Origin of the sequence: Pseudomonas sp. RC10, from assembly GCF_038397775.1 — a bacterium.
In the GTDB taxonomy this organism is placed as follows: domain Bacteria; phylum Pseudomonadota; class Gammaproteobacteria; order Pseudomonadales; family Pseudomonadaceae; genus Aquipseudomonas; species Aquipseudomonas bambusae.
Genome location: NZ_CP151650.1, coordinates 1,709,958 through 1,765,256 on the forward strand (window position 1 = coordinate 1,709,958; position 55,299 = coordinate 1,765,256).

The following is a 55,299-nucleotide window of genomic DNA, read 5'->3' on the forward strand; positions in this document are numbered from 1 at the left end:
TTCATGTGCGGATCACCCATGCCCCCGGAAGCGCCAGACTGGAGCGCGACATGCGCATCGACCTGACAAACCGCTGGTCTCGGTAGGCCCGGTCATCTGTCGAATTCATCCAACGTTCACTGGCGCAACGAAACAGAGCATCCATACTCAGCTGCCCCTTACTGACCTTCGTTGCGTTGTCCGGTTTTCTTCGAGGGCTGATGAACGACCTAGAGGAGATCTGTGCATGGTTATTGCGATCAAAAAGGCTGTGTGTGGTCCGGACTGGCTGGTGATGCTCAACGATTACGCCGTGAAGTTCCGCAGCATGGAAGAGGCGCAATCGTTCGTTGACCGGCTCAAAGCCAGAATCGAAGCGCCTCACGTCATACCGGTTTACTGATCAAGGCATCAGATCGCTTCGTCGCGATGACAGCCTGCCGATCAGACGTCTCAGAGAAGGGATGAAGGTTTGGTCACGAAAACCCGTTGGCCAGGCTTTCGTCCCCTCGCCCTTCATCCCGGATCGATTTAGCCTGCGGAAGTCGGGACGGGGGTGTTGAGCAATTGCTGCTCCCACAAGTACGCGATGCCGCTGCCCGCCGCGTGTTGCTGCAGCACACCCGTCAGGGCTGCGGCGGTTTCAAGCCGTGCCCAATCCCTTTGCCACTCCGCTGCCACCGCCAGCCACGTCATCATGTTCGCACCCGCCGCGATCATGCGTTGAATGGCGACCTGATGCGCCTCGACGGAAACAGCGCCTGACGCGTCCGTGACCACCGTCACGTCCCAGCCTTCGCCGAGCGCCTGAATCACCGGCATGGCCACGCAGATTTCAGTCCACAGCCCCGCGATGATCAATTGCTTGCGGCCAGTGGCTTTGACCGCGTCCACCACTTTCGGGTCTTCCCACGTGTTAATGAAGGTCCGGTCGATGACTTCCTGGCCGGGGAACACGTCGGTGATTTGCGGGAAGATGTAGCCGCCACGCTCAGCGATGACGCTGGTCAGAATGGTCGGCACATCGAAGGCTTTGGCGGCTTTCGCGAGTGCGGTCGCGTTATTGACCACCATTTGCGGCTCGTGGCTGTTGAGATTGGTAAGTTGGTACGGCTGATGGTCGATCAGCACCAGTACCGAATCTTCCGGACGGAGAAGTGAAGCGAGACCGTTACGAAAAGTCATTGCAGCATCCTTTGTCTTTATAAGCGGGATCAATCCCCCGTCAACGCGTGCTTGTGGCGACGCTGTTCAGGGAGCTGTACTGTGCTGTTCCAATACCTGAACCGGTAGTCGCGTCTGGTGATTAGCTGTGTCGCAGAAAGAGGAACGCTGAAGTGGATATCGAGGAACTTCAAACTTTTGTGGAAATCGCCGATGCGGGGGGCGTTTCGCCAGCGGCGATTCGGCTGGGCGTCTCCAAGTCCATCGTCAGTCGCCGCTTGATGCGGTTGGAAACGGAGCTGGGGGTGCAATTGCTGACGCGCTCCACCCGAGGCGCCGTGCTCACCGAAGCGGGGGCCACCTTTCGTGAACATGCCGCAAGGGTGTGTGCAGAAATGGATGTGGCCCGAGAGGCGCTCCTGCCTGCCGGCGACCTGCGTGGCCGGTTGCGCGTCGCGGCGCCGCTCTCCTTTGGCCCCACCCATTTCGCGCCGGTGCTGGCGGAAATGGCGCGGCGCCACCCGCAGCTGCATATCCAGACCTGCTACAGCGACCGGTTCGTCGACCTCATCGCCGAGGGCTACGACTGCGCGATCCGCGTCGGCTACCTGCCGGATTCCAGCTTGATCGCTCGGGGCATCGGCCCGATCAACGCCAAGCTGCTGGCGAGTCCGGGTTACGTCCAGGCCCACGGCGCTCCCGAAACGCCAGACCAACTCATCAATCACCAGGCCCTGATGACCGGCACTGAAACCTGGCACTTCATGGACGGCGATAAAGTCGTCACCGTTCGCCCGCAAGGACGGTTCAAAGCGGACAACGGTGTGGCGCTGGTGGCGGCGGCGGTCGCAGGCGTGGGGATCGCCTACCTGCCCGATTGCCTGACCTATGACAGCGTGATGTCCGGCGCATTGGTGCCGATCATGACCCGTTTCCCGCCTCCGCCAGCGGGCGCGTACATGGTCCGTCCGCCGGGTCAGCACCCTGCGCAGAAAATCCGCATTCTTACCGAGCTGCTGATCGAATACTTCGGCACGTCGCCGCACTTTGCGGGCACTGTGGCGCCCTGATGTTTTAGGACACGCCGGGCGCTTCGGCATGCAAACTCGACGCAGCCGAAGCACATCCCACACCTCGTTGGCCGTCGTTGCCAACACCCAATCCCATCGGGCGAACACGGCCCGCACAGCCCTATGGTGTTGACAGACATCTGCGCTGTCGCGAAGGCCTGCGCTGCACAAACACCCGAACACCGGCCCTCTCCCTACTGCCATAGCGTCTCCACACGACACCTCTGCATTCCTCCTCCCACCTCAGCTTGAGCACTGTCTTGCCGGAAAGTCGTGCGCGTCCGTTCGATTGATCTCAAAGCGTGAACCGGGCGCTGGCCTCGAACGAATTCGACAAAACGTTTCCGGGCGTTGCGCATTTTTTAATAGTTAATTATTGTATTAAAACATTAACTATCGCATAGAGATAAACATGTCAGACATTCTGCTTGAGATCCAAGGTGCTGTCGCGGTTATCACACTGAACAGGCCAGCCGTGCTCAACGCATGGACCACGCCTATGCGTAACGAAATCATCGCGGCGTTGAAACAGTACGAAGCTGATCCGGCGATCAAGGCACTGATCATGACCGGGGCAGGGGACCGGGCGTTTTCCGCCGGCCAGGACTTGTCCGAAGCCCATGATTTCAGTGGTGACCGTGCAGTGGAGTGGGTCGGCGAGTGGGAGCATTACTACGCGACACTGCGCGGGCTTTCGAAGCCGCTGGTCATTGCGCTCAACGGGACAGCGGCCGGTTCGGCGTTTCAGGTCGCGCTGCTTGGCGATATCCGAGTCGGACACCCGGATGTGCGCATGGGACAGCCTGAAATCAACTCCGGCATCCCAAGCACCACTGGCCCCTGGATCATGAACAGCATGCTAGGTATGTCCCGCACCATCGAACTGGTCTTGACCGGTCGTTTGATGAACGCCGAGGAGTGTCATCGCATCGGCCTGATTCATCATCTGGTGCCCGCTGCACAGGTGTTCGAAAAGGCCATGGAGATCGCACAGGAGTTGGCGGCCAAGCCACCGGTTGCGATGCGCCTGGACAAGCAGCGTTTCCGTGAAATGAGTGAGGAAGGTTTCAAGAGCTGTATCGAAGCGGGTCGTCGTCTGCAGAAAGAAGCCTACGACTCCGGCGAGCCAGCACGCATGATGGAAGCGTTTTTCAGCGCACGCGCCAACAAGAAGTGACCCCTGCTTGACCGGCCGCCAATCGATGGGTTGGCGCCGGGCTTCACCGCACCATGGATGACAGGAGCAAAGTACCTCTCTAACCAACTGCTTGACCTTTGCCCTGCCGACGTCCATCTACAAAAACGAATAATTCGTGCCGTAGGAGTCAGTCATGAGCAGTCCAGTTACCCCAAATCGTCGTCAGGTTCTCAAAGCCGGTGCCACCCTTGCGCTGGCGCTGGGTTTGCCGAGTGTCGTTCGCGCACAGGACAAACGCATCGTGGTCTCCGATCCGGGCGGTCCTTACACCATTGCGTACCGCAAGGCGTTTTACGATCCCTTCGAAAAAGCCACGGGCATCAAGGTGGTCAGTGTGGCTCGGGAGTCGCAGCCTGTCGCGCAGTTCGCGGCGATGGTCAAAACCCGCAACTACGTGTGGGACGCCACGATCCTGACCATTTCGGCCGATATTCCTTACCTGGAAACCGAAGGTTTCCTCGAACCCATCGGGCTGGACGCCAAGGACTACCCGGACATCATCCCCGAGGCCATCACCCCGAATTTTCTCGGTCTGGACGTCTACTCCACCGTGCTGGCCTTTCGCACTGACACGCTGGCCGAAGGCAAGCGGCCTCAATCCTGGGCCGATTTCTGGAATGTGGAGAAATTCCCGGGCCGTCGCTGCTTGCGTCGCAGCCCTCTGGACACCCTTGAGCAGGCGCTGCTGGCCGACGGGGTCGGGCTGGACGAGCTGTATCCGCTGGACGTGGATCGCGCATTCAAAAGCCTGGACAAGATCAAGCCGCACATCGACCTGTGGTGGACGTCCGGTGCACAGGCGATGCAGGCCATCCAGAGCGGGGAAGTCGACATGATTTCCACCTGGAACGGCCGCGCGCAAGCGGCAATTGAAAACGGCGCACCTGTTCAAGTGATCTGGAATCAGGGCCTGTATTCCATCGAAGGCTGGGCGATCCCCAAAGGCACGCCCCGTGCGGAGATGGCCAAGGAGTTCGTGCGCTTCTGCGCGGATGCCAAGCGACAGGCCGACTTCACCGACACCCTGGCCTATGGCCCTACCAACCGCAAAGCCTTCGATTCGATCCCTCCCGAGCGTGCCGCTTTTCTGCCGACCGCCGCGCAAAACCTCAAGAACATGCGCCTGCCCAGCCCGAGCTGGTGGGCAGAAAACCGCACGCAGGTGACTGAACGTTTCAACGCCTGGATCTTGTCGTAGGAGTGGCCGCATGACCGTCAAACTAGAAGCCCGCAGTCTGGGCAAAACCTACGGCCAGTTCGTGGCATTGCAACCGACCGACATTCAGGTCAAGGAGGGTGAGTTCCTGACGCTGCTGGGGCCTTCCGGCTCTGGCAAGACCACCTTGCTGCAGATGATTTCCGGGTTGGTCCTGCCCACCAGCGGCCAACTGCTGATCGATGGCAAAGACGCCACGCATACGGCGCCGGGCAAGCGCGGCATGGGGCTGGTGTTCCAGAGCTATGCGCTGTTTCCACACATGAGCGTGTGGGACAACGTCGCCTATGGGTTGCGCATGCGGCGGATGGGCAAAGCCGAGACCAAGACGGCCGTGGACGATGCGCTGGCCATGGTGCGCATGCAGGATTTCGCCCACCGATACCCCAACGAGCTGTCGGGGGGGCAGCAGCAGCGAATCGCCCTGGCTCGCTGTTTTGCGTATCGGCCTTCAGTGATTCTGCTGGATGAACCGCTCGGCGCACTGGACAAGAACCTGCGCGAACACATGCAGCTCGAAATTCGCCACATGCACAAAGAGCTCGGCGCGACCTTCATTTATGTCACCCACGACCAGGAAGAGGCGTTGACCCTTTCCGATCGTATTTGCCTGATGAATCGCGCCCGCATCGAACAGCTCGCAACGCCGCAAGAGCTTTATGATCGCCCGGCGACCCGTTTCGCCGCCGAGTTCATTGGCCATTCCAACGTGCTGAAAGTGCGTCGCGAAAACAGCCAACAGTTCGCCATTGAAGGCCGCTTGGTCGACCTCAGTGGTTGTGTGGGGCAAGAGATCGCGCAGTCGGTTGCCGATGACGCCTTCGTTCTGGTCCGACCTGAGTCCGCGCGCCTGACCGAACCCGCTCAGGGTTTGCTGGTGGGTTATGTGGACGAATGCGTGTTTCTGGGCAGCGACACACGGGCCTTGATTCGACTGCCCTCCGGCGCCCGGTTCAGTGTGCGCTGCGCTCGCCAGGTCAAGCCGTTGGTGGGGAATCAGGTGGGAATCACCTGGGACGCGGACCGAGCGACGTTGCTGGCCGCCGAGGCACGGTCATGAACCTGCGGCGCGGTATCTGGCCCGCCATTCCGGCTCTGTTATTTCTGTGTCTTTTTTTCCTGCTGCCCGTGGGCGACATGCTGATGGGGAGCTTCCAGAACGCAAACGGTGATGCGAGTCTGGAAAACTTTCAGCGCATTGCCTCCACACCCATTTATGGTCGCGTGCTGGGCATCACGTTCTGGATCTCAGCGTTGACGGCGCTGGTTGCGGTAGTGATGGCGTATCCCATCGCTTACCTTCTGACCCGTCTTTCGCCTTATGGGCGTGAGCGCTGGATGCTCTGGATCATGCTGCCGTTCTGGACCAGTTATCTGGTCAAGACCTACGCCTGGATGCTGCTGTTGTCTCGCAAGGGGCTGGTCACCACGCTGGCGGCCTCGGTCATCGACAACCCGTCAGGACTCGTCCCCGCGCTGTCCGGGGTCTTGATCGGCATGGTGCATTCCATGTTGCCACTGGCGGTGATTACCCTGTTGCCGATCATGCGCAGCATCGATCAGCGTTTGACGCCTGCCGCACAGACGCTGGGCGCCAGTCGTGCCATGGGTTTTTTCAGCATCTTCCTGCCGCTGTCGGCCCCCGGCATCGCGGCGGCTGCATTGTTGGTGTTCATCACCAGTCTCGGCTTTTTCATCGTGCCGGCCTTGTTGGGCTCGCCACGGGAAATGATGGTGGCGCAGTTGGTCATCTCTTCTGTACTGGACCTGTTCGACATGCGTTTCGCAGGTGCGCTTTCGGTGGTGTTGTTGGCGTGTTCGCTGGTGGTATTCCTGATCTACGACCGCGTCGCCGGGTTGTCTTCACTCGGGGGCGAAGCGCCAGAAGGCAAGCGTTCCGGGCGCGGCCTGCAAGTGCTGATCTGGCTGGGGCATCTCGCTGCGCGGTTCGGCAATGAGCGTGCGCGGGGAGGCGACAGCAAACTGCTGACAGGCTATAGCGTCCTGCTGGTCATGCTGCTGATTCTCCCGGTACTGATCGTGGTCCCGCTGGCGTTCACCAGCAGCCCGTTCATTGCTTTCCCGCCCAAAATGGGCAGCTTCAAATGGTTCGCGGAGTTCTTCACTTCGCCCGTCTGGCAGGCCGCGTTGTTGCGCTCATTCGGAGTCGGGATCGCCACGGCGCTGCTCGCGCTGGTGCTGGGCTTCGGTGGGACCATGGCGCTGACACGCCTTTCACCGGGGTGGCGCAAGGTGCTGTTCGTGCTGTTCATCGCGCCCTTGATCGTGCCGCGCATCGTCATCGCCCTTGGCTTGCTTTATCTGTTTTCGCGCATGGGCCTGGCGGGCAAGGACCTGGGTCTGGTGCTGGGGCATACGGTGCTGGCGCTGCCCTATGTGATCGTGACGTTGTCTGCGGCCTTCAAGCAGTACGACTGGCGCCTCGACGATGCCGCGCGGATGCTGGGGGCGAGCACCTTCACACGGTTGCGCACCGTCACCTTGCCCTTGATGTCGGCCAGCCTCGTGTCGGCGTTCCTGCTGGCGTTCATCACCTCGTTCGACGACCTGACAGTGGCCATCTTCGTGAGCGGGGGAATCAACACGACCCTGCCCAAACAGATGTGGGACAGCATTCAGTTGGCGCTGACCCCCACCCTCGCGGCCGCTTCGACGACGTTGCTGGTGTTTATCGTCTTTTTCGCCGTGGTCGCCCAATGGGTGTCGCGACGCTCCATCTCGAAACGCAAAGGGCTTTGAAGATGCATCCATATGCCGAGTTCTTCCCCCATCGAATCCCCGGTGATCAGTTGGATACCGCCCCTTTGATTCATGCCGGCCTGCTGGCAGACGATTCAGGTGTACGCCTGGCGTTCGAAGGCCGGTCGCTGACCACGGCCTCGTTGCGGCAGCGGGTGGCTTCGCTGCAGGCCGTATTGGCCGATATGGGCCTCGAGCCCGGTCAACGGGTCGCGGTGATGCTGACCAACAGCGACGAGCAGATTGTGCTGATTTATGCGCTGATCCTGTCCGGGCTGGTCTGGATTCCGATCAACACCAAACTGCGCGGCCCCGGCCTGGATTATCCGTTCGAACATGCCCGGCCGGATCTGGTGGTGGGGGATGCCGAATTCGAACCGTTGTTGCGCAAAGGCGCGGCGGGCGCGCTGCGGTATTGCTCGATCGATGCCCTGCATGACGCGGCGCACGCTTGGCCTGTGGCAACGCTGACGTTGACGCCCAGCGCCACCGATGCACCGCTGTGCTTGATCTACACCTCGGGCACCACCGGCGCGCCAAAGGGCGTGTTGTTCACCCACCGGATGATGCGCATCGCCAGCGAAGCGGTGTTGAAGGTGGCCGATGTGCAGGACGGTGATCGCCTGTTGTTGTGGGAACCGCTGTGCCACATCGGCGGGGCTCAGATGTTGCTGTTGCCGTTTCTGGCCGACGTCCGGTTGAGCGTCGTGCAGCGCTTTTCCGCCAGCCGATTCTGGGCTCAATGCATCGAGACGCAGGCGACACAACTGCACTATCTCGGGGGCATTCTCGACATTCTCATGCAGCAGGACGCCAGCCGTTGGCCTGTCAGGCACAGCCTGCGAACCTTGTGGGGCGCCGGTGTCAGCCGAGGGAACTGGGCGGCCATCGCCGAGCGCTTCAATTGCCCGCTGCGCGAGTGCTACGGAATGACCGAATGCTCCAGTTTCGCCACGCTCAACGCCACCAACAAGCCGGGATCGGTTGGCAAGGCGCTCCCGTGGTTACGCGTCGAACTGCTGGATGCAGAGGGTCAGCCTGTTCCGGTCGGGGCCTTAGGCGAGATGGTGTTGTCGAGCCCGGTTGAAGGGGTCTTTCTCCCCGGCTATCTGGATAACCCGCGTGCGACCGCAAGTGCCCTGCGTGACGGACGGCTGTACACCGGCGACATGGCCCGCTTCGATGCCGATGGCGATCTGTTTTTTGTCGGGCGTCAAACCGACAGCATGCGGGTCAGGGGAGAAAACGTGTCCGCCTGGGAAGTCGAGCGCGTGTTCAGCGCTCACCCGTCCATCCGAGCGTGCGCTGCCGTCGGCGTGAATTCGGAGGTCGGTGAACAGGAAATCCTGCTCTACGTGCAATTCGAAGAAGGCGCGCTGCCGGACATGGCGAGTCTGGCGGGGTGGGTGGACGAGCGGCTGGCAACCTATCAGCAACCCCGCTACTACAAGGCCATTGACCACTTTGAGCTGACGCCCAGTGAGCGGATCAAAAAACACCTGCTGGACCGGAACCTCGACGGGGTTTGGGATCGACGAGCGTAGTGCGTTTCTCCGCGGGAAGTGATCAGGCGGCGATCACTTCCCTCGTTGCGGCCAGCGCTTCGTTAAATATTTAGTGGATAGCAATAGAACATGTGGCCCGGTATGCGGATAATCGGGTTTTCAAATTGATGCTGCATATCTATGGCGAACCCAAAAGCTCCACGAAAATCTGCCGCGAGTGACCCCAAAGAGTCCTCTCTTTATGTTCAGTCGGTGGAAAAGGCCATGAAGGTGCTGATGGCCTTCAACGGCAGCCAGCGCCAGTTATCCCTATCGGACATCGCCAGCCTTACGGGCATGGACTTGAGCGCTACCCAACGCTTCACGCATACCCTGTCGACCCTGGGCTATCTCAACAAAGACACCGGCAAGAAATATGAGCTGTCCCCCAAGTTGCTGGATTTCACCTTCCAGTACCTGGTGTCCAGCGATCTGGTGAACCGGGCCGCGCCGTACCTGCAACAGCTCAGCAGTGAAACCGAAGAAGCCACCAACCTGACGGTCATCAACGATACGGACATTGTGTTTGTGTTGCGTATTGTCAGCCGTCACGTCTTCAACGCCAATGTCATCGTCGGCACCCGGCTCCCGGCGTGGTGCACGGCACCGGGCCTGGCCTTGCTCGCGACGTATCCGGACGATGAAGTGCACGATATCCTCGACCGCAGTCAGTTTCAGCAGTACACACCGGCCACAGTGACCGATGTCGGGCTGATCCGTGCGCACATCGATCGGGTGCGCGAAGAGCGCTTCGCCCACGTCGAAGACCAGTATTTCTACGGCGATATCTCTACAGCGGCAGCGGTCGTCGACAGCAATGGACGTGGCATCGGGGCGGTCAATATCGCGGTTTCCCGTTCGCGCTGGGATGAAAAGCGCGACATGCGTCGATACGCCGACCTGGTGATCTCCACCGCCTCTTCCATTTCGGGCAAGCGTCACAACTGAGCCGGCTCGGCCGAGGAGAGAAAGCAGCACGGGAAATACCCGTGCTGTGTCCGTTTGAGGTGCTCATCGCGCGCGGCCTATCGTTCGGCGCTCTCTCAACCCTGCTTCAACACACTCGAAAAAAACGCCTTCGTCCGCTCATGCACCGGCGCTTCGAACAATTGCCGGGGCGGTCCCTGTTCCAGTATCCGGCCGTCGTGAACGTACACCGCACGATCCGCCACCTCTCGGGCGAAGTTCATTTCGTGGGTGACGATGATCATGGTCATGCCTGAGCGAGCGAGTTCGCGCATGACGTCGAGCACTTCGCTGACCATTTCCGGGTCGAGCGCGGAAGTGGGTTCATCAAACAGCATGAGCTTGGGTTCCATGGCCAATGCGCGGGCGATGGCGACCCGTTGTTGCTGGCCTCCCGACAGTTGGCCGGGGTATTTGTGGGCGTGTGCGGCGATGTGGACTTTTTCCAGCAACTCCATCGCATGTTGCCGTGCGGCTTCGCGGGATTTACCCCTGACCTTGCGCGGAGCGAGGGTGATGTTTTCCAACACGGTTTTGTGGGGGAACAGGTTGAACTGCTGGAAGACCATGCCCGCTTCTTTGCGAATGTCCTTGAGCACGCGCAGGCCTGGACGGTTGGCCGGAAGCGACAGACCGCCCACGACCACACTGCCTTCGCTATACGTTTCCAGGCCGTTCAGGCACCGGATCAACGTGGATTTGCCCGAGCCGCTGGCCCCGAGGATGACCACCACTTCGCCTGCGCTGACCTGCATGTCGACGCCCTTCAAAACATGCGCGTCGCCGTAGTGTTTGTGCAGGTTTTCGACTGTGACCACTGGTTGAGGTTGTCCCATCATCGTGCTCGCCCTTGCAGTTGAGTGCGTTCGTAGACGTTGATCAGCAGTGACAGCGTCAGGGTGATCAACAGGTAGAACACGCCGATCATCAAATAGACTTCCAGCGCGTTGAAGGTGGCAGCGATGAAGATTTGCCCTTCGCGGACCAGTTCACCGATGCCGATGACCGAGAACAGCGAGGTGTCCTTGATGCTGGTGATCATCTGATTGCCCAGCGCGGGGGCCATGCGCCGCAGTGCCTGAGGCCAGATAACATGGGCGAAGGTTTGAACCGGTCCCAGGCCCAATGAGAGACCTGCTTCACTCTGGCCTCGGTCGATGGAGCCGACGCCGCCGCGCACGACCTCCGAGATGTAAGCACCGGAGTTCAGTGCGATCGAGGCGATGGCTGCGGTGAGTGGGTCCAGCGGATGCCCCAGCAACGAGGGCAAACCATAGAAGATGAACAGCACCTGGACCAACACCGGCGTGCCGCGAAAGATTTCGACGTAGGTCACGGCGATGGCGCGCAAGTACCACTGCGGCGCCAGACGCAACATGCCGAAAGCCACGCCCAACAGCATGCCGATCACCACGCCGATTAGGGAAATCAGCAACGTCATCGGCAGACCCGCGAGCAACGCGGGGATGCTGGCAAGCGCAGCTTGCCAATCAAACTGAAAGTTCATGAGAGCCTCGTTCAGAAAAGCAGAGCCGCAGAGCAGCGGCGTCTGTGGTTTACGTTATTGCGGGGTGGATGCGGTGGAAGTGGGCAGGGTGCCGAACCATTTCTGGTAGATCTGAGCGTAGGTACCGTTGTCCCGAAGCGTTTGCAGGGCCTTGTTCATCGGCTCGACCAAGGGACTGCCTTTGGCGAACGCGATTCCGTATTGCTCGCCGTGGTACAGCGGTCCGACGACTTTCGCTTTGCCTTTGCCCGCGTTGCTTGCGTAGTTGGCCAGCACAGGCTGATCGCCCACGACGGCATCGGTGTTGCCGACGACCAGCGCCAGGAATGCGGCGGCGTAGGTCGAATACGGCACCAGTTTCACGTCCGAGCCCAACGTCTCCTGGGTGAAGGTGTAGCCCGTGGAGCCGGTGAGCACGGCCACCGTTTTGCCCTTGAGATCGTTCATGGTGCTGATCCCGGCCTCGTTGTTTTTGACGAGAATCTGCATGCCTGAGTCGTAGTAAGGGCTGGAAAAATCAATGACCTTTTTCCGCGCTTCGGTGATGGTGATGCTCGACGCGGAAACCTGGATATTGCCGCTTTGCAACGCAGGGATGATGCCGGCGAAATCCAGCGGCAGCACTTGCACTTGATACCCCGCCAGCGGCGCCATCGCGCGCATCAGGTCCATGTCGAACCCTTCCATTTGATGGGTTTTCTGGTCCATGAAGGCGAAAGGCGTGAAGCTGGGGTCGGCCGCGACCTTGATCGTTGGCAGCGGGGCGGCATTGACGGGCGCCGTCATGGCCAGGGATGTCAGCACCACGAACGCTGCGCCGAATGTGCGCGCCGTGCGCAGATCGGACGTGAAAGACCGGAAGAGCGAAGAAAGCGTTTTCATGGGAATTTCCTCATGCTGGAGTAGGTTTGGCAGTGGGTCAGGGCCTTTGGGCATCGAGCCTTCAGGCGTTGTCGTTATTGTTGTGTTCCAGCCGCCACCCGGCGCTTGGGCGTGATTGGCCGCAGCGCACTCTCCTCGGCGGGTGTTCCGTCCGTCATGTGGTCGATCAGCTCAAGGGTGGTAGAGCTGCGCGTGAGCATCAGGCAGGTGACTTCTGCGTCTTCAACCCGTGAGGCATGCCAGCATCCGGGGCGCATGCAGATGCCTTGGCCGGGCTCGATGCGAAAGGCCTTGAGGCTGTTCAGGTCCGGCTCGCCATCCGCCAGGCTGGTCGCCACGATATGAATGACTGGACCGGTCAGCGGCACGATGGCCTGTTGGGTCAGCCGATGGACTTCGAGCACCGCAACGTCCTCGTGGCTGCGGTAGTTCACCCAGAGCACTTCCGTGCGGCCGCCCATGCCGGGGTCGAACACGTGGGTTTGCCAGAAATCCGTAGCGGCATTGCTGAATCCCGGGATCGTTCCCTTGGGGTCGTAGGGCTCACCCAGCATCCATCCGTAGGGTTCAAACGCACCAGCGCTCAGAGGCTCGACGTGCAACAACTCGGTATCACTCATGACATTCTCCACGCCACACAGGGCTGTCGGTTGCTCGGCAAATTCGGGGCGAACGCCTCCCGCGGCATGCGTGCCGATGCAAAGCGAAACAGGGGTTTCAGGCGCCGGTCAGGTGTCGGCGCCTATCTCTCATCTCACATTCGGTGCGTGGGTCACGCAGGCTTCAATGGCCTGACCCACGGCCAGAATGTGCGCGTCAGTGCCGTGCAGTCCGGCGACCGATAATCCGACGGGCAGGTCTCCGGGCCGCTGACACGGCAGGCTCAACGCACAGCCGTCCAGAAAGTTGATGACGCTGGGGTTGCGCAACACCAGGCCATTCGTGCTGAAGAACGTGGCTTCGTCCGCCAGTAACGGTTCGAGCGTTGGCGCCACGACGGGCACTGTCGGCATCAGCCAGCCGTCGAACCCCGCCAGTCGCTGGCGAGCCGCTTCAATCAAACGCTGACGTTGCGCGACGATTTCCAGATAGTCGAAAGCCGACAACGCCTCCCCGCGCCGAATACGTTTCGCGACCCGAGCGTCGTACTGGTCGCTGTGCGGCCCTTGCAGCCAGTCGCGATGACGATGCCAGGCTTCTGCTGCCGTCAGGCCGCCGCCCGCGTTGATCTGAGGCAACTGATGAAGCTCGGGAAAGTTGATCCACTGAATATCGGCGCCCGCGTCGCTGAGTCGCGCGAGGCTTGCGTCGAAAGCCAGGGCCGTCGCTTCGTCGAGGCCTTCAAGGACATAGTCACGAGTGACCGCCAGACGCAATCCGGCCAGCGTACGCTCCTGATGAGCCAGCGTTTCCCCGGACAGAATGCCGTCCACCCAGCGGCAATCGGCGACAGACCGCGCCAGTGGGCCTACGGAATCCAGACTCTGCGACAGGGGAAAGGCCCCGTCCTGAGGCACCCGGCTGGCAGTGGGCTTGAAGCCTGTCAGACCACAGAACGCTGACGGAATACGGATGGACCCGCCTGTGTCGGTGCCGAGCCCCACCACGGCCATGCCTTCGGCGACGCTGACCGCAGCTCCCGAGCTTGAACCGCCGGCGATGCGGTGTTGATCGAAGGGGTTTCGCGGGGTGCCGAAGTGCGGGTTCAAGCCAAGGCCCGAAAAGGCGAATTCGCTCATGTTGGTGCGGCCCAGCAGAATCGCCCCCACCGCCCGAAGACGACTTACAACCGCTGCATCGCTGATGGCTGGCGGTGCATCGTTCAGCAGTTTCGCGCCTGACCGAGAGACGTGTCCGCGCACGTCGAACAGGTCTTTGATCGACACGGGCAGACCGGCCAGAGGTGAGGGCACGTGGCCTTTCGCTCGCGCCCGATCGCTGGCGATTGCATCCAGCCTGGCCTGCTCGGCATCGACGCTGATGTACGCCGAGCCACCGGCGCCTCGATGCTGTTCGATGCGTGCGAGCGCGTCTTCGATCAACGTCTGGCTGGTCGTGATGCCGCTGTTCAGCTCACCCGCGAGTTGGGCAATTGTTTTCATGATGCTCACTCCGCCACTGGCAAGGGATCGACACGATACCGATGGTGCAGGCTGCGTTTGAGCACGGGGTCATGCAGCTCCATCTCGAATACATCGCCGTAACCCAGTTCGCCCAGCACGGGTTGCGTGCCGCAGAACATCGCGGTGTTGGGCGGGAGCTGGCCGTGTTCGTTGAGCTTGCCGAGCAGCTGCTCCGGTGCGAGCAGACCGGTCACCGGACCTTGCTGGTACAGCTCGCGCTGACCCTCGCGGGTTCTCCAGGTGCGCATGATCAACTGATCCCAATGGGGCTGGACCTGCGCGTAGCGCCAGACCTGAATGCCAATCGGCTTGTCGCACATCTGCTTTGAAACCGTGACGTCGTAGCTCTCGACCTTGCGGTCCGTGTGGTCCGAACCCAGTCCCACCAGCAGCCCTTCGTCGCTTGGAATCAGGACGAATTCAGTTTCACCCGAGGAGCATTTACCCGGCACCTGAATTCGCTCGGCGGGGTTCAGCAGATGCGCCGACACCCGGTAAAAGCACGGAATCTGCGTCGGCCGACGCACGCCCAGCTCTTCAAGCTCGGCGATATGGTGCTCGACGGCTGCCATGTCGCGACCCGCCCAGCCTGCGATGATGAGGTGGTGGATGTTTACGGTGAGGTTGCCGTGGTCGGCAATCTGGAACGTCAGGCTCGTCATGTAAGGCTCCGATTAAAGGGATCGAGTGATGGCGCGACGGAAGTCGTCGATGTGGTCATGAATCGCTGCGACGGCCGCTTCGGTGTTGCGGCTTTCAAGAGCGGCGAGGATCTCCCGGTGCTCCTGATAGATGCGCTCGCTGTGGGAGATGTCCGAGATCGTCAGAAACCAGAAACGCGCCTGTTTTTCATGCAGGCCGCGTAACAGCTCGGCCAGCACCTTGTTACGGGCGGCCGCGGAAATGGCCAGATGAAAGTTGAGGTCCAGCGCCATCAGACCGGGCACGTCGCGCCGGGCCAGCATGTCGGGCGTGCGGTCGAGGATCGCGTGCATCGCTTTAAAATCGCTTTCATGGGCACGCTCCAACGCCAGCTTCACGCACAGCTGCTCGTTGGTCACCCGCACCTCGACCATGTCCAGAATGTCGTTCAGCGACAGCGGCGTGACCACCACACCCTTGCGCGGCAGGATCGTGACGATGCCTTCCATCTCCAGACGGTGTAACGCCTGATGAATAGGGGTGCGCCCCAAGCCCAGCAAAGCCGCCAGTTGGGATTCGTTGATGGCGTCCCCTGGGCGAAGCTCGCAGGTGATGATCCGGTGCTTGATCTGCGCATAAGCCAGCTCACGCAGGTTGGCGGCACTCTTGGCGACCGGTGGGGATTCATCGTCGGTTTGATCGGACGGGCTCACAGGCTTCTCCTGAAAATACTCTGATATATCACAGTGTTTTCAGTGAGCAGATCTTGTGCCATCGTGATTGACGTCGTAACAAATCTTATTAAATCATGGAGTTATGTTTTTTTTGGGGGAGGGGCTAGAGGCGGGCTGTTACCGAAATGCTCAGATTGAGTGCGCGGTGATACCAAAATGGGCATCAACGTTTGGGAAGTGAATGCACCCCTGCATGGGATGTCATGTCGGCGCGGCGATCAGACATCGCCACGCCGATGAACCGATTGGGGCGGGATTAGAACTTGTACGCCTGACGACCGATCAACAGCCACTGGCCTTTCTGCTTCTGCCAGATCTGGAAGTTTTCGATTTCGGTCGGGACTTCCACGCCGCTGTTCACGGCCTGGGCGGAGAAGTGGTTGCGGACCAGTGCGACGTCGCCGTCCATGGTGATTTTCTGGTTCAGCATCTGCAGGGTCTTGAAGCCGCTGCGGCCGGTTTCGATGTCGGCGATGAATTCATCCTTGTTCTGAACCTTGCCGCTGGAGTGGCCATAGGTGACTTTGTCGGAGGTCAGGGCCGCCAGGGTTTTGGTGTCCTTGTGCAGCATCGCCTGCGTCATTTTGTCGACCGCCTTGGCCACGTTCTGCTCGTCGGCCGATGGGGCGGCAGCAACGTAACCCGAAAACAGACACACAAAACCCACCAGCACTTTGAACTTGGTCATCGATATTTCCTTGTTGTTGTCGTGGGATGCGAAACGCATCCCTGTGTAGGCACGGAGGCAACCGTGAGGTTTGTTGGCTAAGGGATCAGAGATCGGTGATTTCCTTGTGGCGCGGCACCAGCGCTTTCATCACGCTCCACGCCACGAGATAGGCCAGGGCGCAGATGGCAAACATGATCATGTAGCCGGTGTGGATGTCGTTGATCGACTTGTAATAGTCAAAGACCCAACCGCCGATCTTGGTCATGACCACGCCACCCAGGCCACCGGCCATGCCGCCAATGCCCACGACCGATGCCACAGTTTTCTGGGGGAACATGTCGGACACCGTGGTGAAAATGTTGCACGACCACGCCTGATGCGCCGACGCGCCGATGCCGATCAACAGCACGGGCACCCAGAAACTGATGTACCCGAACGGTTGCGCCAGCAGCACCAGCAACGGGAACAGCGCGATGATCAGCATGGCTTTCATGCGGCCGTCGTACGGCTTGTCGCCCCGTGCCATGAAGTAACTCGGGAACCAGCCGCCGCCGATGCTGCCGACCATGGTCATGCTGTACAGCACGAACAGCGGCATCACGATGGCCGCGCCTTTCATGTTGTATTGCGCGGACAGGTACGTCGGGAGCCAGAACAGGAAGAACCACCACACGCCGTCAGTCATGAACTTGCCGAAGGCGAAGGCCCACGTCTGGCGATAGGTCAAAAGTTTGAACCACGAAACCTTCTTCGCAGGCGCACCCGGCACCGGGGCAGCCTGGACAGCTTCGGCTTCGTCGCCGCGAATGTAGGCCAGCTCTTCGGCGGTCAGGCGTTTTTGCTGATCCGGTTTTTCATACAGGGCCACCCACATGCCCAGCCAGACGAAACCGAGCAGGCCGATCACGATGAACGCCGATTCCCAGCCCCACGCAGCAGCGATCAGCGGCACGCAGATCGGCGCGGCGATCGCACCGACGTTGGCGCCGGAGTTGAAAATCCCGGTGGCGAACGAGCGCTCGGTCTTCGGAAAATATTCGGCCGTGGCTTTGATCGCGATCGGGAAGTTACCCGCTTCGCCGATGGCCAGCACGGCCCGCGACAGCATGAACCCGGCGATGGACACCGGAATTGCAGCGAACCCCAGTGCCGTGGTGATCGCGCCAATGCCTTGCCCCAACGGCACCGCAAACGCGTGCATCACGGCGCCCGTGGACCAGACGCCAATCGCCACGACGTAGGCGGTTTTGGTGCCGATCTTGTCGACGACACGACCGGCGAAGATCATCGCGATGGCGTAGACGAACTGAAAGACCGAGGCAATGTTGGCGTAGTCAGTGTTACTCCAGCCAAATTCCGTCGACAGGTCCGGGGCCAGCAAGCTGAGCACCTGGCGATCCAGGTAGTTGACCGTGGTGGCGAAAAACAGCAGCGCACAGATCGTCCAGCGGTATTTGCCGACAGACCGTGTGGCCGCCCGTGTGACGCTTTGCGGATGGGTGGACTCGTTCAGATTCATGGCATCACTATTATTTTTGGAGGGGTGATGATCTCGCGACCGGTTCAGCGAGCGCGCGGTGACCAGCGTCTCGGAATCGCAATAGGGAGGTCAGAGGTCTAACCACTTCGCAGTCGAGCGCGTGAAACTATTTTGAGCGAATGGCGTTTTCCGGGGCAGCAAACGGCCGGGAGAGAACCCGCAGACGGGGTTTGGGCTGAGATAAGCAAGCAGGTCGAATTCATTGTGGTGACCGACATTTTTATTTTTAGAGGTGACTCGACGATTATTCGTCTGTCGTCGTACAACGGTGTAGTTATAGCGAGCGTTTCGTCAGGCTGTCAATCGCTCAAGCAACGGCGACGACCGCGATATCCGGCGCTCCGGGTCATTGGCCCTCTGCAAAGGCCGAAATGCCATGGCGCGGTACGTTCGCGGCATGGCATTCCGATTTAAGCGAGTCCACAGGGGCGCGTATCACGTCCGGAAGAAATTGAAGAGCTGAGCCACGATGACTTCCGGCGCTTCTTCCTGCACCAGATGCCCGGCGCCCGGCACACGAACGTAGGTGATCCCCGGAATCCGACGCGCGAGCTCGTCGCCTTGTGTGATTGGAATCCAGTCATCCTGCTCGCCCCATAGCAGCTGGACCGGGCAGCGGATTTCATCGAAGCGGTGTTCGATTTCGTCGGTGTACTGCTCGTCCATCTGCACGATCTGACGGTAAAACGCGGCTTGTCCGACGTCGCCAGTCCAGGGTTTCACGTAGGCGTGAAAATCCTCTGCGTGAAGCGGACGGTGAGTCGAGCCCTTGATGTAAGCGTTCACAATCGCTTCGTGGACATAGGCCGGTGCCTCGCTGAACGCTTGTTCATGGCGGCGCACATGCCTGATTAGCGGTGTGCCCCAAGGCGCGATGGCGACCGGGTCGATCAGGGTCAGGCTCGCATAATCGGCCTTGTTCAAGAGATGAGCGCGAAGGCTGGTCGCACCCCCGAAGTCGTGGGCCACAACATGAGGGCGTTCGACTTCCCAGTGCGCCAAGAGCTCCGTGAGCAGGTCGTTTTGAATACCCAGCGAAACGTCCTGACCTTCCTTTTGCTCCGATTGGCCGTAGCCCAGCAGGTCGTAGTAGAAGACTTGATAATGCTCGGCGAGCAGGGGCGCGATGCGTCGCCAGACGTATGAGGAAAACGGGGTGCCGTGCACCATCACGACGGCAGGGCCCTTCTGCCCCATGCGCCCCCAGCGAACGGATTGGCCGTGGAAATCGAACGTTTCTGGTAAAGCCAGCGGGTTGTTAGACATCATCCACCTTCCTGTAAGCGAGTGGTGTGGAGGTTTCAGACCCAGCGGAGAGCGGCTTCAGTCGCCTCGTCGGCAAAGATGGAATCTCTGCCGCCTGCGCCGTGTCTGATGTGCGATTCCAGTCTGCGACAGCCCGGAATCCGGTACATAGCGTCGGAACGACAAGCGATCCCATGAAACGGACAATCGCCACCAGCCTCAGGGCCTATGCCATGAACAAGCCTCCGGTCCACGTGGTCCGCGCGCCTTTCACCGATGAAATTCCCGCGCCCGTTTACTTCCGCTCGGCGCACATGCCGGTGTCCACGGCTTATCCTTTTCACCACCACCCGTGGGGCGAATTCGTTTATTCCTTCAGCGGGGTCATGGAAATCATGGTCGAAGGCGTGCACATCATTGCGCCGCCGCAGTTCGGTGTCTGGCTGCCGCCCAACGTCGAGCACAACGCGCTGAACCATCAGGAGGCCTGCCATTGCTCGGTGTACGTCACGGCGTCTTTGTGTGAGCAACTGCCGCAGATCGCATGCGCGTTGACCATCACGCCGCTGATTCGGGCGCTGCTCGAAGAGCTTCGAATGTCACCGCCGGGATTGGTGCAAACGAGTGAGGAAAGCCGGTTGCTGTTTGTGTTGCTGGACAAGATGCGACAGACGTCACGAGTCGCCACGTATTTGCCGGGTTCGACCGACCCGGCGCTGGCGCCCATTCTCAAAGCCTTGGAAGACAACCCGGCCGATGCGCGTTCGTTGGGGGAGTGGGCCCGTCTCGTCAATGCAACGGAGCGGACGCTCATGCGGCGTTGCCAGCGCGACTTGGGGATGTCTTTGTCGCAGTGGAAGCAGCGGTTGAAGGTGATGTGCTCTTACCAACAACTGAGTAAAGGCGCGTCTGTCGAAACGATAGCCTTTGATCTGGGCTACAGCAGTTCCTCTGCGTTCATCGGCATGTTCCGGAAGTTGACGGGCGAAACACCTGATGAATACCGTCGAGCGAAACTGGGGTGATGACCGTTTTCTGGAGGCCGCCACCTGCCGCGAGGACAGGTGGTTTTTCAGGTGAGCTGAATCAGGCGAGACGGGATTTCCCAAGCTGAAATTGCCCGGCAATCAGCGCAACCCGGGCGCCGTACAGGCGTGCTGTTTCAAGGTCTCCTGAGGACATCTCTTCAGGGGACGCATCGGCAGGCGTCTGCGCCATGGGCGCGATGTACGAGCCCATGCGATTCGGGTCATCGCGCTTCGAGGCCTTGAGGTTCGCCGGTTTGATGTCCAGCCCGACCCAGATCCCGCCGTGCTGCCCTGAGAGCAAGACGAAGTATTCAAGGGTATTGAGCTTGTCGCCGTTGAGGCTCGCGCTGTTGGTGAAGCCGCCAAAAATCTTGTTCTGCCAGGCGCCTTCGAACCAGGGTTTGGAAGAGGCATCCGCGAACTTTTTGAACTGCCAGCTTGGGCCGCCCATGTACGTCGGCGAGCCAAAAACGATGGCATCCGCGCTGGCCAGGGTCTGCCATGCATCGTCGGAAAGGTTGCCCTCGGAGTCGATGGCCAACAACACAGCGCCAGTGCCTGCGCCTTCGGCCACCGCGCTGGCCATGCGCGCGGTGTGGCCATAGCCGGAGTGATAAACGACAGCGGTTCTAACAGGTGTGGAAGGGGAATTCATGGGGACGCTCTCTAACGTTGAGTGGAAGGATGGGCAACGTGAGCGCTACTCTACTGAGTCAGAAATACGCTATAAATCATGCCTTCGTGAACGCTCTGTTCTCATTTAGGTGAACAATGCCCCATCTCCAGACACTGCTGATTTTTGCCCGCGTCGCGGAACTGATGAGCTTTACCCGAGCCGCTGAAAGCTTGGGCATTCAGAAGGGGCGAGTCTCGACTGTCATTCGCGAACTGGAGCGTGAGGTGGGCGCCACGCTTTTGCACCGGACGACGCGCAGCGTGCAATTGACCGAGGACGGGCGCGCTTTCTATTCGCGTGCTCGGGACCTTCTGGCCGATGCGCAGGACATGCAATCGATGTTCGCCAGCAACGGCGCTCCTTTGAGGGGGCGATTGCGTGTCGACATGCCGACCGAGTTGGCGAGGACCGTGGTCATCCCCGCGCTGCCGCAGTTCCTCAAGGCGAATCCCGAGTTGGAGCTGGAGTTGTCCAGCACTGATCGGCGGGTTGATCTTGTACAGGAAGGGTTCGATTGCGTGATCCGGCTCGGGCCGATCCTCGACGACACGCTGATCGCCCGTTCACTGGGCCGTTTGCGCATGATGAATGCGGCGAGTCCTCACTACCTGGCGATATACGGCACACCGCAGACCCTCGACGATCTACTGAGCCAAGGGCACCAAATGATTCACTACACCCCCACTTTCGGCGCCCGATTGATGGGGTGGGAGTATCCGGAGGGTGAGGGGTATGGATCGCTGGCGCTGCCCGGCGTGATGCAGGTCAACAGCGTGCAGACCTACCATGCAGCGGGGCTGGCGGGTATTGGACTGATTCAAGGCGGTTACCTGGCGCTGGCGCAGCACATCCAGCGCGGCGATCTGGTGGAAGTGCTCCCCGAGCTTAGGCCCGAGCCGCTTGCCGCTTCGCTCGTTGTCGCCCATCGGCGCAATCTTTCCCAACGTGTCCGTGCGTTCATGAGCTGGATTGAAGGGGTGTTGAAACCCTATCTCGATGAGCCGGTTTGACGAACGTCTTGCCGTCCGGTTGGTGTTTCTTCTCTGCGGCGCGCGTGGTGTTTTTCGTCGCCGCGCCCCCCTGATAAATTGTTTCCCACGCTTGCACAGCGTGCTGTCGCCTAAAGGAGCGAACCTGCAGTCATGAGCATTCAATCGCGTCTTACACCCTTGCAACCCGATCAGATGAGTGAAGATCAGCAGCGCGTGCTCGCTGACATTCTGAAGGGCCCTCGCGGCAACCTGGATGGCCCGTTTCTGGCCTGGATTCACAGCCCGGCGCTGGCGGACCACGCCCAGCGTCTCGGGGCGTTCTGCCGATATGGCACGGCCCTGGAACTGCGGCTCACCGAATTGGCGATCCTGACGACAGCCGCGTGGTGGCGCTCCCAAGCCGAGTGGCAAATTCACGCGCCCATCGCCAGAAGTGCAGGTGTTTCCGACAGCGTGATCGACGCGCTCAGGGAGCAACAACCCCCAACGTTTACGCGCGCCGATGAGCAGTGTGTCTACGACATCGGTCAATTGCTTTACCACACCCGAAGGGTCGATAAAGCGCTCTACGATCAGGGCGTCGCGCTGTTTGGCGAGTCTGCCATGGTCGAGTTGATCGGGGTGTATGGGTATTACGCGTTGGTGGCGATGACGCTCAATATTTTTGATGTGCGACGTGATTCAGGGGCGCCGCTGCCGTTCGATGAATAGCTTTCGGTGGGTGCTTTCTTCTTAACGTTCTCGTTCATGGCGCAGGTGTCGATCTGCGCCATGAACGAACTCAATCAAACGCCGGCTTGCTGATGGCGCCATTCCTGGGTGCGCCCGCCATAGCCGTACGCGGCCGCGCGTGCATCGACGAGATGCACGTAGGACACGTCGTGCAGGTCTGGCATCAACCGCTTCAGCCCGGCATGAACCTCTGCGAGAAACAGCGCTTTCTCCTGTTTGGTATTGGTCTCGTCGGTGATGCTGATGACGAGGTGAAACGCACTTCCCCCAGTCGCTGACAAGGGTTGTCCGGCGATGAACCAGTCTTCATCGGCAACGTATTGGACGGTCGTTGCCATGAGTTGGGGTTGTTTGCCCAATACGTCGGCAGTGAGCTGATTAATCAGCACCATCGCTTGTTGACCGAGATCGGGGTTGCGTGGGCCGGACAGCTGGAGCGTGATAGAAGGCATGACGGTGTCCTTTCTGTGGGTGGATGCCGATCATTCTGTGTGCACCCGTTCCATTGGAAAAGCCGTATGATGCGATGGTTGTCATCGGTTTATCGGGTGGATGAATATGCGCGGTTTTGATTTCGAGCAGTTAAGAACGCTGGTGGCGGTCGTTGATGCGGGCAGTATTTCAGCGGCTGTCTCTACCCGGTTTCTCTCGCAGTCCTCGTTGAGCGAGCAACTACGAAAGCTTGAAGAGGCCGCCGGTGGGCAACTCCTCGTTCGCAGCAAAATGGGCGTGCAGACGACCGCTGTGGGCGAGCGCATGGTGGATCACGCGCGCAAAATCCTGGCGTTGGCCGATGCGGCGTGGCGTGACATGCACGGCATTCCGCTGGAAGGCGAACTTAACCTCGGCATCTCGGATTACTTCAGACCGAGTCATCTCATGGGATTGCTGAACCGGATCGCGCAGCAGCATCCGGGCTTACGGATTCGCACGCAGGTGGGCAAAAGCGATGAAGTCATGGCCGCCCACCGCAACGGTGCGCTTGACCTGGCGATCGTGATGCGGATTGTCGGGTCTGCGCCCGGAACACCCAGCGACGTAAGGGTGCTTCGCACAGAGCGTTTGATTTGGGTCATGGCCAACGGACAAAAGATGGCCTGCGAGCAAAAGCCTGTCGAACTCGCCTTGCTGCCCGAGACCTGTTCGCTGCATCGGCTGGTACGTCAGCAACTCGACACGCACCGTCGGCCTCATGTCATCGCCCATATCGCCTCAGGCGTCGCGGGCCTACAGGCTGCGGTGGGAGCAGGGCTGGGCATTGGCTGCCTCAATGCATCGGCCTTGATCGAACCGGGCATGGTGGAAGTGCCCAAAGGCTTTTTGCCTGCGCTACCTGATGCTGAATTCGTGCTGCTGGAAACGAAGCAAAGCGACTCGAAGGCCAGCCTAAGATTGCAATCCATTGCCGAGGTTATCGCTGCGACGTTGGCGGTGTAAGGTCGGGTTTTGGCCGAAAGCGGCTGCCCCCAACATGGATTCCGGCGATGCGCCTGTGTCCTTAACGACGCTTTGTGCTGCTCGAAACGCCTCCGGCGAAGCAGGCACGCCGGCATAGACGGCGCAGTGAAGGAGAACTCCTCGTATTTCCTCAACGTTGCAGCCATTGTTCAGGGCACCTCGAACGTGCCCTTTGAGTTCGTATGAGCGTCGGGATTTCGCTATTGATGGGAATACAGCTTCAGGGCATTGGCAAAACCTTTGGCTCTGAAAATAGCACTGCCTTCACCGAGATTGCCGTCATTGCTCACGAGATAAACCTCGTTGGTTTCAGGCTTGAGCGCCATGCTCGTCGAGCGCAGAAAGTGGCCCTTTTCCCGTCCTGGAATCAGGATCTGGCCGATGGGCAGGCCGTTCGGATTGAGTACCAGCACGCGGCCCTGGCTGTACATTGCCACGTACAGATTGCCGTCTTGATCGACGCGCATCGAGTCCGGCGAGGGGCCGCTGAACCGGTAGACCACGGCTTCCCCAAAAGGGGCGATGGTGGTGGCATCTTTCAGTTCGACCCGGTGCAGCAATCCCGTGGCGAACTCCGTGACCCACAGGGTCTTGCCGTCTGGCGAGAGCGCAATGCCGTTGGCGATTGCCAGATTGGGAAGGATCGGGACGATGGTCTTCCCATCCGCCGGGACGTAATAGACGCCTCCCGTGGGCTGAGTGGACGTGCCCTTGAAGTCGGTGAAATAAAACCCTCCCGAGGTGTCGAACACGAGGTCATCGACCAGGTAGTTTTTGCTCCCGGGGATAATGACCTGCTTTCCAGAGCCATCGGGTTTGTAGGCGGTCAGGTTGCCGGTATTTTTGAAATTACCCAGACCCGCCACGAACAGTCGGCCGTCTTTGTGAATGGCCAGGCCTGCGCTTCCCAGCGCGTTCTTGGGCACAACGACGTTGAGTTTCTTCTCGGGATCAACCTTCAGGACCTGCCCGCCGAACACTTCCACCATCAGCAGATTACCGGCCCTGTCGAACGACGGGCCTTCCAGTTGCAGGGGGCCGTCGGCCACCTTCATCCACAATTCCGCTGTCACCGTGGGCACCTCTTTTTCCGGTGAGCCAATGGCCTGAAGCTGCTGGCCATCCGCAGGGTAGGTCAGGGTCGGCACAGCGTCGGCCTGGGCCTGTGAGACGCCAGCGCTCAATAGAAAGCACAGAGAGGCCAAGAGGGTTTTGCGCATGTTGATTACCTTCGTTTTGTTGTTATGTGGAAGTGGCTCATATGCTCAATAAGGCGACCAGTGCGGGCACCGTCAGCACGGCGGTGTAGTACCCCATGAATTGCACACCGATGTTGAAGCCCAGGAACCGCGACAGAAAACCGCCCAGCAGGCCGACGGTGACGATCACCAGTAATCCGAGCGCGCCGCCTTCCCAGATGCCGATCACCAGAATCAGGCCGACAAAGGTCGAGATCACTGCTTCGTGGCTGATCTTGCGTGAGACGAAGGACGCTGCCCGGTGGGCGTAATTCATGGTGAAGGGGTAGGCAATGAGGATGGCGACGATGACCGCCAGCATTCCATAACCCAGAAACTCCCACGTGCTGAGCAGGGTATGCAGGTTGTTGACCTGTCCGGTGGCGGCGTCAACGCTGAAGCGAGGAGGGGCGTTGAAGAGCGGCGCGGCCGGCCCGGCTGCAACCGGGCTCAACGGCAGGCCAAACGCGATCAACGGGATCAGGGCTTCCGCGATGTAGGTCGCTTCGGTGACGCCGTTGCGGGCCGTGATCACCGTGGTCAGGCGGTGGTAGACATGCTTGACCCGTGACCCGACCAGTTCGCCCATGATCACGGTCATCGCAACCGGACTAAACACGAAAGTCGCACTGGAGATGCTGGCGGTGATCGCAGTCCACAGGCTTTGTTTGCTGTCCAGCACCTTGAGGGGGTTGGGGAAAAATCCGCCCCCGCTTTTTACATCCGGAGACAGCGAAAAGGTGCGCACATCCTGGCGTCTCATCGTTTCCCGCTCGGCGGGTGCCAGCATGGAAAACAGCGCGGCAATCAACGGGCCGATGGCGATGCCAAGGAAGTAGCTGACGCTCAGTTTGACGCCGTATTGTCCGGTGATGCTTTGCAAACCGACGATGACCATCACGAACGGGACGAGGGCGAACACCGCAGCGAGACGTCCCTTGGAAAACCATGCAATGGCGATTGCGGCGAGCAGGAAAACCCACGGGGCGGCGTATTTGATGGCGTCGCCGAACGGCGCAAGCATCACGGCGAAAAGAACCGCCATGGGTACCGCAATCAGGGCCGCGATAACAGCACCCGAAATCATCTTGCGCAGGGCAATGTGCGGCACACCCAGATTGCGCAGGAAGTTGGCTTCGCGCATCAGAGGCGTCGCCAGGGTGTCGCCCGGAATGCCCAACAACGCGGTGGGTACGGCGTGGGTCATGTGCTTGGCCACCGCACCGGCGAGAAAGAACGTCAGCACACCGGGCGCGGGGACCCCCAACAGCACCACGAGCAAGGTGAGCGGGGCGAGGGTTGTCGTTTCATCGCTGCCCGAGATCAGGCCTATCCCGGCGAAAATCACGGCACCCACGATGCCCATCCCGAACGCGATGAGAATCTGCTCCAGCAGGGGTGTCATCATGACCGGCCACCGTTGGCCCGGATCGCGGCGAGGGGGGCTGCCGTCGGTTCGTTCTGAGCGGCAGTCGGGGGCGTGGTGTTTTTCTCGTACTCGGCGAACAACGCGTACAGGTCCATTTCGTGCAGTTCAGCGATCGTGTCTGCGGGTAGATCCGACAGTTTTCCAAGGTCTCCGAATTCGTCTTGCAGCTCGGACAGCACCTGCGCTCGCCATGCAGGATCTGCCTCGTGCTCAACCACATTACGTTTGGGTTTGAAGAGCTTTGCACTGATGGCGCCCCCCGCCAGGCAGCCCACAATGCCCACCAGCATGGCGTATGCCTTGGCCATCTGGACGTTGTCGACCCACCCTACGAGCAGGTGTTTGGCGATGAAAAAAGCACCCAGGCTGACCGTCGCGCCTATGGCCATCGAGTAAATGAGGTGCCGACCGTCTACGGTGTCGCCCCACACTTCATAAAGATTGGATTTCAAAGCGTTCTCCTGCAGCCCTTGCGAGCTTTTATTGTTATGAACGTCAAGAGAGGCGGGGATCAGGCCTCGCGTTGCCGTTTTGCCAGGCGCGCCCTGGCCACTCTGGACGCCGTTTCGCGCCCGAGATGAGCATCAATGAACGCACCCGCATCGATGACGGCCTCCAGGTCGACACCGTGTTTGATCCCCAACCCGTCCAGCAGATAAAGCACGTCTTCGGTGGCCACGTTTCCGGTCGCACCAGGGGAATAGGGGCAGCCCCCCAGCCCTGAGACGGAGCTGTCGAACACGCGAACCCCCATCTCCAGGGCGGCGTGGATATTGGCAATCGCCATCCCGTATGTGTCGTGGAAATGGCCTGCCAAGGCGCTGACCGGAACCACGTTGGTACAGGCGTCCAGCAGCGCTTTCGTGTCCGCTGGCGTTCCTGTTCCAATGGTGTCGCCCAAGCTGATTTCATAGCAGCCCATCCCGTAGAGGGAGGCGCTGACGGCGGCAACCGTCTCAGGTCTTACATGACCTGTGAAGGGGCAACCCATCACGCACGATACATAGCCTCGCACTCTGACACCGGCATCCCGGGCGCGCACCATCACTTCCTGAAAGCGCTTCAGGCTCTCTGCAATAGAGCAATTGATGTTCTTTTGAGAGAACTCCTCGGAAGCGGCGGCGAATACCGCCACCTCGCGACAACCCGCTGCCAGTGCTTCCTCCAGCCCCCGAGCATTTGGGACCAGCGCGGTCCAGGTGACATCCGGCAGGTCCGGCAACGCTTTCAAGACGTCACCTGATCCTGCCATCTGTGGTACCCATCTTTCAGAGACGAAGGCGCCGGCTTCCAGCGTTCGCAGGCCTGCATTGGCGAGTCTTTTCAGCAGTTCGACTCGTATGCTGGGCGCAAGCGTCAGCTTCTCGTTTTGCAATCCGTCACGGGCGCCTACTTCCACCAACCGAACGGACAGTTCGCGATGGCTATTCATCACTCGGCTCGCTTTTGGTTGAGAAGCTCCGTCGCTTTGTCGGAGCGAACGTCGCGCGCTTCGACCATCTGTTTGACCAGCCAAGTCACTTCATCCCCTTTAGCGCCGGCGGATAGCGCAATATTTCGTGCGTGCAGAGCCATGTGGCCGCGCTGGATGCCTTCCGTAGAGAGGGCTCTCAATGCTCCGAGGTTCTGTGCCAAGCCTACAGCGACCGCAATCTCGGCGAGTTCCTGTGCGGTCTTCACACCCAGAATGCGCAAGGAGAGTTGGGCCAGGGGGTGGGTTTTCGTGGCACCGCCGACGAGCCCCACAGGCATCGGCATTTCGAGTGTGCCGACCAAGTGGCCTTTGCTGTCTTTTTCCCACGTCGTCAGCGAACCATAGTGTCCATCGCGGCAGGCGTAGGCGTGAGCACCCGCTTCAACGGCTCGCCAGTCGTTACCCGTCGCGACAATGAGCGGGTCGATCCCGTTCATGATGCCCTTGTTGTGAGTTGCGGCGCGGTAGGGATCGATGACGGCAAAATTGTAGGCGTCGAGAATGCCCTCAATAACGTCCTCACCTTTATAGGCCGCTGTGGTCAGCAGCTCTGGGGCAATGCGGATTTGTGCGCGCGCCAGGCGCAAGTCGGCGAGGTTGGAAAGAATGCGCAGGCGTACCTTGCCGCCGGTGATTTCCTCCATCAACGGGGCGACGGCTTCGGCCATCGTGTTCACCGTGTTGGCACCCATCGCGTCACGCACGTCCACAATCAAGTGAGCCACGAGCATGGGGCCTCTCGGGCTTTGAGCAAAGGTGTGGACCTCAATATCTCGGCAGCCGCCGCCTAGCTTGTTGAGCAACTGATCCTTGCGATTCGCCAGTTCGATGATTTCGTCTTTACGGCGCAGCAGGCTGAGGCGGGCATTGAACGGGTCTTCGATGTCCACGATCTGAACTTGCGCGCGCATCAGCGGCTGGGAGCTGGAGGTCAGGAATCCTCCGGCGTCACGGGCAAGTTTGGCCATGAAAGACGCCGCTGCAACGACCGAAGGCTCTTCAACCACGAGAGGGACAATGACGTCGCGCCCATTGATCTGGAAATTGCTGGCCACGGCGTACGGTAATTCGAACTTGCCGATCACGTTCTCGATCATGCCGTCCGCAATGTCGAGCGCGAGCGCGCCGTGGTCCCGAAGCAGGGCCACGTCAGCGGCCGGGAGGTTAAGCACATCCTGAAGGTGATTCAGACGCTCAGCAGGGGTCAGGGCACGAAAGTTGGGAAGGCGAGAGTCAATGCTCATCTGAAAATCCTGTCGCGGTTGTTGTTTTAAGTTGATGTCACACTATTCCGCTCTGTGCCTGTAAAGAAGGTACAGTTTGGACAGACAGTACCCAAGCTGTACCCTTGGCGCGGGTATCGGAAGGAATCACCACCATGAGCAGAATGACCCTGGCTCAGCAGCTGACCGCATCGTTGGCGGCCCAGATTGGCGACGGGACTTATCGAGCGGGTGACCGTTTGCCGTCACTTCGCGAATGCATGCGTTTGTTAGGGCATTCAAAAAATACGGTCATCACGGCGTATGAAGCCTTGGCATCTCAAGGCTTGGTTGAGGCCCGGCATGGGCAGGGGTTTTTCGTTAGGCAAAGCACCGCTGATCACAGCGAGCCTGAGGAGCCTCCGCCCTATGCGAGAGCAATGGACACCATTTGGCTGATGCGCCAGCAGTTCGTCCGCGAGCCCGGCCACTCGCCGCTTGGAGAAGGGTTTCCGCCTGTCGAATGGCTAATGGATATGCGCCTGGACAAGTTCACCCGGCAGATCATGCGCATGGGCGTGACCACGTTGTTCCGGTACGGAAACCGGCTGGGTAATGCCAGCCTTCGCCAGCATCTGGTGCAAAAATTGGCGTCCTACTCCATTAGCGCGAACCCTCGGCAAATCGTCACAACTCACGGTGCGAATCATGCGTTGGACTTGATCATCCGTCGCTTCCTTGCGCCGGGAGACTCAGTACTTGTCGAGGATCCAGGCTACTACCCTTTGTTTGGCAAGTTGCAATTACAGGGGGCTCGAATGCTGTCAGTGCCGCGTCTGCCTGATGGTCCGGACCTTGATGCCCTGGAAGTACATCTGCGGTTGCATAAGCCGAAATTGTTCTTCCTCCAGTCGGTTGGCCATAACCCGACAGGTTCTGACATTTCGCCGAGTAAGGCGCATCGACTGGTTCAACTGGCACAGGAGCATGATTTCATTTTGGTGGACGACGACGCGCTCGCTGATTTCAAGCCCGCCACAACCATCAGAGTGTCGGCATTGGACCAATTGAAGCGTTCGCTGTATGTGGGGAGCTTTTCGAAATCCGTTTCCGCAGCCCTGAGGGTGGGGTTCATCGCGGGCAGCAAGGACGTCATCGACGAGTTAGGTGACCTGAAAATGTTACTGCATACCAGTTCTTCTGAGCTTTGCGAGCGAACTGTCGACGTAGTGCTAATGGAGGGGCATTTTCTGAGGCACTTGATTCGTCTTCAAGAGCGTGTCGGATCGGCCACCACCGCAGCGTTGGAAGTGCTGGATGACATGGGGGCTGAAGTATTCTGTCGCCCGGAACAAAGCCTGTATTTATGGGCCAAATTTCCTCATTTCGATGATGCCAGGGATTTGACCCGTCTGCTTTTGCCGAAGGGTTTCATGATCGCTCCCGGGCACATCTTTTCTCCCGAGCAATCACGGATCAATCCTTGGACCAGGCTCAATGTCGCTTACCTGAACGACCCTTCCTTCAAGTCGACGCTGCACCAGTGAGAGGTCGACGCGGCGTGTGCGTCTGACGATCCTGAACTCACAAAACGGAGTGAGCCGAAAGTTTTCGTTAGCAACTGGCCTGCGGAATTGAGGTTGCCATTGGCACCTCGCGACCAACCTTGCTTACCGTGGACTTCAACCCATTAAGTCTTTACCGCTGGGCAGCTTCGCGGAGCGGTCAAGTGTCTGTCGAACCCGCAAGGCGGGACTCACCCAGCGGCGACTTCCGACCCTAAGCAGGCATCCGGCTGCTTCTTCAGCTGGGAACCCTAATAACGGAAAGCCAACACTTCTCGTGCTGCGATGCGTGAGAAAACAACGTGAGGATCTGTTTGACACCAGTATCTAAAGAAAAGGAGAGGTGCATCTTCTCCAAAAAACTGCGTCACTGGGCTCTCAATTGATACCACCAGTTTGGGTGACTCCCACTGCTGTCCGAGAACACCAATTGGTTGGCCTGACGCGCAAATAATCCTGGTAGCTTCATCTCCACTGATGCTGGGCAGGTAGTGCATGGTCTGTATGGCTTCTAACGCTGTACGCAATGTTGCAGTTGTATCGAGCTTGACTGAGTTGGCATGGCTGATCAGATCGTCACCCGCGTGGACGCTGTCTCGATCAATGGCAAGTATCAGCATCATGACCCCCTCAGAAAATTGTATTCAGACTAAACAGCGTATGGGGCTGAACGGGAAGCTGTCCACAGTCTGCTTCTGGCCGATAGCAGCCGCTCACTGGATGGTGGCTGTAAATAAGCCAGAATCACTGGGGAAGAACTCCAGAACATGGCCGCCTCCCCAAGAAGGCGGCCCTTCGACATCAATTAGCCGTTGGAACAGCCGCTGCCAATGATCAAGTAATCAAGGGTATGAACGAGACCTTTGGAGTCCCTGTACACCAGGTGCATCGGTACGAGGCCACAGCTACCGTCGTCGGTCGTCTGACTGATGACTTGGACGATGTCCAGTGATCGTGCTGAGGCCGGCGAAGTGTCCTGAGCGAAGGCATTCGCGGCGAAACAAGCAAAGACGAGTGAAAGTGCGAGTATTTTCATTAGACGCTCTGAGCCTCGTAAGCCTGTGGGGCCGATTTTTCCTGAAGCAATTGGCGAGCAGAATCCGCAATCATGACCACGGCGCCCGCCAGCATCAGCACATCCTTGAGCACAAGCCGTCCACCTCCCGACAAGTAAGGGAACCCAAAGTCTCCATCTCCAAGGTTCGACACCCAGGCTTCGGGTGTAGTGATCAGGAATGACAGCGTCACCAGCGGCGTCAGAAATGCGAGGACAGAACCGATCATTCCCATGCGTCTTGAGACGGCGTACGAGAGCACCAGCAAGCCAATCAGAATCTCGACTGTGCCCAGGCCGTCAGAGAATGCGTAAGTGTGGTTGTCGGTCTGCCACTGGCGCTGCACAGGGTCGAGTTGGCCTTCGTGAGTCAGGTGAGTCTTGTATTGCTCGGGATGTTCGTAAAAGAAAGACATGACAGGACTGTTCGCCACGAACGGCGTAATGCTGTCGGCTTCGTACGGCACGAATTTCAGCGCGCCAATCCAGATGAAAATGATTGCGACGCCGATACGGATCAGATGCACCCCGATTTTATCGAGTTCTGTTGCCTGGATTAGAAGCTTTTGAATCAGGGTATTTGGGGAGTTCATGATGATGAGCCCTTAAGTTGGTGTGGGCTCAGATTAAGGGGAGGGCCGAAGCCTGTTATTCGCGATGGGATCATTCTTTTGCGTGATCTGCTCAATCTCGGGGTGGCGTTTTTCGAGCATTGCTGACAGCAGCTTCAACGAAAACGGCCGCTGCCAAATGGCAGCGGCCGTGGTGGAAAACTCACAAGGAAAGAGCGATCAGGCCAATGTCGAGTAATCGGTGTACCCGTCCGCATAGCCCTGCGGACTGCTGCCAAAATAGGTGCTGGGGTCGGCGGCATTGAGAGGTAAATCGCTTTTCAATCGGTGAATAAGATCTGGATTGGCCAGCGTCATTTGCCCGTACGATTCAAGGTCTGCCAGACCTCTTGCGATGTCTTTCCCGACGTCTTCACGCGGCCGATCAGGTCGATTCAGAATGAGCGCCTGATGCCAGAGCTTGCGCAGATCGTGCAAAAGCGCGTCGCCGCCGTAGTGAACAATATGCAGGTACGCGAGGCCGAGCTTATCGAGTTCGCCCACCAGATAACGATACAGATCGGGGCCCTCATCACCATGGTTGAGTCCCATACCGCCGAAGCCGGGCGACAGGCGAATACCCGTTCGATCCGCTCCAATCTCCTCCACTACAGCCTGTGCAACCTCAATGGCAAAACGTGCGCGGTTCTCCAGCGTTCCGCCGTAGCGATCCGTACGCTGGTTGCTGCTGATCGCCAGGAACTGATGAATGAGGTAGGCGATGCCATGAATCTCCACACCGTCACCTCCGGCGTCCACTGCGCGGCGCGCAGCGTATCGGTACTCGTTGATCACCTGCGGCATTTCATCGAGGCCAAGGGCACGCGGCACTGGTATGTCCTTCATACCTGACAACGTAAAGATCTGCTCCCCAGGGGCGATCGCCGAGGGCGCTACACCTTGCCGATGATGGGGCGTGTTGAGCGGATGTGACATGCGCCCGGCATGCATCAGTTGAAAGAAGATGCGAGCGCCCTGAGCGTGCACTGCGGCTGTAACCTCACGCCAGCCTGTCACGTGTGCATCCGTGTAGATGCCGGGTGTTGCGGGATATCCTTGGCCGTCGTCGGAAGGCTGGGTGCCTTCCGTGATGATCAGACCCACGCTTGCGCGCTGCGCGTAGTACTGGGCGGCAAGTGGGCCGGGTGAGCCGTCAATATTGGCGCGGGCTCGGGTCATCGGCGCCATGACGATGCGATTTTGAAGCAATGCGCTGCCAAGCATTGTGGGTGTGAACAGTTGGCTCATGCCTGCAACTCCATCTTCACGAGATTGGGGCCTGCAAGCGGGCCTGTCGGTGGCTGGAATAAACGACTGCCCGTTTCGATATCTCCCATGTCTGCGCCGAAGAACCCCAGACGCTCGATCAGAGATGCGATCTCAGCCTTGGCAGCCGCATCCTCTCCTGCGTAGAACAGAATCCGATGACCGCCTTCTTTTGTAGGTACGGCCGCCAGATTCCAATAGGCGTGATGATTGAACGCCTTGACTAAACGGGCACCTGGGGCCATTTGCGCGACCAGCGCTGAAGAGGCTTGTCCACCGATATCGATGGCCGCAAAGGGCTGTTTCTGCAACGGGTTGGTTGTGTCCACCACGATGCGTCCTTCAAAGTTTGGCAGGCCCGTGAGTGCCTCCTTCAACTGCCTCCAAGGAACCGCCACGAACACGATGTCCTTGGCAGCCGCGTCCTCACGTGTCCCGGCCTTGATCGAAGGACCCAGTTGCCTGACCTGCTCGTGGAGGGTTTCAGGTCCTCGGCTGTTGGCCAGTGTTGCTTCAATGTTCAAACGCGCGAGCTGCTGAGCGATTGCGCTGCCGATCTGTCCGGCGCCAATGATTCCGATGCTTTTCATATCTGCTCCTGTTTATCCTTCACTCGAAGCGGCAGGCTTCCTCGAAGGACAGCCGAGGGTCACGTGGGTACAGGCGCGCGTCATCGCCATAGCCGATGGTGAAAATGAAGTTTGCTTTCCATGACGTGCCGCTGAAAAAAGCCTCATCGATGATCGCGTTGTGGAAACCGGACATGGGGCACACATCCAGCCCCAGGCCGCGCGCTGCGATCATCAGGTAAGCCCCTGTTAGCGAGCTGCTGCGGTAGGCAATCGACTCGGCAAAGGCTGCGTCAGCCTCGAACATCGGCTTGAAATTCATTCGAGGGAACAGGCGAGGTGCCTGGTCGAAGAACCTCGTATCCTGAGCCACGATGGCCGTCACAGGCGCCATCCGTACTTGCTCGGGGTTGCTGCCCATGCCCTCAAGCGCGGGGTAAAGCTTGCGTTTCCCGTCCTCGGAGCGGACAAAAACGATGCGGGCAGGCTGAAGGTTCCCGCTGGTAGGGCCCCATTTGGCCAGTTCGTAGAGTGCCTTGAGCGACTCGTCCGATACGGCTCTATCTGTCCAGTGGTGATGAGACCGGGCATCTGTGAACAGTTGAGCCAGCACATCGTTGGTCATCGCAGAGCGAATAGACATGGTGTTGTCCTCCGAACCTGTTATCGAATGTACCGGCGGTCCAGGCGACCTTCTTCGACCAGGCGTTTGCCGATGGTTTGGATGTGGGCTTCTCCGACCTTCAGCGCCTGCGGTGAGGTGTGAACCGAGTAATAGCCCAGGGCGAGATCGTGCTTGTGAGGTATGGCAGACCCCAGGACGAACTGGGTATCAGTCAAGGCCTCGAAGTGAACCGAGTGACTGGAGCGTTCGAACGCAACCAACTCTTCAGGGTGAAGCTTTTCACCGTTGGCCAGCAGCCCTCCTTCAACGGGTGATACCCAGAGCACCGTATGCCCCGTAGGCGAGACATAGGTCCACCGCTCTCCGGCCTTGAGTTTTACGGCCAGGAAATTCATAGGCGACGGGGTTTCGATTGCGCTGCTGACACTGCCGTAGCTGCCCAGCAGAACACGTGCCGGACCTGCGCTGACGATGTCTTCAGCCTTCTGAAAGGCAGAGCGTGTTGGCCCGAGTTCCGACTCGGGTGGCAGAGCAACCCAGAGCTGAAAGCCACGAACACGACCATGGTCCTCATCGCCGACGCTGCCGCCGTGCCACATGCCTTTACCTGCCTGCATCCACTCGACGCCGCCGCTGGGCAGAACGACCGTGGTGCCATCCGGATCAATCAAGTCCATTCGCCCATCGATCAGATAGGACAACGTGGCAATCCCCGAATGTGGATGAAGGTCGCCCACGAAGGGCGGGCCCTGCATGTCGAAGAAATCCAGGAACACAAACGGTTTGAGGATCTGGCCGAAATCTGACGGGCTCATCAGGCGCACGGCTGGACCGTTGCGTCGCCCATGGGTGCGATGAGTGATCTGACGCAGTTGCACAGTGGTTTTTTCAGCAGCGCGGGACATGGTCATCTCCTCGATCAGGCGGTTGTGTTGCGAGCGGTTTTGAGGGCATCCGACCACCAGAGCAGGTCGTCGATCATGCGTCCCGCCTGATCGTTCTGTGCCTGCAACGCGGCCTCGATTTCATCGGTGTTGCCTTGGAAATGGGCATAGATCGCCCCGACCGGGATATGCACCGCTGTGCGAATCGAAGCCATTTGAAGCTCTGTCGCGATTTCACGTAGTTGCTGCACGGCACGAGCGCCGCCAACGCTGCCCCAGCTCACGAAACCAATCGGTTTGCGGTTCCACTCCGGGTACACCCAGTCCAGCGCGTTCTTCAAAACTGCGGGCGGGCCAAAGTTGTATTCGGCCGTGGCCACCACGAACGCATCAGAGGTCGCAATCTGTTCAGTCCAGCGACGAACATTTTCGTTTTCATACGCCGGACGGCCAGGAAAGCCAGGAAGCATGGCGCTGTCGAAGAAAGGCAGATCAAAATCGCGCAGGTCGAGCAAGCGGACGTTGAGCCCTTCACGTTGTTCCAGATGGTGCTCGATCCAGTTGGCTGGGGCGCTGGAGAAGCGGCTGTCACGGGTGCTGCCGACAATGACGGAAACGGTGGTCATGGTGAGTCTCCTGAGGAAAAAGTGAGGCGCCTGTGCGCCATGGAGCCCACTTTAGGAAGTCTCCGATCATCCAGAAAGATGGGTGGGTGAGATGCACTCGTTCAAAAATGATCGCAATGGAACAGGAGCCGGTGGCGCGGGCCTCTGCATGAAAGATCGAGCTGGCCTACTCAGGCTCGGTCTAGAATGGGCGGATATATCTCACTCATGCAGAAACGGCGGTAATCACGTGGACCTGAATGATGTCGCGCTTTTTGTTCAAGTCGTTCGAGCGGGGAGTTTCGCCGAAGCAGGGCGGCGCCTCGGCATGCCTCCCAGTACTGCCAGCAGGCGTGTGCAGCTATTGGAGGCCGCGTTAGGTACACGGCTGATGCAACGCACCACGAGGCGTTTGGTGTTGACCGATGCAGGAACCAACTTTTACGCCGAATCTGCCGATCAAATCGATGCGTTGCTGCGGGTTGCCGGTCAGGTGACTAATGATTCTGCTGAGATTGCTGGTCGCGTTCGGGTGGCTGCTCCTGTGGATTTTTTCAACTGGTTTCCGGCACAGGCTGTCGCGCAATTCATCGCTGAGCATCCGCGAGTACGTCTTGAATTCGAGCTGAATGACGCGCGCGTCGATCTGCTGGGCGAAGGAATAGACGTCGCCATGCGCGGAGGTGATCGCGATCCATCGCTGTTCGCACGCAAACTGGGCACGAGTTATCAAACTCTGGTGGCGAGCCCAGGCTACCTGGAGGCGCATGGCGTACCGGCACAGCCAGGGGATTTGAGTGCCCATCAATGCATCACTTCACCGTCTCACGGTGGCCCACGCACAACCTGGCGGCTGGGCGGTGTCGACCATCAAGCGGCGACCATCGAAGTGGACGGTCCTTTTCAAGCCAATACCTCTTCTGCGCAGCTTGAAGCGGCTCTAGCCGGATTGGGTATTGCGCTGCTGCCCATAGCACTCAGCGCTGCCCATATCGACGCAGGGCGATTGAAGGAAGTGCTCCCTGATTACACTTCAGGCGCAATAGGCGTGCATCTTGTCTATCACAGCCGCCGTCAACTGCCTCGTGCGGTATCTGCGTTCATCGAATTCGCAGCAACCACCATCAAGGAAATGGGGTTGATGGACGTCGGTCAGCGCAGAGGGAGGATTGCTTAGCCTCCCGCTTGTGCGTCCGCTTTCAACCCGAAGCAGCCGCTGGGGTTAGTCGGCCGATACTGCCCACTGGAGGTGATTACCACCCATTTGCATTCGACGTGACGAGCCGTTTGCATCGGCCAACTGGGCGACAACCAACCGCATACTTTGATGCTTCACATGGCGATGCGCCGCCATGGAGCTGATGCTGGTGGGGCCATGACGGTCGAGTAAACCCAAGGTTTCAGACTGTGCCGAAGAGGGCGCGTGCGCGCCATTACGCACTTCCCGCACAAGGTTGCCGATCACTCTGCGCAGCTGTTCGGCCAACTGTTCAGCCGCCTCGGTGGGAGGGGAATCGTGATTATAGGGTTCTGACGGGGACGACAATGCGGTTTCTCGAAGGTGATTAACCGGGCAAGCATACATCAGTCTTTGTATCTGCCTTGTCCTGAACCACCGAGCGCGCCAGGAGTGCGGCCAGAGTCGCTGACATGCACGGTTGCCATGCAATCCGAGCCTAAGTGCGGTTTGCAAAATGCGAACTATGCGTTCGCAATTTCGTGAAGAGAGGGGCGGCTCGTACCGCCGTGCAATGACTGTTAAAGGTCACGATCCAGTCCCCGCGATTAGCTCGCAACGGGGACGGTACTGATATCAGCGCGTAGTATTCTAATCGCTGCAGCATAATCGGTGCCGGCAGGATATTGTCACCGATTAATTGCCGAGCGTGCCTAACCAACGCTACGCAAGGCTTTGTTCAAACCATCCTGGCACTCAAGCAGCGCTGCCTTGATAGTGTCCAGTGCGGTCTGCAGGCGCCAGACAGGGCCGACCACGTCAATCGCATAACTGCCTTGGGGCGTCTGCAAACCTACCGCCACAGCCCCAACCCCGGTGGTGTGCTCATCAAAGTCGTAGGCGAAACCTCCTCGCGGATAAGCTTCAGCTGGGAAAGCAGCTGGCTGATCGTGGGTGTTTTGGGTGTCAACGCCTTGAGCTCCGGCCCTACCAGCTTGATGACCGCCTCATCCGGCATTCTTGAGAACTGCACCTTGGCTCCACGCTGGGTACGGCTGGGTACGCAAGATGCCTCGTCGAGAAGCAGAGGAACTGGCCATGCATTTCCTGGAGCGGGTGCGCATCCCGGACAAAGCCCACTGCTATCCCGCCAGACTCTCGGGAGGGCAACAGCAGCGAGTCGCCATTGCACGAACCTTGTGCATGAACCCTCGGGTGATGCTGTTCGATGAGCCAACCTCGGCGCTGGACCCGGAGATGATCAAAGAGGTGCTCGACACCATGGTTCAACTGGCGGAAGAGGGAATGACCATGGTGTGTGTGACCCACGAAATGGGCTTTGCTCGCAAGGTGGCCGACAAGGTCGTCTTCATGGACGCAGGTCAAATTGTTGAGTGTGGTTCGCCGGATCAGATCTTTACCCGGCCGAGCCACGAACGAACCCAACGTTTTCTTGGCCAGCTTCTGCATTGAGGTGCCCCATGAGGGATCAATGGTACGAAAGGCAGGGCATGGGCGATGGCATCACGCGCTTGAGCGAGCCTCATGTGCACCGCTCCTTTGCCGCCAACCTCTTTCACGTGCGAGGGCGCGATGCCGATCTGGTGATTGATTTCGGCATGGGGTTGGTTCCGTTGCGACCGGCCCTGGATCTGGAGGAAGGCAAGCGGCTCATTGCGGTGGCGACCCATATTCATGCCGACCATGTCGGCGGGTTCCATGAGTTCGAAACACGTCTTGGACACCCTGCCGAGGCGCAAGATTTTGCCCGCATGGTTGACCAGGACACCTTGGCGCATGTTTTTCGCAGCTTGCCGGGCGCGGTGGAACAATTACCTTGCCTGAACTGGTCGCCCGACAGCCACCGCATCAGGCCGGCTCCATTGACCCAGACCGTGGACGAGGGAGAGATTATCGATCTCGGAGACAAGCAATTTCGGGTACTTCACTTACCCGGTCACTCTCATGGTTCCATTGGCTTGCTCGACGAATCGGCGGGTGTACTTTTCAGCGGTGATGTCATCTATATCGGTGGTTTGGTCGATAACCTGCCGTGCTCGAGCCAGGTTCTTTATCGTCAGACGATGCAACGCTTGATCGAACTTGATGTGCAGTGCATACACGGAGGACATGGCGCCGTCATGTCCTCAGAGCAGATGAAAGCCATTGCGAGGCAATACCTTCAGGGCACATCAGCCAAGGCGACGATCTGATCGGGCGGGTGTTGCCCCTGTAACTGGATTGACTCTGTCTGGCTCAAGCCGTTGAATAGCTAGCGGTCAGTGAAATGAGCGCTTGTTGTTTGTCTATCGGGTTGCCTGGACAGAGATTTCTATGCTCAGAAATGTTTCGGACATGGATGTGCGCTTGTTGCGCATATTTTCTGTGGTTGTGAAATGTGGTGGGTTCACCTCGGCGCAAGCCGAGTTGAACATGAGTCAGTCGAACATCAGCATGCAGATCTCGGGATTGGAAAAACGCCTTGGGTATCGACTCTGCGAGCGAGGCAAGGGCGGGTTCCGATTGACCGAGAAAGGCCAGCGTATCCTTGAAGCGTCAAGGGCCCTGTTTGGCGCTCTGGACGCGTTTCGCGATGAGGCACAGGAGCTGACGGGGCGATTGGTGGGCAATCTGTATCTGGGGCTCGCCGACAATATCGCGACCTTGCCGAGTGCCCATATCGATGCGGCTATTGCACGTTTCCATCAGCGCGAACATGACACGCATCTCCATATCTTCGTCAACTCACCCACCGAGCTTGAGCTTGCGGTGATCGATGGGCAGTTGGACATGGCCGTCTCCTATTTCAGCCGCTCGCTGCCTACGCTGAACTACCAGCCGTTGTACAACGAAGAGGTCGCCGTGTTTTGTGGAAGAGCGCATCCGTTGTTCGGGGTGGAACAGCCAAGCCTGGAACAGGTCAAGGCCAGCAACTGGATCAAGTACGGTTTCTTGCCACTCGATCTCATGCAGCCACCGGCACCCGAACGGGCATCAGCGACTGCCTATCATGTAGAAGCCGTCGTGCATGCGGTGCTCGCCGGCACACACCTGGGGTATTTGCCCGCGCACTATGCCCGGCCTTGGGTGGAAGCCGGGCAGATGGGGGTGTTGCACGCCGAGACGCTACGCTATGAGATGCAACACAGCCTGATTACCCACATCGGCCATCCGCAGAGCGAAGCAGTCCGCGCATTCATCGCGGATCTGCTTGCCGTGCACGGCCTGTGAGGCTGGATGTGCGATGTGTCAGCCGATAAACCGCGTGATGTGTTTGACCGACTGATAGGCCGACAGTCCCCAGGGCCCCAGTTCGCGGCCAATGCCACTGCCTTTGGTGCCACCCCAGGACGTTTGTGCGAAGACCACTTGAACCGAATTGATCCACACATGCCCAACGTCCAGCGCCTCGGCAACGCGTTCTGCTCGTGCCAGGTCAGTACTGATGACGGTGGCGACCAAGCCGAAGCGGCTGTCATTCGCCATCGCCACGGCCTGCTCTTGTGTTGCAAAGCGTTGCGTACAGAGCACGGGGCCGAAGATCTCCTCGGTCCACAGACGGCTATTGGAAGGGACATCGCAGTAGATCGTCGGGCTGACGAACCAGCCAGGCCCGGACTGCAGGGTGCCCGCGCCCGTGAGGCAGTGCAATCCTTCGGCGTCGGCGATGGCCAGATACTCGTTGACCTTTACCCACTGCGCCTTGCTCGTCAGTGGGCCCATGTCGACTTCACCCGTCAATGGGTTACCAATACGCAGTTTTTCAAACGCTGACTTCAAGCGCAGCATCAGTGCATCGGCGATGCTTTCATGCACCAGCAGACGCGAGGTGGCCGAGCACATTTGACCAGCATTCCAACAGATACCGGCGATGATCCACTCGACTGCCTGATCGAGGTCGCAGTCTTCAAACACTAGGATCGCGGACTTCCCGCCCAATTCAAGGGTGACCGGTCGACAGTATGTGGCCGCAGTGCGCATGACCAGGCTGCCCACCGCGTTACTGCCTGTGAATGAAAGTTTGTCGATGCCCGGATGATCGCTCAGTGCTGCGCCTGTGTCGGCCAGACCCATGACGATGTTCAGTACACCCGCAGGCAACTCCAGTTCATCGGCGATCTGGCCATATACCTGCTCGATCAATGGCGTGATCTCGGATGGCTTGAGCACTACCGTGCAACCGGCGGCGAGTGCGGGTGCAAGCTTCCAGGCGCTGGTCACCAGGGGGAAATTCCACGGCACGATCAAGCCGACCACACCGATGGCTTCCAGTCTCACGTGGGAACTGAAGGCCACTGTTGGCAGCGCTACGGCGTTGTCTGGCTGACCATTCAGGGGACGAATCAGATTGGCGTAATACCTGAAGGTTGCTACGGCATCATCAATGTCGACACTGGCCTCGTGGCGCGGCTTGCCGTTGTTTTGCATGAGTAACGAGATCAGATTTTCGCGACGTTCTTCAAGGCTGTCGGCGAATCCTTGCAGGTAGTCCGCTCGAGTCACCGCACCTGCTTTGCTCCAGTTGGGCAATGCGCGGCGTGCGGCAGTGACAGCCTCATCCACCTGTGCAGCATCTGCCGCGTCCAGCTCGTCGAAGGGTTGCCCTAGGGAGGGGTCATAAGCCGTGATGCGGTTGATGCTGTTGCCCGAAACCCAGCGGCCATTGATGTAATGGGGTGTGCTCACGATTGTGCTCCCGAAGCGTTTTCCAATAATTGTTCACTCGCCAGAACCATGCGGGCTTCGTTGCCCAGGTTGAGGCCGCGGCTCATCAGCCAATAGCCGATGCCGGCAACGGGCAACCCGACTATGAACGCGATGTCGGCACCGCCAAGGGCCCGGGCCATGGGACCGGTGTAAAAGCTCAGGGACATAAAGGGCACCATGGCCAGCAAACCGGCGAAATAGGCCGTCAGCCCCGATCTGGACCAGAGGCCATAGATGCCAGCCGGGTTGAACATCTCGCTGATCGCATAGTTGCCTTTGCGGACGAAATAGAAATCCACCAGGTTCACTGCCGTCCACGGAATCAGGAAGTACAGGATGAGCAAGATGAACGTATTGAAGCTGGCCAGGTACTTGTCCGGAATGGCGATGGAGATGACGAATACGATCACGGCAGTGATCGCGATCCCGCTTATCCTGCTGCGCAGGCCTGGTGTGAACTTGCGAAAGGCATCCAGCGTACTGATACCGGTGAGCATGGCGCCGTAAAAATTGACCGCCATGATACCGATCAGCGTCGGTATGGAAATCAGCACGGTAAAGGTGCCGAAGCCCTGGATGAATTGATTGCCTACCTGACGCAGGCTGCCAATGGCATTGGGTTCGGGCATTGCTGATGCAATGAACGCGCCCAGCGACATCAGCCACAAGGCAGAGCCGGCCGCGCCCAGGTAAGTCCACCAGACTACTTTTCGCGCAGGGGTGTCGTGGGGCAGGTAACGCGAGTAATCCGATACGTAGACCGAGTAGCTAATTTGATAGCCGGCGGCGGCGCCCAGTTGCAACAGGAAAGCATCGAGGGAGAAATTTGATTGGGCCAGCGCCGAGTCCGCGTGTAGGGTCCAGATCGCTGCCACCGTCATCGCGCTGTAGACCGCGATGATCAGGTAGGTCAGCCAGCGTTGCACGATGTGCAAAAGATCATGACCGACCACAGCCAGCAGGGCGGCCGCCACGATCCACAGCACATACCAGGGTTGCCGCGCGCCGGGCACCACGGTCTGCACGGCATCAGTGGCGAGGATTACGTTGAACACATTGAAACCGATGTAGCAGAACACCACGGCCGCCAGCGGCAGGATCGCGCCACGAATACCGAACTGCGCGCGGGACTGGATCATCTGCGGCAGGCCCATCGTCGGGCCCTGATTGGCATGGAAGGCCATGAAGAAGGTGCCGAAACCCACGCCAAGGGCAATGGCCAGCATCGAGTACAGGGCACTCAAATCCATCGATGGCCCGATAAAGCCGATGATCATCGTCATGATCACAAAATTGCCGGCAAACCAGAACGGCCCCTGGTGCCAAACCTTGCCGTGTCGCTCGTTGCGCGGAACATAGTCGATCGAGCGGACTTCGATGATCGGGCGTCCCGTCTCGCTACTGTGCTGAGTTGTCATGTTGAACCTCACACCTGTAATTATTGTTTTCAGCGTTTTTTACAGTTCGCTTATCTGGGCAGGACGCGGCCTTCCGAGGCGGCCATAGGGTCATAGCCATCGCTCTGCAGTATCTTGTGCAGTTCGCGCCGGCGCACGCCCATGTTGCCGCCGTCGTAGAGCGGGAAGGCCATCGCGTCCTGCAGCAGGCGGGTGAACGGCATTTCATCGGCATAGCTTTCGATACCGACGATGCGCATCGCGTCATATACGATTTGTACGGCTTGTTCGGAGCAATACACCTTGGCCATGACGGCCAGTTCAGTACCCGCGCCATCGGTTTGATCGAAGTAGTGCGCGGCTTTCCAAGCCATGTAGCGCGCGGCTTCCAGGCGCATCTTGATGTCCGCCAGCATGTAGCCGACATTTTGATGGGCAATGATTGGCATCGAACCGTTGCGGGTATCGGTTTTCGCAAAGTTCAAGGCAGCCTCGAAAGCCTGGCGCATGACGCAGACTGCTTCGGCGGCGACACCTACGCCCGACCAGGCGAATGTCTGGGCCAGAATGGCCGCGCCATCCCCGGGTTTACCGATCATGTGATCTAAAGGAACGCGTACCTTGTCGAACCTGATTCGGGGTGAGGGCGTCGCGCGATGCCCCATAGTCTCCAACGACTGGCCAAATGAGAGGCCCTGCGAGGGGCGCGGTACGGCAAAAACGGCAAGCGAATCGCTGGACGGAATGCTCAAGTCGGTACGGGCAGAAACCACAAACAGATCGGCACCTTCACCTTCCCAACCCCAGCCATTGGTAATGAAGAACTTATCGCCTGAAATCACCCACTCGTCGCCATCACGGTAAGCGTATGTACGCACGCCAGCCGCTGGATCAGGGTCGTCGAAGTTCGCCGAACCTCCGACCTCGCTGAATGCAAGCGCTGCCAGAGGCGCGCCGTGATCGGCGAGGAAAGGCGTCAAAAACTGTTTACGTTGGTCGAGGGTGCCGTGCGAGATGATCGGAGACAGGGCAAGCCCGCAGGAAAATAGCGCACAACTCACGTTGACGTCGCCGACCGACGCTTCTTCACCACTGATAATCAGGTCAAGCAAGCCTTGATAAGTGCCGCCATCCCTTTCAGGGATAATTGATTTGAGAAAACCGGCTTTGACCATCTCTTGAAAGACTGGCCGGATCACCTTTAGTCGTTCTTCAGGGCTTTTGAAGGGTGTTATTGCCTTCTCAACTTTCGATAAATGCTTATGGGCAAACTCGCGCATGTCTTCGCGAGCTTTCTTTTGGGCGTCAGTCAGCGTGAAGTCAACGGGCATCACTGTTCCTCATTTTTATAATCGTTGTGTTGCGTCACTTCAGGTGCAACGACCCGAAGTCCTCCAGTTGCAGGAGCTGGAAAGATCTTAAGGTGGCAAAACATCAATACGAATTCATATCTTTTCAGGCTGGCATCAGAATTCATTGATGTTTGATGCGAGGGGGGGTGTGCCTTCGAGAAAGGACGCGTGAGTTGCGGAACTGGCTAGCGGAGCGGTTGAAAGGTGTCAGTACGTAAGATGCCAACTGGCGCGGCGGGTAGAATTAGAACCTCTGATAATGAAGTTTATGAGGCTATGAATGACCGCTTCTGGCCGGAAGCTGCCTCTCGCGACCGATCTCCTGGAAACCCGCCTCACGGTCTTATCCCGCCAACGCTTTCAGGTTTCCTTGCAGAGTCGCTACCGCAGTTCTGAGAGCCATCCACAACAAAATCAACGTGACGCTTGCCAGCAGGGTGAGTGCCACGGAGTGTGTGAACAAGTTGGGCTTGTAGGCTGCGTATCGCAGCGCGGTAACAGTGGCAGCTGCTAACGGGAAGCTCACAGCCCACCAGGACAATCGGAACGGACAGCTGACGGCCAGATAGCGTAACCGCCCGGCAAGAACGGTCAGCATGAACAGCGTGAGCATATAGAGGGCGCTCGCAAATCGATCAACGCCACCTACGACGGTGACGTAAGCGGAGAATCCAACCGCGAACGGTGCGAGCAGGATCATGAGCGAGGGTTGCAGCGCGGAACTGACAGGCTCTTCGAACATCAGGCGCGACATGATCAACGTGAACAATGGTATGGCGAAGAACAGGCCCAGCGCCAAAGAGAACATGAGCAGATCATCCAAACCCTGCATGTGGAGCGCTGGCACCGCGAGCGGGATATCGATCAGACCGACCACAGGAACAATCCAGGCAGGCGTTGCATGGGCTGTTTGCTGGCGTTGGCTTAACCATCGGGAAATGATCAACCAAGCAAAGAAGATCATGCCAAGCGTGCCAGCGCTCCAGATTCCCCGTGCCAAGGGCAAGCTGTAATCGGATAACGGTATTGGTATCAGCAGCAGACTGATGAAAAGGGTTCCGAACAGGTTTCCGGCGATGGGGTGCTGGAACTCAGCTCTAACTGTCTTGAGTCCGGTCGCCGCCTTGATCGCGTAGCCTGTGCCCATTAGCAGAAATGCGACGATGGCCAAGCCGCCGATCACCTGCGACCCCCACAAAGGCAGACCATAGAGTTCATACGCAAGCTTCCACGCCGACGATAACCCCGTCAGACCCATGACCGAGCCAAACAACGCAACGGGCAGGTAACTGAGGTTTCCTTTGTGAGTTTCTGAAGAGGGCGTGCCAAACGCCTGAGCTGCATCGGGCAACGTCGTCGGGGGGGAGGATTTAATGCTCATATGATGACCCCAAGTCGTTTGAAGTATTGTCAAAACTTGCAAACCGAACAGCGCAGGCTTTGCTGGCGGTTGCCCATATCAATATTTTGGTTGATGGGGCTTCGAAGTGCTGGTGCATGGCCTGTTGACTTGCCCAGCACCCGGTAATGATCCATTCATGCGGATGACAGGGGTTTCGGAAGAATTCGTAACCCAGACAACCTGGTAATTGTTTGAGTGTGGGAACGACCGCCGAAAGCAGCCTTTCCATTTGCGCGTTCATTCCGGGTAACCCCTCGATCTGCAAGGTACTCACGGCGTTAATCAGCATGATAGGTCTCCTGTCATTGCGCGTGACTCTTGCCACCGCGAGACTTGGTGCCATCGCGATGGCGAGCTCTCACTGGGTGGGCGTCAAAGCTTTTTGCTGATGGCCTCGGCAATCATGATGGTGGTCACGTTGGTCGCGACCGATGGGATCTCTGGCATGATCGAGGCGTCGATCACATGCAGTCCCTTTACTCCCCGCACTGCGCCGTTTTCGTCCACCACGGCGGCGGGATCATCGGCGGGCCCCATGGGTACTGTTGAGGTCGGGTGGGCGTAGCCATCCACCGAGGCAATGATTGCCTGCTTCAACGCCTCGTCATCCTGAACGTCTGCGCCCGGCGTCATTTCGAATTCGACCGTGTCGCTGAACGGAGCAGTTCTGCCAATTTGGCGGGACAGCTTGACGGCTTCCATCATGCGACGCAGGTCGCTCGGGTCCTGAAAGAAGTTATAGCGAATCACCGGGGCAACCTTCGGATCGCGACTGGCCAAGCGCACTGAGCCGACCGACTTGGGCAAAGTGACGGCGCACGCCAGAACGATTGCACCGCCGGTGGGGCTCTGTGCGGGGTCGAAAATATGCGTTCCTGAAATATGCAGGTCGAGCGCGTCACCTTCCGCTTCACTGGAACGCGTCCAAATGATTGCTCCCGCAGCGGGGATCATCGAGTTAGTGGCTGGCTTCAGGGCGTAGACGTTGTAATAGAACGGATGCTCCTTGAGTGTTTCGCCCACTGGCGCATCGACGATGAGGGGAATGCCCAACTCGCCAAGGTGGGCTGATGGACCGATGCCCGAGCGCAGAAGAATGGCCGGGCTACCGAATGCACCGGCCGACAGGATGACTTGCCGGGCGGTTAATGTCTGGCCGTCGATGAGACGAACACCAGTGGCCTGCAGCCCTTCGAAGGTGACCAGGTCCACTTCCGCATTGCCCATAATCGCCAGGTTCGGGCGACGGCGAATGTCATCAGTGAGATAGGCCATGCCGGTATTGATGCGTTGGCCATCCACCACGTTCAGCGGGTAGGGCGAAACACCGTTTTGCTCCGCGCCGTTAAAGTCGCTGATCCTCTTCAAACCCACCGCTTGCGAAGCGAGCGTGAAGGCCTGCATCGAGGGGGTGTTTTCTTCCATTGTGCGTTGACGAATCGGGAACGGGCCTGAGCGACCGTGCCAGGCGTCATCGCCGGAGGGGGTGTTTTCCAGCGACTTATATACCGGCAAAACGTCATCGAACGTCCAGCCTTTGATGCCTTTACGCGTCCAGTTCTCGAAATCCGAAGCACGGGCACGCATGGCCACCGCCGCGTTCACTGCTGAACTTCCCCCCAAGACCTTGCCACGCAGTGCGTTGACGTTGTGACCCAGACCCAAGTGATCGGAGGTGTGATACCCCCAGTCATGTGCCGGATCACCGCCGACTCGGTTGGCGTTGGCGAGCACGTCTGGATACTCGGATGAGGCATAGGCGTGTCCGGCCTCCAGCAGCAGGACCCTGCGTGACGGATCTTCGCTCAGCCGGTTGGCAAGCACCGCCCCGGCAGAACCGCCGCCCACGATGATGACGTCGAATGTTTGATCGAGAGTCTGTTCAGCAGTCATGGTCTTTCTCCTTGTTTGAAAGCGTATTTCTGATGAGTGAGGTCACGCCGCGTCGAAGGCGCGACATAGAAAGCTTGCGGCGCGATCAAGCGCTGTTGCGCTGCTGTGTAGGTGAGCGAGGTCAAGCTGAAACACGTGATGCAGACCTTCCCAGATTTCCAGCTCGACCTGCGTCCCTGCCTGGCTTGCACGTGCGGCGAACTGGCGTGAGTCGTCCAGAAGGCGCTCGTCGGATCCGGCCTGGATCAACAGCGGCGGCAAGCTGTCGAGGGCCGCGAGCAATGGCGAAGCTCGCGGATCCGCTGGATCGGCTCCGGCGAGGTATTGGCGGGCGCATTGCTGGAGATACGCATAGCCGATGAGTGGGTCGTTCACATTCGGGTCGGTCATTGAGGCACCGCTGAATGTCAGGTCGACCCAAGGTGAAAAGACCACGCCTGCCAAGGGAGCAATGGCTCCAGCCGATTTGGATAGGGTGGCCAGTGTCGCCAGTGCGAGACCACCTCCGGCTGAATCTCCCACCATTGCGATCCGTGTGTAACCTTGATCAATCAACCAGTGCCATGCTGCCAGCGCGGCGTCGGTGGCTTGAATGAAGGTGCTTTCTGGAGCAAGCGGGTAGTCGATTACCAGCGCCGCCGTTCGTGTCCGCTGAGCGATCTGACTGACAAAGCCGCGATAGGCACGAGCGCTGCCTTGAACGTATCCGCCGCCATGCAGGTAAAGCATGATCTGGCCGGGGAGGGCGTCGGTGGGTATTACCCACCACCCGTTCACGGTCGCGGTGTTTACGGCGCGCAGTGATGTATCCGCCGCGAGTGGCGTGGCGCCGATAAAGGTGTCGTACACCGCTCTGGGTTCGCCCGGAGTCGTGGCCCAAAACCGTGCAAACTGTTCACGCAAAGCGCTTTCCCGCAAGTGTTCATCAGGCGAAATACGCAGCGTAGTAACGCGAGCGGGCTCAAGGGAGAGGCTGTTGGTAGGCGTCATGTTTGGTCACCTTCTTCAAATTGAGGGCAAAGGTTCCCCATGCACGCGGAGAGAAGATCGCGCGACGGGTCAGCGTTTGGGTCAGGTGCGCGTCAGGTCGGAATCTGTCCGAAGCCACCTTTGGCGTATTTGGCGAGGGTTCGGCGAATGTCTTCCTCGGTTGTCATCACCAGCGGGCCACGTTTAATGAACGGTTCGCCAATGGGCTTGCCCGCGATCAGGACGAAGTGACATGGCTCGCTCGCGCTCATCGCCAGCCCGCCCTGTTCACCCGCACTTACCGTGGTGGCGTGACCGGCAGGAACGCTGCGCTCTTCGGTCTGGCAGCGAAGGGTCAAAGTGCCGTCGACCGCGTAGATCCAGGCCTGGAAGCCTTGCGCTAGCACATGAGTGAACGCACCGTTCGCTTGCAGAAATCCATCGAGCAATGTCAGAGGCTCAGGTGTTCCCTCTGTCCCTGTAACATCGCCGCTGCGCCCCAACACCACTCGCACGCGATGCCCCTGCTCGTGAATGACAGGAACTTGCTGGTCTGAGACGTGAAGCGTGCGGGCCGGTGCTTGCTTGAGATGAGCTGGGAGATTGACGAACAGTTGCAAGGCATGGACGCGGGCATTTGCTGCCGGCGTTTCCTCATGAGCCGCCCCGCTCGCGGCTGCCAACCAGTAAAGATCGCCAGCTTTAAGGGCGAGGTTATGTCCCAGGGTGTCACGGTTTAGAAAATCACCTTGTGAATCTTCGAACAGTGCGGTGACCGCAGAAATACCGGCGTGCAGATGCGGGGCAAAGGTGGGTGCCGTCATGACGAAATGATCCACCATCAGCAGGGGATCCATGCGGGAGGCAAACATTTCTTCTGAAAAGTGCAGCGCTGTAAAGCCTTCGCCGATGGTGTGAGTGACGCCCGAAACGACCTGTCCCAGTCGCTGGCTGAGCAGCACGTCGGTTTCAAGCGTGGCGATATGATTCATGATCCGGCCCTCTGATTGGCGTCTTGTTGATAGCCAATCTAGAGGTGAACCCGAGTCCCGAGAAGCCGTCGGTTTCAGGACTCAACGTCCATGACCTTGGACGATCTACATCAGTACTTTTTTCGGAAACTCTTTAGCCAGATGGTCGAGGAATGCTCGCACCGATGGGAGAAGCCCCTGTCGGCAAGGAATGAGCGCAGTGATCGTTGAGTCTCCAGCAAGCCATTCCGGCAGCACACGCCTCAACGCCCCGGAGCGCACCGCTGCCCGACAGACATAACCTGGCAGCGCCACGATGCCCAAGCCGCTGATAGCGGCGTGCTGCAAGCCGGTCATGTCGTCGCTTTGGAGTCTCGGCTCCAGAGGAATGACCACCTCTTCATTCGCCTGGTGTGCATGGCGCAGGCGCCACACCGGCGCTACGCCGGATCGGGCCATGAACAGTGCGGGGTGTTTGTGTAAATCCTGGGGAGTCTGAGGTTCACCCTTGGCGTCCAGGTAACTGGCCCCACCAAACAGAAACCACGGGGCAGGCGCCAGCGTACGCTGCACCAGATCGGAATCAGGCAAGGGGCCGGAATGGGCACGCACGGCGACATCGTAGTTTTCGCCAACGATGTCGACGGTCCGGTCTGCCGCGTGGGAAACGATGTTGACTTTGGGGTATTGAGCCAGGAAGTCTGCGATGATCTCCGACATCGCAAACTGCATCGTTGCATTGCCCGCCGTGCAACGAATCGTGCCGGTCGGTTCGGTCAGCCGGTGCCTGATCGTACTCTCCGCCAGATCGGCCTCACGCAGCATGGCCACGGCATGATGATAAAAATCCGCACCGGCGTCGGTCATTCCGAATTTGCGTGAGGTACGGTTGAGCAGGCGAACGCCCAGATTGTTTTCCAGTTGCTGGATGCGGTGGCTGAGCGTGGATTTGGGGATTTGCAGGGTTCGACCGGCGGCGGTGAATCCGCCCCGGTCGACCACATGAACAAAGAAAAAGAAGTCGTTGAGATCCAGCACTTGTCACCTCATCGTTCGTATGGTTGGACGCTGAGGTGCGATTGTGCCGGGATATTGCGGGTGTTTCCAGAAATGGGGTCAGGACGTTTCAGCCGCGATACGCCGAGGCGATTTGCCCGACCAGAGTTGCCCACGGCATGTCGAGTGCGCCATAGACGGGACCTGCTTCCGGCCTGCCGTTGTCCTTGAGAATCTCGACCATCAGGGTCGCGTAGTCAGAAAGAATCACGCCGGCCTGCATCATGCGCAACAGACCGACTTGATGCTTGGTGTCGCTGAACGTCCCCGATGCGTCGACTGCCACATAGGCGTCGTAGCCCCGCGCTACAGCTGTCATGGCCGGAAACGCCGCGCAGACCTCCAGTGAGATGCCAGCGAAGATCAGCTTCTTGCGCCCGGTGGCTTCGATGGCATTGGCCACGCGTTCGTCGTCATAAGCGTTGACCGTAGAGCGGTCAATGATTTCGATACCGGGCAATGCGTCTACCAATTCGGGAAAGGTCGGACCCCACATGCTGTCCCGTGCAGTGGTGGTCACCACGATTGGCAGATTGAGCGCCTGGGCGGCTTTAGCGAGCGCCACTACGTTGTGCTTCAGTTCGCCGGTCGAGTAGTCGCGCACGCCGGTCATCAGGCCAACCTGATGGTCGACCAGAATGAGGGCGGCGTTATCGGCAGTGAGAGGTTCATAGGTACGTAGGCTCATTTCATCATCCTCTTGAGTAGATATGTTTTATCCGGCGACCGCGTTAGGGTCGTGGTGGAACAAAAGCTACGGGTTAAACCGCTCTCTCAGAAGCCCATGAAACTCGAACCCAGCGTCTAACGTGTTGAACGATCTGATGCAGCGGAGGCGGCCTGCTCAGCCATCTTCAACTGCCGGGCAACGTCCTGCCTGAGCAGGTAGACCGAGACCGTGAGCAATACCAGATCCTTCAGAAGAAACGCGGCCACGATCGTCATCGCCGGAAAACCGCCGGCGCCTTCATGCCAGGCTCCGGGTGCGAACGGCATGATGGTGACGGTTCCGATGAAGGTGGCGCAGGAGCCGAGGGCGCCCAGTATCCCAAGCTTTTTGTTCCAGAAACCCAGGAAGATCAGCAGTCCAAATGTCCATTCTGCTGTGCCCAGGAAGACACTGGTGCCTTTGACCCCCAGTACCGGAATGGTCCATGAAATCAACGGGCCGTTGGTGATCAGCGGCAGCAGGTCGGTGATCTCGGCAACGAACCATTTGTCATAGCCAAACCAGACGAAGATGACCACCATCGCGGCGCGGAGCAAGTGGTAGTCGAGATCGCGCTTCATGAGGCCCGAGCGCCCGAGAACGTTGATTAGACAATTCATGCTTGAGTCCTCCCTGGCGCTGCGTGGTGGGCAGCCTGAGTGGCAGGCGCCAGGAACGGGATGTGGGTACGTGACATTGGAAACTCCATCGAGTGTTAGGTAGTGGTCGATGGCGCCATGGTAGGGCGTATCGTTAATACCCCTAAGCCTGATAGATATCTAAAAGATGCTCAAAAGTTTCAAAATCTCAGAAAGGATCAATCCGGGCGTTAGCTGACGGAATGGGCTTTTGATACAGGAAGGGCGAATGCGCCGCCCATGGCAGCGACTCGTGAAGAGCGGCTTTACGGCTGCCAACGAATCAAACGCTTAGTAACCTGCTATAAATATTTGGTAAGGTTAGTTATTTGCCCCGTATTCTCAGGATTGCCCATCACGCCGCGTCGGACTTCTTGCGCCCGCGGTGCGCCGCCGCCTTGGCGCGATTGCCGCACACCGCCATGCTGCACCATCGACGTTTCTTGCCGCGGGTGTTCTAGTTGAACGAGTTTGACTGAAGAAGCCAGTGGAGCAAGGAATTCAGGAAATCCGGTGCCGGGGCGTCCGCGGTGAACATCGCCAGACCGTCCAAATGGGTGCTAATCGAATACTCGCTTTCTCTCTAGGTGTCGAAATTAGTAACCATTCAAAATGTGTTTGACAAGTTACTAGTCTGTTACTAACCTCCAAGCCAGCAGTAGAGAGGTTGCTCGGCCGGTGCTCCATGGCGACCGCCGTTGGCCTCCTTCTCACGCGACCACGCGACGTTCACCCAGCCAATCGGATCAGGTGCCTAAACGGCCTCTACAGGAGAATTTTATGAAAGCGATCGTTCTAGAGAAATTCGGCGGTCTGGACAGCCTGGTTTATCAAGACATCCCGGAGCCCACCGCCAAGGAAGGGCATGTTGTCATCCAGATCAAGGCGTTCGGCATCAATCACGCCGAGATGCACATGCGCCGGGGTGAATGGGCGGAAGCGGCACCGGTCAGCGGCATTGAGTGCGTGGGCATCGTGAAGTCATGTCCCGGTGGCGAATTCCCGGTCGGGGCGAAGGTGGCTGCCTTGATGGGAGGGCTGGGCCGAACCATTAACGGCAGTTACGCGCAATACACTCGCGCACCGGTTTCCAACGTGGCCTTGATCGACGCCGATCTGCCGTGGGCCGAGCTGGCAGCGATCCCGGAAACCTACGCCACGGCATGGACCTGTCTTTTCCGCAATCTGGAGATCGAGAAAGGCCAGACCGTTCTCATTCGAGGTGCGACCTCATCGTTCGGCCAGGCAGCGGTGAAACTGGCGGTGAACGCAGGGGCGCGCGTGGTTGCCACGACCCGCAGCGAGCAACGTGCGCAGATGCTCAAGGACCTCGGCGCGGTGGCGGTGGAGCTGGAAGGGCCGCAGCTGTCCGCCCGTATCAAGGGCGCAAAAACCTTCGATGCAGTACTCGATCTGGTGGGCAACAGCACGGTGATCGATTCGCTGGCGATCGTTCGCCGGGGTGGGCGCGTGTGCCTGGCAGGCTGGTTGGGCGGGCTGGAGCCTATCGCTGATTTCAATCCGCTGTTGCAGATGTCCAGTGGCGTCTATCTGACCTTCTTTGGCAGCTTCGTTTTCGGCACCGAGGGCTTCCCGTTGGCCGATGTGCCGCTGCAGGCCATCGCCCAGGAAGCAGCCGCAGGCAGGCTCGACGTCAAACCGACGCGAGTCTTCAAATTCGAGGAAATCCATGAGGCTCACCGTGTCATGGAGGCCAATGAAGCGGCCGGGAAAATGGTCGTGGTTGTCGATTGATCCCTACCCAATGCATTGAATGAGGAAGTTGCGATGGTGAAGTCTGTAGCGATTGTCACGGGTGCAAGTCAGGGGATCGGTCGCGCCACGGCCCTTCGCCTGGCCAAGGATTTTGCGGCACTGGTCCTGGTGGCGCGAAACCGCGAGAACTTGCAAGACACGGCCCGGCAGGTTGAGGCGATCGGTGTGCAAACGCTGGTGCTGGACGCTGATATCTCCGCGCCGGGTGTGCCGTCAGAAGTGGTTGAACAAACCCTGGCGCGGTTTGGCAGGATTGACGCCCTGTTGAACATCGCCGGGGCTGTGCCTCAGATCGATCTGTTCGAAATGACCGATGAGCAGTGGCACAACGGTGCCGAGCTCAAGTTGCACGGCGCACGGCGGATGACACTGGCGGCGTGGCCTGCGCTCAAGGCATCGCGAGGTTCGGTGGTATTGATGTCCGGCAACTCGGCGGATACGCCGAAAGCCGGCTATGCAGCGGTCGCGACCATCAACGCTGCCATTGTGGCGTTGGCCAAGGCGTTCGCTGATCGCGGTATCCAGGACGGCGTCCAGGTCAACAGTGTGTTGCCGGGGCCGGTGATGACGGGGCGGCGCCGATCCTTTCTGGAGAAATGGGCAC

57 protein-coding genes and 3 pseudogenes (2 of these 60 running past the window's edge) are annotated in these 55,299 nt (G+C 59.0%); 20 read left to right on the plus strand and 40 right to left on the minus strand.

All coding sequences use genetic code 11. The features are described from left to right. Window positions 1-86, plus strand: the final stretch of a protein-coding gene (locus AAEO81_RS07800) for a hypothetical protein (protein ID WP_341962694.1). 742 nt of this gene lie to the left of the window's left edge; the window shows 86 of its 828 coding nt (coding positions 743-828); its start codon lies off the left edge, out of view; it ends in the stop codon at window positions 84-86. A 140-nt stretch (window positions 87-226) separates the two neighbouring features. Continuing rightward, window positions 227-382, plus strand: coding sequence for a hypothetical protein (locus AAEO81_RS07805; RefSeq protein WP_166596296.1), 156 nt, complete (start codon window positions 227-229; stop codon window positions 380-382). Between the two features lie 128 nt (window positions 383-510). Here the strand turns inward: AAEO81_RS07805 and AAEO81_RS07810 are convergent, their stop codons facing one another. After that, window positions 511-1,164, minus strand: coding sequence for a hydrolase (locus tag AAEO81_RS07810; RefSeq protein WP_166596297.1), 654 nt, complete (start codon window positions 1,162-1,164; stop codon window positions 511-513). A 152-nt stretch (window positions 1,165-1,316) separates the two neighbouring features. On the opposite strand from AAEO81_RS07810, the gene AAEO81_RS07815 reads away from it, so the two are divergent. The 7 genes from AAEO81_RS07815 to AAEO81_RS07845 all read left to right on the plus strand — a co-directional run bounded on the left by AAEO81_RS07815 (window position 1,317) and on the right by AAEO81_RS07845 (window position 9,879). Next, window positions 1,317-2,213 (plus strand): LysR family transcriptional regulator, encoded by an 897-nt coding sequence (locus AAEO81_RS07815; protein WP_341962697.1) that lies wholly within the window; start codon window positions 1,317-1,319, stop codon window positions 2,211-2,213. A 412-nt stretch (window positions 2,214-2,625) separates the two neighbouring features. Then, on the plus strand, window positions 2,626-3,390 hold the full coding sequence (locus tag AAEO81_RS07820; RefSeq protein ID WP_341962699.1) for an enoyl-CoA hydratase/isomerase family protein: 765 nt from the start codon (window positions 2,626-2,628) through the stop codon (window positions 3,388-3,390). A gap of 154 nt (window positions 3,391-3,544) precedes the next feature. Further along, window positions 3,545-4,609: an ABC transporter substrate-binding protein gene (locus AAEO81_RS07825; protein WP_341962702.1), complete on the plus strand. Its 1,065-nt coding sequence runs from the start codon at window positions 3,545-3,547 to the stop codon at window positions 4,607-4,609. A gap of 10 nt (window positions 4,610-4,619) precedes the next feature. After that, window positions 4,620-5,687 (plus strand): ABC transporter ATP-binding protein, encoded by a 1,068-nt coding sequence (locus tag AAEO81_RS07830; RefSeq protein WP_341962704.1) that lies wholly within the window; start codon window positions 4,620-4,622, stop codon window positions 5,685-5,687. Further along, on the plus strand, window positions 5,684-7,387 hold the full coding sequence (locus AAEO81_RS07835; RefSeq protein ID WP_341962706.1) for an ABC transporter permease subunit: 1,704 nt from the start codon (window positions 5,684-5,686) through the stop codon (window positions 7,385-7,387). Before AAEO81_RS07830 ends, AAEO81_RS07835 begins: the two co-directional genes overlap by 4 nt. A gap of 2 nt (window positions 7,388-7,389) precedes the next feature. Continuing rightward, entirely contained in the window at window positions 7,390-8,931 is a 1,542-nt protein-coding gene (locus tag AAEO81_RS07840) for an AMP-binding protein (protein WP_341962708.1), read from the plus strand. A 141-nt stretch (window positions 8,932-9,072) separates the two neighbouring features. Then, on the plus strand, window positions 9,073-9,879 hold the full coding sequence (locus AAEO81_RS07845) for an IclR family transcriptional regulator C-terminal domain-containing protein (RefSeq protein ID WP_341962709.1): 807 nt from the start codon (window positions 9,073-9,075) through the stop codon (window positions 9,877-9,879). Between the two features lie 95 nt (window positions 9,880-9,974). On the opposite strand, the gene AAEO81_RS07850 is transcribed toward AAEO81_RS07845, so the two are convergent. The 10 genes from AAEO81_RS07850 to AAEO81_RS07895 all read right to left on the minus strand — a co-directional run bounded on the left by AAEO81_RS07850 (window position 9,975) and on the right by AAEO81_RS07895 (window position 19,261). Next, on the minus strand, window positions 9,975-10,736 hold the full coding sequence (locus AAEO81_RS07850) for an amino acid ABC transporter ATP-binding protein (protein WP_341962711.1): 762 nt from the start codon (window positions 10,734-10,736) through the stop codon (window positions 9,975-9,977). Further along, on the minus strand, window positions 10,733-11,404 hold the full coding sequence (locus AAEO81_RS07855) for an amino acid ABC transporter permease (protein WP_341962713.1): 672 nt from the start codon (window positions 11,402-11,404) through the stop codon (window positions 10,733-10,735). Before AAEO81_RS07855 ends, AAEO81_RS07850 begins: the two co-directional genes overlap by 4 nt. A 54-nt stretch (window positions 11,405-11,458) precedes the next feature. Then, entirely contained in the window at window positions 11,459-12,286 is an 828-nt protein-coding gene (locus AAEO81_RS07860) for a basic amino acid ABC transporter substrate-binding protein (RefSeq protein ID WP_341962715.1), read from the minus strand. A gap of 74 nt (window positions 12,287-12,360) precedes the next feature. Further along, window positions 12,361-12,906, minus strand: coding sequence for an ureidoglycolate lyase (locus tag AAEO81_RS07865; RefSeq protein ID WP_341962717.1), 546 nt, complete (start codon window positions 12,904-12,906; stop codon window positions 12,361-12,363). 129 nt (window positions 12,907-13,035) lie between these two features. After that, window positions 13,036-14,388, minus strand: coding sequence for an amidase (locus AAEO81_RS07870; protein ID WP_341962719.1), 1,353 nt, complete (start codon window positions 14,386-14,388; stop codon window positions 13,036-13,038). 5 nt (window positions 14,389-14,393) lie between these two features. After that, the gene (locus AAEO81_RS07875; protein ID WP_341962721.1) at window positions 14,394-15,071 is read right to left on the minus strand and encodes a DUF2848 domain-containing protein; all 678 of its coding nucleotides are present in this window, start codon (window positions 15,069-15,071) and stop codon (window positions 14,394-14,396) included. A gap of 12 nt (window positions 15,072-15,083) precedes the next feature. Then, the gene (locus tag AAEO81_RS07880) at window positions 15,084-15,764 is read right to left on the minus strand and encodes a GntR family transcriptional regulator (RefSeq protein WP_341962723.1); all 681 of its coding nucleotides are present in this window, start codon (window positions 15,762-15,764) and stop codon (window positions 15,084-15,086) included. A 277-nt stretch (window positions 15,765-16,041) separates the two neighbouring features. Further along, entirely contained in the window at window positions 16,042-16,473 is a 432-nt protein-coding gene (locus tag AAEO81_RS07885; RefSeq protein WP_166596303.1) for a nuclear transport factor 2 family protein, read from the minus strand. Between the two features lie 85 nt (window positions 16,474-16,558). After that, entirely contained in the window at window positions 16,559-17,974 is a 1,416-nt protein-coding gene (locus tag AAEO81_RS07890) for an MFS transporter (RefSeq protein ID WP_166596304.1), read from the minus strand. A 456-nt stretch (window positions 17,975-18,430) separates the two neighbouring features. Next, window positions 18,431-19,261, minus strand: a complete 831-nt coding sequence (locus tag AAEO81_RS07895) for an alpha/beta hydrolase (protein WP_341964491.1) — start codon at window positions 19,259-19,261, stop codon at window positions 18,431-18,433. A 212-nt stretch (window positions 19,262-19,473) separates the two neighbouring features. Here AAEO81_RS07895 and AAEO81_RS07900 point away from each other — a divergent pair, with 212 nt between their 5' ends. Beyond that, window positions 19,474-20,265, plus strand: coding sequence for a helix-turn-helix transcriptional regulator (locus AAEO81_RS07900; protein ID WP_341964492.1), 792 nt, complete (start codon window positions 19,474-19,476; stop codon window positions 20,263-20,265). 61 nt (window positions 20,266-20,326) lie between these two features. Here AAEO81_RS07900 and AAEO81_RS07905 read toward each other — a convergent pair whose 3' ends face one another. Beyond that, window positions 20,327-20,923 (minus strand): flavodoxin family protein, encoded by a 597-nt coding sequence (locus AAEO81_RS07905; RefSeq protein ID WP_166596305.1) that lies wholly within the window; start codon window positions 20,921-20,923, stop codon window positions 20,327-20,329. 116 nt (window positions 20,924-21,039) lie between these two features. Here AAEO81_RS07905 and AAEO81_RS07910 point away from each other — a divergent pair, with 116 nt between their 5' ends. Further along, entirely contained in the window at window positions 21,040-21,954 is a 915-nt protein-coding gene (locus AAEO81_RS07910) for a LysR family transcriptional regulator (protein WP_341962728.1), read from the plus strand. A 132-nt stretch (window positions 21,955-22,086) separates the two neighbouring features. Next, a complete protein-coding gene (locus AAEO81_RS07915; protein ID WP_341962730.1) occupies window positions 22,087-22,647 on the plus strand; it encodes a carboxymuconolactone decarboxylase family protein in 561 nt (186 codons plus the stop codon). A 74-nt stretch (window positions 22,648-22,721) separates the two neighbouring features. Here AAEO81_RS07915 and AAEO81_RS07920 read toward each other — a convergent pair whose 3' ends face one another. Further along, entirely contained in the window at window positions 22,722-23,120 is a 399-nt protein-coding gene (locus AAEO81_RS07920) for a 4-oxalocrotonate tautomerase (RefSeq protein ID WP_341962731.1), read from the minus strand. Between the two features lie 106 nt (window positions 23,121-23,226). Here AAEO81_RS07920 and AAEO81_RS07925 point away from each other — a divergent pair, with 106 nt between their 5' ends. Beyond that, window positions 23,227-24,105 carry a LysR family transcriptional regulator gene (locus AAEO81_RS07925; RefSeq protein ID WP_341962732.1) on the plus strand — a complete coding sequence of 293 codons (879 nt, stop codon included), beginning with the start codon at window positions 23,227-23,229 and terminating at the stop codon, window positions 24,103-24,105. 54 nt (window positions 24,106-24,159) lie between these two features. On the opposite strand, the pseudogene AAEO81_RS07930 reads toward AAEO81_RS07925, so the two are convergent. From AAEO81_RS07930 to AAEO81_RS07955, 6 genes and pseudogenes are all read right to left on the minus strand, one after another. Next, window positions 24,160-24,306 (minus strand): annotated as a pseudogene (locus tag AAEO81_RS07930) (carboxymuconolactone decarboxylase family protein); the annotation flags it as partial. Window positions 24,307-24,326: 20 nt separating this feature from the next. Continuing rightward, the gene (locus AAEO81_RS07935; RefSeq protein ID WP_341962733.1) at window positions 24,327-25,346 is read right to left on the minus strand and encodes an SMP-30/gluconolactonase/LRE family protein; all 1,020 of its coding nucleotides are present in this window, start codon (window positions 25,344-25,346) and stop codon (window positions 24,327-24,329) included. A 37-nt stretch (window positions 25,347-25,383) separates the two neighbouring features. Beyond that, window positions 25,384-26,772: a tripartite tricarboxylate transporter permease gene (locus AAEO81_RS07940; protein ID WP_341962734.1), complete on the minus strand. Its 1,389-nt coding sequence runs from the start codon at window positions 26,770-26,772 to the stop codon at window positions 25,384-25,386. After that, window positions 26,769-27,245, minus strand: a complete 477-nt coding sequence (locus AAEO81_RS07945; protein ID WP_341962736.1) for a hypothetical protein — start codon at window positions 27,243-27,245, stop codon at window positions 26,769-26,771. Before AAEO81_RS07945 ends, AAEO81_RS07940 begins: the two co-directional genes overlap by 4 nt. A gap of 59 nt (window positions 27,246-27,304) precedes the next feature. Next, window positions 27,305-28,225, minus strand: coding sequence for a hydroxymethylglutaryl-CoA lyase (locus AAEO81_RS07950; protein WP_341962738.1), 921 nt, complete (start codon window positions 28,223-28,225; stop codon window positions 27,305-27,307). Continuing rightward, window positions 28,225-29,511 carry a hydroxymethylglutaryl-CoA reductase, degradative gene (locus AAEO81_RS07955; RefSeq protein WP_341962739.1) on the minus strand — a complete coding sequence of 429 codons (1,287 nt, stop codon included), beginning with the start codon at window positions 29,509-29,511 and terminating at the stop codon, window positions 28,225-28,227. The genes AAEO81_RS07950 and AAEO81_RS07955 overlap by 1 nt, the downstream gene beginning before the upstream one ends. A 134-nt stretch (window positions 29,512-29,645) precedes the next feature. Here AAEO81_RS07955 and AAEO81_RS07960 point away from each other — a divergent pair, with 134 nt between their 5' ends. Then, window positions 29,646-31,016 carry a PLP-dependent aminotransferase family protein gene (locus AAEO81_RS07960; RefSeq protein ID WP_341962740.1) on the plus strand — a complete coding sequence of 457 codons (1,371 nt, stop codon included), beginning with the start codon at window positions 29,646-29,648 and terminating at the stop codon, window positions 31,014-31,016. A gap of 269 nt (window positions 31,017-31,285) precedes the next feature. Here AAEO81_RS07960 and AAEO81_RS07965 read toward each other — a convergent pair whose 3' ends face one another. The 7 genes from AAEO81_RS07965 to AAEO81_RS07995 all read right to left on the minus strand — a co-directional run bounded on the left by AAEO81_RS07965 (window position 31,286) and on the right by AAEO81_RS07995 (window position 36,669). Beyond that, entirely contained in the window at window positions 31,286-31,657 is a 372-nt protein-coding gene (locus AAEO81_RS07965) for a hypothetical protein (RefSeq protein ID WP_341962741.1), read from the minus strand. A gap of 412 nt (window positions 31,658-32,069) precedes the next feature. Further along, on the minus strand, window positions 32,070-32,681 hold the full coding sequence (gene rclC / locus AAEO81_RS07970; protein ID WP_341962743.1) for a reactive chlorine resistance membrane protein RclC: 612 nt from the start codon (window positions 32,679-32,681) through the stop codon (window positions 32,070-32,072). Between the two features lie 198 nt (window positions 32,682-32,879). Next, on the minus strand, window positions 32,880-33,947 hold the full coding sequence (locus AAEO81_RS07975; RefSeq protein ID WP_341962745.1) for an alkene reductase: 1,068 nt from the start codon (window positions 33,945-33,947) through the stop codon (window positions 32,880-32,882). Further along, window positions 33,944-34,555 (minus strand): NAD(P)-binding domain-containing protein, encoded by a 612-nt coding sequence (locus AAEO81_RS07980; RefSeq protein WP_341962746.1) that lies wholly within the window; start codon window positions 34,553-34,555, stop codon window positions 33,944-33,946. Before AAEO81_RS07980 ends, AAEO81_RS07975 begins: the two co-directional genes overlap by 4 nt. A 19-nt stretch (window positions 34,556-34,574) precedes the next feature. Continuing rightward, window positions 34,575-35,177 carry a malonic semialdehyde reductase gene (locus tag AAEO81_RS07985; protein WP_341962748.1) on the minus strand — a complete coding sequence of 201 codons (603 nt, stop codon included), beginning with the start codon at window positions 35,175-35,177 and terminating at the stop codon, window positions 34,575-34,577. A 20-nt stretch (window positions 35,178-35,197) separates the two neighbouring features. Then, the gene (locus AAEO81_RS07990; protein ID WP_341962750.1) at window positions 35,198-36,064 is read right to left on the minus strand and encodes a pirin family protein; all 867 of its coding nucleotides are present in this window, start codon (window positions 36,062-36,064) and stop codon (window positions 35,198-35,200) included. A gap of 14 nt (window positions 36,065-36,078) precedes the next feature. Then, complete coding sequence (locus tag AAEO81_RS07995; RefSeq protein WP_341962752.1) at window positions 36,079-36,669, minus strand: NAD(P)H-dependent oxidoreductase; 591 nt, start codon at window positions 36,667-36,669, stop codon at window positions 36,079-36,081. Between the two features lie 229 nt (window positions 36,670-36,898). On the opposite strand from AAEO81_RS07995, the gene AAEO81_RS08000 reads away from it, so the two are divergent. Then, window positions 36,899-37,825 (plus strand): LysR family transcriptional regulator, encoded by a 927-nt coding sequence (locus tag AAEO81_RS08000; RefSeq protein WP_341962754.1) that lies wholly within the window; start codon window positions 36,899-36,901, stop codon window positions 37,823-37,825. A 45-nt stretch (window positions 37,826-37,870) separates the two neighbouring features. Here AAEO81_RS08000 and AAEO81_RS08005 read toward each other — a convergent pair whose 3' ends face one another. Then, window positions 37,871-38,134 (minus strand): hypothetical protein, encoded by a 264-nt coding sequence (locus AAEO81_RS08005; RefSeq protein WP_341962756.1) that lies wholly within the window; start codon window positions 38,132-38,134, stop codon window positions 37,871-37,873. A gap of 404 nt (window positions 38,135-38,538) precedes the next feature. Next, window positions 38,539-38,676 (minus strand): hypothetical protein, encoded by a 138-nt coding sequence (locus AAEO81_RS08010; protein ID WP_341964672.1) that lies wholly within the window; start codon window positions 38,674-38,676, stop codon window positions 38,539-38,541. Between the two features lie 165 nt (window positions 38,677-38,841). On the opposite strand from AAEO81_RS08010, the pseudogene AAEO81_RS08015 reads away from it, so the two are divergent. The 3 genes and pseudogenes from AAEO81_RS08015 to AAEO81_RS08025 form a co-directional block, all read left to right on the plus strand. Then, window positions 38,842-39,298 (plus strand): annotated as a pseudogene (locus AAEO81_RS08015) (amino acid ABC transporter ATP-binding protein); the annotation flags it as partial. A gap of 8 nt (window positions 39,299-39,306) precedes the next feature. Further along, window positions 39,307-40,038 (plus strand): MBL fold metallo-hydrolase, encoded by a 732-nt coding sequence (locus AAEO81_RS08020; RefSeq protein WP_341962758.1) that lies wholly within the window; start codon window positions 39,307-39,309, stop codon window positions 40,036-40,038. Window positions 40,039-40,159: 121 nt separating this feature from the next. After that, a complete protein-coding gene (locus AAEO81_RS08025) occupies window positions 40,160-41,056 on the plus strand; it encodes a LysR family transcriptional regulator (protein ID WP_341964493.1) in 897 nt (298 codons plus the stop codon). A gap of 18 nt (window positions 41,057-41,074) precedes the next feature. Here the strand turns inward: AAEO81_RS08025 and AAEO81_RS08030 are convergent, their stop codons facing one another. The 12 genes and pseudogenes from AAEO81_RS08030 to AAEO81_RS08085 all read right to left on the minus strand — a co-directional run. Further along, the gene (locus AAEO81_RS08030; RefSeq protein WP_341962760.1) at window positions 41,075-42,511 is read right to left on the minus strand and encodes an aldehyde dehydrogenase family protein; all 1,437 of its coding nucleotides are present in this window, start codon (window positions 42,509-42,511) and stop codon (window positions 41,075-41,077) included. Further along, window positions 42,508-43,950: a cytosine permease gene (locus AAEO81_RS08035; RefSeq protein ID WP_341964494.1), complete on the minus strand. Its 1,443-nt coding sequence runs from the start codon at window positions 43,948-43,950 to the stop codon at window positions 42,508-42,510. Before AAEO81_RS08035 ends, AAEO81_RS08030 begins: the two co-directional genes overlap by 4 nt. 50 nt (window positions 43,951-44,000) lie before the next feature. Next, window positions 44,001-45,260, minus strand: coding sequence for an acyl-CoA dehydrogenase family protein (locus AAEO81_RS08040; protein WP_341962762.1), 1,260 nt, complete (start codon window positions 45,258-45,260; stop codon window positions 44,001-44,003). A 364-nt stretch (window positions 45,261-45,624) separates the two neighbouring features. Continuing rightward, window positions 45,625-46,662 (minus strand): SLAC1 anion channel family protein, encoded by a 1,038-nt coding sequence (locus AAEO81_RS08045; RefSeq protein ID WP_341962764.1) that lies wholly within the window; start codon window positions 46,660-46,662, stop codon window positions 45,625-45,627. Beyond that, window positions 46,652-46,972 carry an antibiotic biosynthesis monooxygenase family protein gene (locus tag AAEO81_RS08050; RefSeq protein WP_341962766.1) on the minus strand — a complete coding sequence of 107 codons (321 nt, stop codon included), beginning with the start codon at window positions 46,970-46,972 and terminating at the stop codon, window positions 46,652-46,654. Before AAEO81_RS08050 ends, AAEO81_RS08045 begins: the two co-directional genes overlap by 11 nt. Window positions 46,973-47,055: 83 nt before the next feature. Continuing rightward, complete coding sequence (locus AAEO81_RS08055; RefSeq protein ID WP_341962767.1) at window positions 47,056-48,576, minus strand: GMC oxidoreductase; 1,521 nt, start codon at window positions 48,574-48,576, stop codon at window positions 47,056-47,058. Window positions 48,577-48,618: 42 nt separating this feature from the next. Continuing rightward, the gene (locus AAEO81_RS08060) at window positions 48,619-49,566 is read right to left on the minus strand and encodes an alpha/beta hydrolase (RefSeq protein WP_341962768.1); all 948 of its coding nucleotides are present in this window, start codon (window positions 49,564-49,566) and stop codon (window positions 48,619-48,621) included. Window positions 49,567-49,658: 92 nt separating this feature from the next. Then, a complete protein-coding gene (locus AAEO81_RS08065) occupies window positions 49,659-50,537 on the minus strand; it encodes a pirin-like C-terminal cupin domain-containing protein (RefSeq protein WP_341962769.1) in 879 nt (292 codons plus the stop codon). Window positions 50,538-50,642: 105 nt separating this feature from the next. Next, window positions 50,643-51,554 (minus strand): LysR substrate-binding domain-containing protein, encoded by a 912-nt coding sequence (locus tag AAEO81_RS08070; RefSeq protein ID WP_341962771.1) that lies wholly within the window; start codon window positions 51,552-51,554, stop codon window positions 50,643-50,645. A gap of 88 nt (window positions 51,555-51,642) precedes the next feature. Then, window positions 51,643-52,260, minus strand: a complete 618-nt coding sequence (locus AAEO81_RS08075) for an isochorismatase family protein (protein ID WP_341962772.1) — start codon at window positions 52,258-52,260, stop codon at window positions 51,643-51,645. 116 nt (window positions 52,261-52,376) lie between these two features. Next, complete coding sequence (locus AAEO81_RS08080; RefSeq protein WP_341962773.1) at window positions 52,377-52,862, minus strand: DUF417 family protein; 486 nt, start codon at window positions 52,860-52,862, stop codon at window positions 52,377-52,379. Between the two features lie 412 nt (window positions 52,863-53,274). Continuing rightward, window positions 53,275-53,361: pseudogene (locus tag AAEO81_RS08085) on the minus strand (CGNR zinc finger domain-containing protein); the annotation flags it as partial. A 338-nt stretch (window positions 53,362-53,699) separates the two neighbouring features. Between AAEO81_RS08085 and AAEO81_RS08090 the strand changes: the two are divergent. Both AAEO81_RS08090 and AAEO81_RS08095 read left to right on the plus strand, forming a co-directional pair. Next, on the plus strand, window positions 53,700-54,674 hold the full coding sequence (locus AAEO81_RS08090; RefSeq protein WP_341962774.1) for a zinc-binding alcohol dehydrogenase family protein: 975 nt from the start codon (window positions 53,700-53,702) through the stop codon (window positions 54,672-54,674). Between the two features lie 33 nt (window positions 54,675-54,707). Then, window positions 54,708-55,299 carry the 5' portion of an SDR family oxidoreductase gene (locus AAEO81_RS08095; protein ID WP_341962776.1) on the plus strand. It continues 179 nt past the right edge of the window, so the window shows 592 of its 771 coding nt (coding positions 1-592); the start codon lies at window positions 54,708-54,710; the stop codon falls past the right edge of the window.

Excerpts from the sequence above, each read along its gene's own strand:
- AAEO81_RS07805 (WP_166596296.1), top strand. The coding sequence starts at position 227 with ATGGTTATTGCGATCAAAAAGGCTGTGTGTGGTCCGGACTGGCTGGTG.
- AAEO81_RS07810 (WP_166596297.1), bottom strand. The coding sequence starts at position 1,164 with ATGACTTTTCGTAACGGTCTCGCTTCACTTCTCCGTCCGGAAGATTCG.
- AAEO81_RS07820 (WP_341962699.1), top strand. The coding sequence starts at position 2,626 with ATGTCAGACATTCTGCTTGAGATCCAAGGTGCTGTCGCGGTTATCACA.
- AAEO81_RS07825 (WP_341962702.1), top strand. The coding sequence starts at position 3,545 with ATGAGCAGTCCAGTTACCCCAAATCGTCGTCAGGTTCTCAAAGCCGGT.
- AAEO81_RS07830 (WP_341962704.1), top strand. The coding sequence starts at position 4,620 with ATGACCGTCAAACTAGAAGCCCGCAGTCTGGGCAAAACCTACGGCCAG.
- AAEO81_RS07835 (WP_341962706.1), top strand. The coding sequence starts at position 5,684 with ATGAACCTGCGGCGCGGTATCTGGCCCGCCATTCCGGCTCTGTTATTT.
- AAEO81_RS07840 (WP_341962708.1), top strand. The coding sequence starts at position 7,390 with ATGCATCCATATGCCGAGTTCTTCCCCCATCGAATCCCCGGTGATCAG.
- AAEO81_RS07845 (WP_341962709.1), top strand. The coding sequence starts at position 9,073 with ATGGCGAACCCAAAAGCTCCACGAAAATCTGCCGCGAGTGACCCCAAA.
- AAEO81_RS07850 (WP_341962711.1), bottom strand. The coding sequence starts at position 10,736 with ATGATGGGACAACCTCAACCAGTGGTCACAGTCGAAAACCTGCACAAA.
- AAEO81_RS07855 (WP_341962713.1), bottom strand. The coding sequence starts at position 11,404 with ATGAACTTTCAGTTTGATTGGCAAGCTGCGCTTGCCAGCATCCCCGCG.
- AAEO81_RS07860 (WP_341962715.1), bottom strand. The coding sequence starts at position 12,286 with ATGAAAACGCTTTCTTCGCTCTTCCGGTCTTTCACGTCCGATCTGCGC.
- AAEO81_RS07865 (WP_341962717.1), bottom strand. The coding sequence starts at position 12,906 with ATGAGTGATACCGAGTTGTTGCACGTCGAGCCTCTGAGCGCTGGTGCG.
- AAEO81_RS07870 (WP_341962719.1), bottom strand. The coding sequence starts at position 14,388 with ATGAAAACAATTGCCCAACTCGCGGGTGAGCTGAACAGCGGCATCACG.
- AAEO81_RS07875 (WP_341962721.1), bottom strand. The coding sequence starts at position 15,071 with ATGACGAGCCTGACGTTCCAGATTGCCGACCACGGCAACCTCACCGTA.
- AAEO81_RS07885 (WP_166596303.1), bottom strand. The coding sequence starts at position 16,473 with ATGACCAAGTTCAAAGTGCTGGTGGGTTTTGTGTGTCTGTTTTCGGGT.
- AAEO81_RS07890 (WP_166596304.1), bottom strand. The coding sequence starts at position 17,974 with ATGAATCTGAACGAGTCCACCCATCCGCAAAGCGTCACACGGGCGGCC.
- AAEO81_RS07895 (WP_341964491.1), bottom strand. The coding sequence starts at position 19,261 with ATGTCTAACAACCCGCTGGCTTTACCAGAAACGTTCGATTTCCACGGC.
- AAEO81_RS07900 (WP_341964492.1), top strand. The coding sequence starts at position 19,474 with ATGAACAAGCCTCCGGTCCACGTGGTCCGCGCGCCTTTCACCGATGAA.
- AAEO81_RS07905 (WP_166596305.1), bottom strand. The coding sequence starts at position 20,923 with ATGAATTCCCCTTCCACACCTGTTAGAACCGCTGTCGTTTATCACTCC.
- AAEO81_RS07910 (WP_341962728.1), top strand. The coding sequence starts at position 21,040 with ATGCCCCATCTCCAGACACTGCTGATTTTTGCCCGCGTCGCGGAACTG.
- AAEO81_RS07915 (WP_341962730.1), top strand. The coding sequence starts at position 22,087 with ATGAGCATTCAATCGCGTCTTACACCCTTGCAACCCGATCAGATGAGT.
- AAEO81_RS07920 (WP_341962731.1), bottom strand. The coding sequence starts at position 23,120 with ATGCCTTCTATCACGCTCCAGCTGTCCGGCCCACGCAACCCCGATCTC.
- AAEO81_RS07925 (WP_341962732.1), top strand. The coding sequence starts at position 23,227 with ATGCGCGGTTTTGATTTCGAGCAGTTAAGAACGCTGGTGGCGGTCGTT.
- AAEO81_RS07935 (WP_341962733.1), bottom strand. The coding sequence starts at position 25,346 with ATGCGCAAAACCCTCTTGGCCTCTCTGTGCTTTCTATTGAGCGCTGGC.
- AAEO81_RS07940 (WP_341962734.1), bottom strand. The coding sequence starts at position 26,772 with ATGATGACACCCCTGCTGGAGCAGATTCTCATCGCGTTCGGGATGGGC.
- AAEO81_RS07950 (WP_341962738.1), bottom strand. The coding sequence starts at position 28,225 with ATGAATAGCCATCGCGAACTGTCCGTTCGGTTGGTGGAAGTAGGCGCC.
- AAEO81_RS07955 (WP_341962739.1), bottom strand. The coding sequence starts at position 29,511 with ATGAGCATTGACTCTCGCCTTCCCAACTTTCGTGCCCTGACCCCTGCT.
- AAEO81_RS07960 (WP_341962740.1), top strand. The coding sequence starts at position 29,646 with ATGAGCAGAATGACCCTGGCTCAGCAGCTGACCGCATCGTTGGCGGCC.
- AAEO81_RS07965 (WP_341962741.1), bottom strand. The coding sequence starts at position 31,657 with ATGATGCTGATACTTGCCATTGATCGAGACAGCGTCCACGCGGGTGAC.
- rclC (WP_341962743.1), bottom strand. The coding sequence starts at position 32,681 with ATGAACTCCCCAAATACCCTGATTCAAAAGCTTCTAATCCAGGCAACA.
- AAEO81_RS07975 (WP_341962745.1), bottom strand. The coding sequence starts at position 33,947 with ATGAGCCAACTGTTCACACCCACAATGCTTGGCAGCGCATTGCTTCAA.
- AAEO81_RS07980 (WP_341962746.1), bottom strand. The coding sequence starts at position 34,555 with ATGAAAAGCATCGGAATCATTGGCGCCGGACAGATCGGCAGCGCAATC.
- AAEO81_RS07985 (WP_341962748.1), bottom strand. The coding sequence starts at position 35,177 with ATGTCTATTCGCTCTGCGATGACCAACGATGTGCTGGCTCAACTGTTC.
- AAEO81_RS07990 (WP_341962750.1), bottom strand. The coding sequence starts at position 36,064 with ATGTCCCGCGCTGCTGAAAAAACCACTGTGCAACTGCGTCAGATCACT.
- AAEO81_RS07995 (WP_341962752.1), bottom strand. The coding sequence starts at position 36,669 with ATGACCACCGTTTCCGTCATTGTCGGCAGCACCCGTGACAGCCGCTTC.
- AAEO81_RS08020 (WP_341962758.1), top strand. The coding sequence starts at position 39,307 with ATGAGGGATCAATGGTACGAAAGGCAGGGCATGGGCGATGGCATCACG.
- AAEO81_RS08025 (WP_341964493.1), top strand. The coding sequence starts at position 40,160 with ATGCTCAGAAATGTTTCGGACATGGATGTGCGCTTGTTGCGCATATTT.
- AAEO81_RS08035 (WP_341964494.1), bottom strand. The coding sequence starts at position 43,950 with ATGACAACTCAGCACAGTAGCGAGACGGGACGCCCGATCATCGAAGTC.
- AAEO81_RS08040 (WP_341962762.1), bottom strand. The coding sequence starts at position 45,260 with ATGCCCGTTGACTTCACGCTGACTGACGCCCAAAAGAAAGCTCGCGAA.
- AAEO81_RS08045 (WP_341962764.1), bottom strand. The coding sequence starts at position 46,662 with ATGAGCATTAAATCCTCCCCCCCGACGACGTTGCCCGATGCAGCTCAG.
- AAEO81_RS08050 (WP_341962766.1), bottom strand. The coding sequence starts at position 46,972 with ATGCTGATTAACGCCGTGAGTACCTTGCAGATCGAGGGGTTACCCGGA.
- AAEO81_RS08055 (WP_341962767.1), bottom strand. The coding sequence starts at position 48,576 with ATGACTGCTGAACAGACTCTCGATCAAACATTCGACGTCATCATCGTG.
- AAEO81_RS08060 (WP_341962768.1), bottom strand. The coding sequence starts at position 49,566 with ATGACGCCTACCAACAGCCTCTCCCTTGAGCCCGCTCGCGTTACTACG.
- AAEO81_RS08065 (WP_341962769.1), bottom strand. The coding sequence starts at position 50,537 with ATGAATCATATCGCCACGCTTGAAACCGACGTGCTGCTCAGCCAGCGA.
- AAEO81_RS08075 (WP_341962772.1), bottom strand. The coding sequence starts at position 52,260 with ATGAGCCTACGTACCTATGAACCTCTCACTGCCGATAACGCCGCCCTC.
- AAEO81_RS08080 (WP_341962773.1), bottom strand. The coding sequence starts at position 52,862 with ATGAAGCGCGATCTCGACTACCACTTGCTCCGCGCCGCGATGGTGGTC.
- AAEO81_RS08090 (WP_341962774.1), top strand. The coding sequence starts at position 53,700 with ATGAAAGCGATCGTTCTAGAGAAATTCGGCGGTCTGGACAGCCTGGTT.